We start from the raw sequence: 47,598 nt of genomic DNA on the forward strand, positions 1-47,598 counted from the left end.
GCTGGTCGTGCTGGTCGTGCTGGTCGTGCTGGTCGTGCTGGTCGTGCTGGTCGTGCTGGTCGTTCTGGTCGTGCTGGTCGTGCTGGTCGTGCTGGACCCGTGCCGCGTGTAACCCGGCATGGTTGTGTTGGACCCGCGCCGGGTGCGCGCGGGGTCCGATGCGTCATGGCGCGGGGTGCGCGCCGCCTCCGATGCGTCACGGGTCCTTCCCGGCCGGTCGCGTATGCGGGGGGCAGAGGCGCGTGTGATTTCTAGTTGGGGGTCGATTTTTCCGGGCTCGCAGGGGTCCGGGCTCGCAGGGGGGTGCAGGGGCGTTTTTTCGTGCCCACGCTGGCGAAACCGGCCGGCGCGGATTTGCACCGGGCTCGCACCTGCAGGTTCGCAGCCTCGCTCCGCTCGGCGACTCGCCTGCAGGTGCGCACCCGGCACAAATCCGCACCTGTGTCATGGGTAAAGAATAGGTCGGAGTTCTTTCCGGGTGCGCACCTCGGCCAGAACCTGAGTCGATTTCCAGCGATTTAAGGCTGTTTTTCGCATCTCCGGGCAGGGCGCTCGGAACGCTGCGGCGCGCGCTTACTCGCAGCCGCGTCGAGCAGTATCCGGGCCCCCGTTGGCAGTATCGGGATGGCTTCTTTATGGCGCGACACATCCCGGTTTTGGGCCGCATTATGCAGATATTCTGGAGTCGTCTGTGGATGCTGGGGGAGGCCGGGGCTTAATCGCTCCGGCCTTTTCCATTTCCCTTCCCCGAGGTGCGGACGCCTCCAGAGCAGGCGCGCGGTCCCCGTTCCCGCGCGCCGACCACCCTTTTGCTCTGGAGCGACCTGTTGAAAATCGAGATGATCTCGCCTGCGGCTCTTGTGCCTTATGCGCGCAATGCCCGGACGCATCCCGAGTGGCAGATCGCCCAGATTGCGGCCTCGATCCAAGAGTTCGGGTTTACCAACCCCATCCTGATCGGCGCGGACCAGACCATCATCGCGGGTCACGGTCGGCTGGCGGGCGCGCTGCGCCTCGGCCTCGATCGCGTTCCCTGCATCCGGCTGAAGCATCTTTCGGATGCCCAGCGTCGGGCGCTGGTGATCGCCGATAACCGGATCGCGGAAAGTGCGGGCTGGGACGAGGATCTGCTGAGTGCCGAGTTGCGGCTGCTCGAGGATGATGGGTTCGATCTGGACGTGCTGGGTTTCTCGGATGAGGAGTTGGGCAAGCTGCTCGACTACCTGCCCGATGACGACAGCCCGGCGCCCGGCGTCGGAGATCCCGATCATGTGCCGGATGCGCCGCTCATCCATGTTTCGGGGCTGGGCGATATCTGGCAGCTGGGGCCGCATCGGCTGATCTGCGGCGATAGCACCTCGCTCGAGGCGGTGCAGGCTCTTTGTCCTGGCGAGGAGATCGACGCCTGCTGGACCGACCCGCCCTATAACGTGAATTACGAGGGCTCGGCCGGGAAAATCGCAAACGACAATATGGAGGCGTCCGAGTTCCGGCGCTTCCTCGCCTCGGCCTTCTCGGTCGCGGCGGCGGTGATGAAGCCCGGCGCCCCCATCTATGTGGCGCATGCCGACACCGAGGGGCTGAATTTTCGCAGGGCGTTCGCCGATGCCGGGTTCAAGCTGTCGGGCTGTCTGGTCTGGGTGAAGCCGTCGCTCGTCCTCGGGCGGTCGGATTACCAGTGGCGGCATGAGCCGATCCTTTACGGCTGGAAGCGCGGTGCGGCGCATCAGTGGTTCGGGGGCCGGGCAAACACCACGGTCATCGAGCATGAGAACGAATTGATCCGCGTCCAGTCGGACGGCTCGGTACATGTCCGGGTCGGCGCTCAGGAGGTGGTGATCGAGGGTCAGAACCTCACCATGCGGGCGGTCGACCAGTCGGTAATCCGCTATGCGAAGCCTGCGCGGAATGCCGAGCATCCGACGATGAAGCCGGTCGGTCTGGTCGCGGATATGCTCGAGAATTCGTCCAAGGCTGGCGACCTGGTGCTGGATCTGTTCGGCGGTTCGGGATCGACGCTCATTGCTTGCGAGACCCTCGGTCGCCGCGCGCGGCTGGTCGAGCTCGACCCGAAATTCGCGGATGTGATCGTGCGGCGCTGGCAGGATTTCACCGGCAAGGCGGCGACGCTCGAGGCCACGGGCCAGAGCTTCGACACCATCCGTGTCCTGAAGGAACGGGGGGCGGCCGCGTGAAGCAGAAGGGTGTTCTGCAGGGCGGGCGTCCTCGGGCGCTGCGCTTCGAGTCCGAGCATGGAACGCGGCGGGTCGTGCATCGCACCGGCAATGCCGCGCGTGTCATCGGGCCGCTCGCGCCCGGCATCCGGGTGACCGGCCTGACGGCGGGGCAATTCTCGGCCATCGACATCATGGAGCATATGGTCGAGCAGCTGGGCCCGGCCTCGGTTGCCGTCTCGACCTGGACCTCTGGCATCTACGATGTGCAGCGGACGCGGGACATCAAGGTTGCGGGGCGGATCAACGATATTCGCTTCCTGCTCGATCGGGCCAATTTCGAGAAGTCGCCGAAGTTCGCGGGTCCGATGATCGATCTGCTGGGCGTCGAGGCGTTCCGCTGCGCGGCGGTCCACGCCAAGGTCGTGATCGTGCATGGCGAGCGCGGCGCGGCGGTGATGCGCGGGTCGATGAACCTGAACAAGAACCTGCGCACCGAGCAGTTCGATATCGATGTCGATCAGGCCGTCGCGGATTTCTATCTCGGCTGGTTCGATGCGCTCTGGACCGAGTCCGGGCGCTCTCACTCGAACGTGGCCATCATGCAGGCGGTCTATGACCGCTTCCTCGACGACCCGGACGAGGAGGATGCGCGTCCGTCGCAGGCGCGGCGGTCGCGGGATGACGAAACCACCATCACGATGGATGAGATTGCGCAATGGACATGACCTCGCGGACCATGCTGCTCGGCTCGATCATGGTCGAGGATATTGCCAATCCGCGCCCCGAGGATGTGGATCTGCAATTCATGGCCTACCGGCTCGGGACGATCGTGCGCTTTTCGGGGCATCCGGCGGCGCTGACCGTCGAGGAACACCAGCGGCTCTGCCGCCATCTCGCGAAGCGGCTGTGCTATTCCGAGGCAGTGATCGAATGGGCCGGGCTGCATGACGCGCATGAATATGCGACCGGCGATCTGGCTACGCCCCTGCAGCGCGGGATCGATGCAAAATCGCTGCATTCGGTGCAGCGGGCTTGGGATGCGGCGATCTGCGGGGCGATGGGCATCGCCTTCCCGACTCCGGCCACGCGGATCGAGGTCGGGGTGATCGATCGTCTCGCGCTGGTCCTTGAGTGGCAGTGGGCGCTGGGGCGCGATCCGCAGGAGCTCGGCGTAACGGGATCGCTTCTGACCGCGAGCCAAGCTCGCGATCTGTTCGACGGCGGTGTGCCGGCCGCGCGCCGCGATGAATTGCGCCACGGGCGCATCCTGCTCGGGGGCTGATCATGGGGCTGTCCCGGCGGGCCTATGCGGCATCGCGCAAGGAGCGCGGTTTGCCGGGCGGCAGCGATAACGCGGTGCGAAAAGCCATCGATACGGGCCGGATTTCGATCCTGCCCGATGGCACCATCGACCCGGCGCGGGCGGATCGGGAATGGGCCGAAATGACGGACCCGTCGCAGCAGCGCGGCGTGTCGGATCAGCCTGCTCCGGCTGCGCCTCCGATCCGTGAGGATGCTGGGATCGATCCGGGTGGGCCGGTCACGCTGCAGAAGGCGAAGGCCGCTCTTACGGTCGTGCAGGTGCAGCGCAATAAGCTGAAGCTGCAGCAGGACCGTAATCTGCTGGTCGATAAGCAGAAGGCCGAGCGTCAGGTCTATGCGCTGGCGCAGAGCGAGCGGGATTCCTGGCTGCAGCTGCCCGCACGGGTCGCGGCTCAATTGGCGGCGGATCTGGGCTGTGATGCCCATGCGCTTGAGCGGGCGCTGATGCGGGTGATGCGGGCGCATCTCGCGCAGATGGCTGGGGTAGTCGTTGATCTCTCTGCCGGAGGATTATGAGGGTTCCGCCGATATCCTCGCGGCTTGGCGCGCGGGGCTCGCGCCTGAACCGGACCTTACGGTCACCGAGTGGTCGGATGCGAAGCGCTATCTGAGCTCCAAGGGGGCGGCCGAGCCGGGCAAGTATAGCTCGGCTCGGACGCCTTACCTGCGGGCCATCATGGATGCGCTTTCGCCGAGCCATCCGGCGCAGAAGATCATCTTCGCCAAATCGGCGCAGGTGGGGGCGACCGAGTGCGGGATCAACTGGATCGGGCATTGCATCGAGGTCGCGCCGGGGCCGTTTCTGGCGGTGCAGGCCAACGAGATCACGGCCAAACGGTTCGCCCGGCAGCGGATCGAGCCGATGATCGAGGCATCGCCCACGATCCGGGCGATCATCGCTCCGGCGAAGAGCCGGGACGCTGGGAATACCCAGCTTGAGAAGTCGTTTCGTGGCGGTCACCTGATCATCACCGGCGGCAACTCGGCCGCGGGCCTGCGCTCGATGCCGATGCGGTTCATCCATCTCGATGAGGTGGATGCCTACAAGGACGATCTGGACGATGAGGGCGATCCCGTCGCCCTGGCTGAAGCGCGGACGCAGACCTTCGGTCGGCGCAAGAAGATCTTCATTTCCTCGACGCCCACGGTCAAAGGCGCGTCCCGGATCGAGACGGAATGGGAATTGACGGACCAGAACCGGTATTTCGTTCCGTGCCCGCATTGCCTCGGCCTGCAATGGCTGAAGTTTGAGCGGCTGCGCTGGGATCGGGGCGACCCGCGCTCGGTGCGCTATGTCTGCGAGCATTGTGAGGCTCCTATCGAGGAGCGGCACAAGTCGTGGATGCTGGCCACGGAAAACGGGGCTTGCTGGCAGGCGACTGCCGATCCTGAGCAGGTTCAGGCGGCGCGGGATGCCGGTCTGATCGGCTTCCACATCTCGGGCCTCTATTCGCCCATCGGCTGGCTCGGCTGGTCGGAGATCGCGGCCAAGTTCGAGGCCGCGAAGGGCAAGGACGCCCAGATGAAGGCGTTCAAGAACACGGTGCTGGGCGAGACCTGGGAGGAGCGCGGCGAGGCTCCTGATTGGGAGCGGCTCTATGAGCGGCGCGAGCCGTGGCTCATGGGGACGGTCCCGGCCGGGGGGCTGATGCTCACGATGGGTGTCGACGTCCAGCGCGGGTCGGGCGGGCTCGGTCGGCTCGAGGCGGATGTCTGGGCTTGGGGTCGCAATGGCGAGTCATGGCTGGTCGAGCATTTCACGCTCGATGGCGATGTGACCAAGGACGATGTCTGGGCCTCGCTGTCGCTGCTTTGCGACCAGACCTGGCCGCATGAAAACGGCATGCCCATGAAGCTGGCGCGGGTCGGCATCGATACCGGCGACGGGATGACCGTCGATCAGGTCTATGCGTGGGTGCGCAAGATGGGGCGCGGTCAGGTGATCGCGCTGAAGGGCCGGGGTGGCTTCGATCGGGTCGCGCCGGTCGATGGCCCGTCCTACGTCGATGTCACCGAGGGCGGGAAGAAGATCTCGCGCGGGGTGGCGCTGTGGAACGTCGCCGTCTCGACCTTCAAGCTGGAGACCTACCGCGGGTTGCGGCTGGCCTCGCCCACCGATGAGGAGCGGGCCGGGGGCGGCGGCTATCCGGCGGGCTTTGTCCATCTCGGGCAGGGCTGCACGGCGGAATGGGTCAAGCAGCTGACCGCCGAGCAGCTGGTCGCGCGCAAGAACAAGCGCACCGGCTTTTCGGCGAGCGAGTGGGTGAAAACCCGAGACCGAAACGAGGCGCTCGACTGCCGGGTCTATGCCCGCGCGGTCGCCTGGCTCATGGGCGTCGATCGCTGGGACGAGGCGCGATGGGTGGATCTCGAGGCGCAGTTGGTCGTGGCGGATGCGGAGACTGCCGCGCCGGCCGGTCAGCCGCGCATGCCGCAGCGGCGGCGCGCGCCATCCTCCGGTCAGGGGGGCGGCGACTGGTTTGGGAAATCTAAGGGAAGCTGGTTTTAATGGCGTGGACGCAGGCCGAATTGGACGCGCTGAAAAGCGCTTATGCCACCGGGACGACCCGCGTCTCCTATGAGGGGCGCACGGTCGAATATGACAGCGGCGCGGCGCTCTTGGAGCGCATCCGGGTGATCGAGGCCGAAATCGCGGCCGGCGGCGGGGGGCGTAAGCGTCCCTCCGCAGGCTTTGCCAGCTTCGGGCGGTCGTGATGTCGGATCGGGGCATGCCTGTCGTCCGTTTCGGTCTGATCGAACGGGCGCTCTCGGTGTTCGCGCCGGATGCGGCGCGGCGGCGCTATGACAGCCGGATCGCGCTGGAGCTCAAGCGGCGGCTTTACGATGGCGCGCAGGGCGGTCGGCTCACGGCGGGCTGGTCGGCCGGTCGCACGGCGGCGGATTCGGAGATCGCGCTGGCCGGTTCGGCGCTGCGGGCGCGGTCGCGGGATCTGGTGCGGAATAACCCGCTTGCCGCGCAGGCGGTGCAGGTGCTGGTCAATAACCTTGTCGGCGCGGGCATCCGGCCTCGGGCCAAATCCACCAGCAAGGCGCGCAACAAGAAGGCCGATGCGCTGTTCGATGTCTGGTCGAAGCGGGCCGATATCCACGGCCACACGGATGTCTATGGGCTGATGGCTCTGGCCGTGCGGGAAATGATCGAGGGTGGCGAGGTGTTCGCCATCCGGCGCCCGCTCGGGTCCGATCAGCGCCGGGCCGGAATCGTGCCTCTGCAGATTGAATTGTTCGAGGCCGACCATCTGGACGAGTCCCGCGACACGCAGGCACTCGGCGATGGTCGATCGGTGCGGCAGGGCATCGAGTATGACAAGTCGGGCCGTCGCGCGGCCTATTGGCTGCATCCCATCCATCCCGGCGACACGCAGCCCGGCTGGCGCGGCCTGCAGGATTCAGTGCGGATGCCCGCTGATCACGTGGCGCATCTGTTCGAGCGGCAGCGGGTGCAGTCGCGCGGTGTGCCGTGGGGTGCGCCTGCGATGGTCGCGCTGCGCGATTATGGCGATTGGCATCTGGCGGAAATGGTCCGCAAGAAAACCGAGGCTTGTCTGGTCGGCATCGTGATCGGCGACGATGGTGGCGAAGCCGGGGTCGCGCCTGTGGTCGAGGATGCCGAGGGCAATGCCATCGAGCAGTTCCGGCCGGGGATGATCGCCTACACGCGGGGCGGCAAAGAAATCAAGTTCAACCAGCCGACCGGCGCGGGCGGGGTCGAGGAGTGGTCGCGGGTGCAGATGTATCAGATCGCGGCGGGCTACCGTGTCCCTTACGCGCTGATGACCGGGGATCTGTCTCAGGCCAATTTCAGCAGCAACCGGGCCGGGCTCAATGAGTTCCGGCGCATGGTCGACCTGGTGCAGTGGCACGTGATCATTCCGATGATCTGCGAGCCGATCTGGCGCTGGTTCTGCGAGGCCGCGTTCACCGCGGGCCTGATCGACACATCCGATGTGCCGGTCGAGTGGGCCTGCCCGAAGGTCGAGAGCGTCAACCCCAAGCAGGATGCGGAGACGGATCTGCTCGAGGTCAAGGCGGGCTTTGCCTCGCGCTCGGCGATGGTGGCGCGTCGCGGCTGGGATGCGCGGATGATCGAGGAAGAGATCGCGCAGGACAATGCCGAGGCCGACCGGCTGGGTCTGATCTTTGAGAGCGACCCGCGTCATGCGGCGAAGGCGAAGGCGGGGCAGGAGCCTCCTGCCGACGATGAGGATGCGGGCGGTTCGCCCCCACCAAAACCCAAGAAGGACTGAGGCACATGCCCAAGGACATGATGAACCTGCCCGTGATCGGGCGGGCTGCTTCCGTTCGTCCTGAGACGGTCAATCTGGAGGCGCGCACGGTCGAGGTGGTCTGGACCACCGGGGCTGTCGTCCAGCGCGCCCGCTGGGAGGGCTGGGACGACCGGATCGAATATGACGAGGAGCTTCTGGTCACGCCCGAGGCCATGCGGCTTGAACGCCTGAATGCGGGCGGGCCGTTCCTCGACAGCCATCGCAGCTGGGGGCTGGAGTCGGTGCTGGGCGCGGTCGTGCCCGGTTCCGTCCGGGTCGCGGATGGCAAGGGTTATGCCACCATCCAGCTGACCGGCGCTGCCGATGCGGCGGATCGGGTGGCGCGCATCCTCGACGGGACCGTGCGGAACGTCTCGGTCGGCTACCTCGTCCACAGCTACGAGATCACGCGCAAGCAAGGCGAGCGCGAGCATTGGCGGGCCGTGGATTGGGAGCCGATGGAGATCTCGGCTGTCGCCATTCCTGCCGATCCGGGCGCGCAGACGCGCGCGGCCGGCGCAACCCCAGAACCCCTTTTCCCCTGCGCGGTCATTCGCCGCGTCGCTGAAATCGCCGCGCCTGCGGCTGCAAAGGAGGCTTTGATGCCCAATCCCAACCCTGCTGCGGACGATCAGAATGCGGCCCGCAACAATGCCGAGCAGCTGCAGGAGCGCGCCGCTCCGGGCGGGCAAGCGCCCGGCGCCCCCGAAGCCACCCCGCCGGCCGCCGGTCAGGAGGCCGAAGCCATCGCGCAGCGCGCCGTCGCGGTCGAGCGCGAGCGTGTCTCGACCATTGGCGATCTCTGCCGTCGCCACGGCCTTGAGGGCGAGTTCATGAGCGGGCTGATTGCGCGCGGTGTCTCGGTCGCTGCTGCTCGCGAGCAGATCCTCGACCACATCGCCGAGCGCGATCCCCTGCAGGGCCGCGCCCATGAGCCTGCCCGTCCGCGTGATGACGGCTCGGCCTCGGCTGGCTATCGCGCCGCCGTCGAGAATGCGCTGCAGCATCGCGCCCAGCCGGGCGTCGCGCTGACCGATGCTGGCCGCGATTTCCGCGGCATGACGCTGATGGAGATTGCCCGTCAGGCTCTCGAGCGTTCGGGCGTCTCGACCCGTGGCATGTCGAAGATGGAAGTTGCCGCAGCAGCGCTCGGTCAGCGATCCGTGGGCTATCACACCTCGGGCGATTTCCCGACCGTGCTGGCGAATCTGGGCAACCGCACCCTGCGCGATGCCTATGACGCGACGCCGCGCACCTTCATCGCCTGGGCGCGTCGCGCCTCGCTGTCGGATTTCCGTCCGACGACCCGTGTCCAGATCAGCAATGCACCGAAGCTGGAGAAGGTGCTTGAAGGGGCCGAGTTCCAGTACGGCACCTTCGGCGAGGCCAGCACGCAATATGCGCTGGCCACCTATGGCAAGGTCATTTCCTTCAGCCGTCAGATGCTGATCAACGACGATCTCGGCGCGTTTACCCGCGTCGCGGCCTCGTTCGGCGCCCGTGCCTCGCAGCTGGAGGCGGATCTGGTCTATGCCATCCTGCTGAATAACGGGGTGATGTCGGATGGCACGGCGCTGTTCCACGCCAACCACGGCAACCTCGGGACGGCGGCGGCCATCGATGAGGGTTCTCTGACCGCGGCCTATACCGCCTATGCCAAGCAGACCGACATCGACGGCACCGCCATTGATGTCTCGCCCGAGTTCATCCTGGTCCCGCCGGGCCAGCGCGCGCTCGAGGCCCGCAAGCTGCTGACCGCGACCACGCCCAGCACCACCAGCCAGGTGAACACCTATGCTGGTCGGCTGTCGGTGGTCGAGGAGCGCCGCCTGCTGCCACCGACCGGCGCTGCGCCGTGGTTCCTCGCCGCGTCCAACTCGATGCTGGACACGGTCGAGTATGCCTATCTCGACGGTAACGAGGGCGTGTTCACCGAGACCCGCAACGGCTTTGAGGTCGATGGGGTCGAGGTCAAGGCGCGGCTCGATTTCGCCGCCTCGGCCATCGACCACCGCGGCCTCTACAAGAACGCTGGCGTCTGATCCTCAGACCCAGCTGCCCCGCGCGATGCGTTTCTCCCTCCTTCCTCCCGTCGCGCGGGGCTTTTTCCCTCATTCGCCGAAAGGGCTGAACCATGAAAAACTTCCTCGCGCATGGGAATGCGCTGACCGTCACCAACTCCACCGGCGCGGCTGTCGCCTCGGGCGCGGGCGTTCTGCTGGGTAAGATGTTTGGCATCGCTGCCGGGCCGATCGCTGCCGGGGCCGAGGGCGTGATCAACCTCGAGGGCGTTTACGAGCTGCCCAAGGCCGCGTCGCAGGCATGGACCGTGGGCGCGTTGGTCTATTGGGACAACGCGGCCAAGGTCTGCACGACCGTGGTCAGCACCAACACGCTGATCGGTGTCGCCATCGGCGCTGTCGCGGGCGGCGCGGGTGATCTGCTCGGCAAGGTGCGCCTGAACGGCCATTTCGCATGAGTGCCTTCGCCGTCGCCATCAATGCGATCTTTGCGGATCGCAATGTCGCGCTTGATGCCCGCTGGTTTGCGGGCGGCGCGGGCGACGGCGTTCCTGTTCGGGTGGTCCGGCGCGCGCCGGACCAGCTGGCGGAATTCAATGGCGCTCGCATTGTCGCGGATAGTGTCCTGCTTGACGTGCGGGTGTCAGAGGTCGCGGCGCTCGCGCGCGGTGATCGCATCGTGATCGGGGATGTCGCTTACGAGATCTTGGGCGAACCGCGCCGGGATGCCGAGCGGCTGGTGTGGAAGGGCGAGGCCCGTGCGCTTTAACTTTACCGTCAAGGGCGACCCGGTCGCTTATATGGAGTCGCAGATCGACGCGGCCGAGCGCGGGATCACGCGCGGCATTCGGGAGGCGGGCGAGGGCCTGAAGACCGATTGGCGCGGGCAGGTGATCGGCGCGGGTCTGGGTAAGCGGCTCGCAAACACGGTGCGGGCTCGGGGCTTCCCGTCGCGGGGCCAATCCATCGGCGCGGCCTCGCTGGTCTTTTCCCGCGCGCCGGTCGTGGTGGATGCCCACGATCGCGGCGCGCTGATCCGCTCGGATCGCGGCCTCTGGCTCGCCATTCCGATCTCCGAGGTAGGCCGCATGCGCGGGTTCAAGGGGCTCGACAATCGCCCCGGTCAGCGGATCACGCCTGCAGGCTGGGAGCGCAGGACCGGCCGGCGGCTGCGCTTCGTCTATCGCAAGGGCAAGCCGTCGCTTCTCATCGATGACGGCACCAAGCTGACCCGTGATTATGGGACGCCCACCGACTGGCATCGCGACCGGGGAAAGTCTCGGGTGCGGGCATGGAAGCCGATCTTTCTGCTCGTCCCGCAGGCCAAGCTTCGCAAGAAAATGGAGCTCGATCGCGCCACGGAGGCTTGGGAGGCGCGTCTGCCGGGCGCGATCCTCAAGCATTGGAGGGATGTGGGGCATGGTTGAATCGGTTTCCGAGCAGATCATGCTGGCGCTGTTTGCGCAGGTTGAGCCGGTCCTGCCTTTCGGGGTGAAGTTCGAGCGCAATGCCACCTTGCCCCAGCGCGTCCCGGAGGTCGGTTGGGTCTGCCTGCGCGATGGCGATCCCGGCCCGCCGGAGGTGACGCTGTCGCCCTTGGTCTACTTCTACGAGCATGATGTCGAGTTCGACCTGGTGGTGGATCTGCCGGAAGACCAGCGCGATGCGGCCTTTGATGCGCTGAAGCAGGCGCTCGGCCTGGCGCTGGCCGACGACCGGACGCTGGGCGGGCTGTGCGATTGGCTCGAGGCCTCGGCTCCGCAACCCGTCGATATCCCGATCGAGGGCGGAAATTCTCTTAAGGCCGCGACCGTCACGGTCACGGTGCATTACGCCACGAGCGACCCGCTCGCCTGATCCTAACCCACAAAGGAGTAATTCATGGCTCGCGCACAAGGTGCCCGCGCCCAGCTGGCGCTGGGTTTCGAGACGGTTTACGGGACGCCCCCGGTCGCCGGTAACTTCTGGCAGATGCCTTTCGCGTCCAGCGGCCTCGGGGCAGAGCAGCCGCTCCTGTCCTCGGAGCTTCTGGGCTATGGCCGCGACCCGCTTGCGCCGGTCCTTGATGCGGTCACGGCGGATGGCGATGTGGTCGTGCCCATTGATCAGCGCTTTATCGGCATCTGGCTGAAGGCGCTGTTCGGCTCCCCGACCTCGACCGGCTCGACCGGGGCTTATACCCACACCTACCAGTCGGGTGGCTGGTCGCTGCCGTCGATGTCGATTGAGGTCGGCAACCCGGAGGTTCCGTCCTATCGGATGCTGAAGGGCGTCGTCGCCAATTCGATAAACTGGCAGATGGCGCGCTCGGGTCTGGTCACGGCCACGGTTAACTGCATGGCGCAGGGCGAGACTCCGGCGGCGGCTTCGGCGGCGGGTGTCCTCGGGACGCGGGCGCTGAACCGCTTCGGCGCGTTCCACGGCGGGATCTCGATGGGCGGCTCGCAGCTGGCGAACGTGGTGTCGGGTTCGGTGAATTACTCGAACAACCTCGAGCGCGTCGAGACCATCCGCGCTGATGGCCTGATCGAGGGCTGCGATCCGGGGCAGGCGACGCTCACCGGCGAGGTAACGGTGCGCTTTGCCGATACCACCCTGCTCACGCAGGCGCTGTCGGGTGCGCCCGTGGTCATGGCCTTCAGCTACACGGATGGGACGCGCTCGCTCACGTTGACCGCGCATGCGGTCTATCTGCCGCGCCCGCGCATCCAGCTGGACGGGCCGGGCGGCATTCAGGCGACCTTCAACTGGCAGGCAGCGCAGGCGGCTTCGCCCGCGCGCATGGCCACGGTCGTGCTGGTCAACGACATGCCTAATTTCCAGAACCCGTAAACGGGAACCTTTGAAGGAGGGATAGAATGCGCTTGGTGCTGAATCCGGGGGTTACGCCTTACCGGCTGTTTGATGGGATGGGCTTGGTGATCCATGCGCGGCCTGCGCTGGTCGAGGTGATCGAGGAGGCAAAAGCCGATCCGGCGCTGCTCGCCCATGCAGAGGCCGCGAAGGGGCTTGTCGACGCGGATGCCGAGGCGGTGGCGATCACGCCCGAGCTTCTGCGCTCGCGTGGTCGTTCCGGGGTGCTGTTTGCAAAGGCGGTGGCGCGGCTGGTCATCGAATCCTGGGAGGGGGTTGAAGACCCGGACGGCTCGCCCGCGCCGGTTACCCCGGATCGGATTGATGCGCTGCTGGACCTGCAGCCGGTCTACGAGGCGTTCACGCTGCACTATCTGGGCCGTTGGCTGATCGTGCAGGCCGAAAAAAACGACTCATCGCTCTCGCTGAATGGCATTTCGGCGGGGGCGCAGACTACTGCCAAGGCTGCCCGTCGCCGTGCGAAGCCTGCCCCCGCAGGCTGAACCGGCCCAAATCCATTGAAGCACAGGAGGTCTGGTCCCTCGCCTTGCGGCTTGGGGGCCAGATCAGGGTGGCGTCGGGTATGACCGTGCGCTGCCTCGGTTGGGACATGTCGGCGGCGTTCGCGCTGGCCGATGCGCTGGGCGTCGATCGGATGGCCGTCGCTCTGTTCCTGCCGGAAATCGAGCAGGTGGCCATGCGCCAGCTGAATGATCAGGTCGCAAATCAGGAGCCGTGATGGCGCGCGAGAAGAGCATATCTGTCCGTTTCGCGGCGGTCGGCGGCGAGAAGCTGAAGGCCGAGATGCGCGATATCGGCGCGGCGGGGAAGTCGGCGATGGCCTCGGTCGTCTCCGGCTCCGGCGCGGGCTCGGATTCGCTCGAGCAGTTCGGTCTGGCTGCGGCGCATGCCCGCGCCCAGCTGGAGGCGATCGAGGCGAAATCGCGCGCCGCGGCTGCTGCTCTGCGCACCACCTCGCAGGCCACGACCGCCATGCAGAACCGGGTGAACGCGGCGGCCGGCGTGTCCTCGCCTTCCGGCCTGTCCTCGGCGGAGATGCTGCAGCAGGGTCAGATGCTCGATGACCTGCGGGCCAAGTTCAACCCGCTCTATGCGGCCATCCGCGATTATCGGCAGGCGGTGTCGGAGATCCGGGCCGCGCATGTCGAGGGGGCGATCTCGGCTGATGAAATGGCGGCGGCGATCGGCAAGGTCCGGTCGGAGACGAATGCCGCCATCGACAAGATCAAGGGCCTTACGGCGTCGCAGAAGGAGGCGGCGCGCGCGGCCGAGGAGCTGGCGCGGGCCGAGCGGGACGCGGCGGCGGCGGCGGCGCGCGCGGCTGAGGCGCAATCGAACCTGCGGGCCAAGTATAACCCGGCCTTCGGTCTGATCCGGGACTACCGGCGCGAGCTCACCGAATTGCGCGACGCCCATAAGAGCGGCGCCATTTCGTCGGCCGAGTTCACGGCGGCGGGCGAGAAGATGCGCGAGTCCTTCGAGCATCGTCGGGCGGTGATGCGCGGCGAGGTCGAGGTGTTCGAGCAGCTATCGCGGTCCTCGCGCGGCGGCGCGCTGCGCATGCAGCAGCTGGCGTTTCAGGGCAACGACATCGCGGTGTCGCTCGCGGGCGGCATGCATCCCGGCATGGTGCTGATGCAGCAGGGGACGCAGATCGCGCAGATCTATGGCTTCGGCAATGGCGGGGTCGGGCAGATCTTCAAGGACATTGGGTCCATGCTGATGGCTCTTCCCGGCCCGGCCAAGGCGGCGGGGATCGCGCTTGCGCTCGGGGCTGGCGCCGTGGTCGGCATGCAGCATGAGATCAACAAGACGTCATCTGTCGTCGTGTCCTTCGGGGATGTGACAAAGGCGGTGTTTCAGGTTCTGGGTGACCGGATTCACAACATCCTGAAGCCCGCGATTGATGCCATCGCCCCCTGGTTCTCTGCCGCTTGGGATCTGGTTGTCGATGGCGTCAAGTGGGTAGGCAACTTCCTCATCAATGGTGTTACGGCGGCGGTCGTGGGGATCGGCAATGCGGTCGCTGCGATCCCGCTCTATTTCAAATCGGCCTTTCTCAATGCCAAGGCGCATGTGCAGCACGCGCTCGCAGGCATACTCTCGGTTGTCCATGACATGCTGCAGGGCATCGCGAATGGGTTCAATTCGGTGCTGGGGACGAGTCTAAAGGCTCCGCAGGGGCTTTTGGGAACCTCTACGACTCTGATCCATGATGGCACGAACAATGAGTTGGCGGCGCTGGATGCGATGCGGGAAATCGAGACCCGTCGCGCCGAGACTGATGCCCAAATCAGCGAAATCATGAACCGCGACCCGATGGGCGATTTCTTCGGTGATGTCTCGGCGCGGGCGCAGCAGAATGCGCTCGATCGCGACAAGGACAAGAAGAAGGGCGGTCGCAAAGGCGGAAGCCGAAAGGCCGAGAAGGACGAGGTCGCGGATCTGATCGAGCAGCTGCAGCGCGAGCTCGCGGTGCTGCGCGAGACCGACCCGATCAAGAAGAAGATGCTGGAATACTCCAAGCAGATGGAGGGCGCGACGGCGGCCGAGCGCGCGCAGATTCAATCGCTGATCGAGACGCTCGACGGCGCGAAGAATGGCTGGGAGGCGGTCGGTCGATCGCTCGCCGAATATGCCGAGGAGAGCAAGCGGGTTGGCGATGATATGGGCGACGCCTTTGTCGATGCCTTTGGCTCGGCCGAGGATGCCTTCGCCGAGTTCGTGAAGACCGGAAAGCTGGACTTCACGGATCTGATCAATTCGATGATCGCGGATTTCGCCCGGCTCACCGCGCAGGAATTCATCACCGGCCCGCTCGCCGGGATGGTCGGGTCCTGGCTGGCCGGGGTTGGTTCAGGCGATCCGTTGAATGATGCGCTGGGAGCGGCCGGCGCTCCTGTTCGGTCTTTCGATGGTGGTGGCCATACCGGCTATGGGCCGCGCTCGGGTGGTCTGGATGGCAAGGGCGGCTTTATGGCGCTGGTCCATCCGCGTGAGCGGATCTTTGACGAGACCAAGGGCAGCGGCGCGGGCGGCGGGCGCGTCCATGTCACGGTCGGCATCGATCCGAAAAACGGCAATATCACCGCCTTCGTGGACGAGCGCGCGGCTTCGGTCACGCAGTCTGGTCTTGAGGCTTATGACCAGCAGGTGCTGCCGCGCTCGGTCAAGCGACACATGCGTGATCCAAGGGCGGTTGGCTGATGGCACTTCCTGCAAACCTGAACCTCTCGCAGTTCTCCAACAAGCTGCGGGTGACTGGCTTCACCCTGCATTGCCCCACGCCGAAGGCGATATCCCGCACCGGCGGCGGCGAGGTGCTGCAGGCGCGGCTCGGCCCGTCGCTCTGGCAGGGCGAATGTCAGCTGTCCTTCTCGCCGCAGGTGAAAACTGCAGGCATCCGGGCGCTGATCGATCTGCTGCTTGATCCGGGTCAGACCTTCAATTTCTCGCCTGTCGATTACTATGGTCCCGCTGCCGATCTGGGAGGTGTCGCCCTCGGTTCGGCCTCGGTCACGCTCTCGGCGGTCGCGTCCAATAACCGCGATCTCACCCTGGCGGGGCTTCCCTCGGGCTATGTCCTGTCGCCCGATGATTTGCTGTCCTTCACCCATAGCGGGGGGATTCCGGCGCTGCACCGGCTGGTGGTCGGGGCCACGGCCAACGGGAGCGGGGTGGCCACGGTCGAGGTCTGGCCACGGGTGCGACCGGGATGGGCGGCGGGCGCGGCGGTTCAACTGAAGACGCCTTTCTTGCGCGCCATCATGCTGGAGCGCGAGCCGGGGTCGAGTGCCCGGATCATGCATTCGGGCATCTCGTTCAACTTCCTCCAGAGCTTGAGGTAACCCATGCGATCCCTTGCTGCAGCAGTCGTGTCGCGTCGCGCGGCACGGGTGGCCACGCATGCCGAGTCGCTGGTCTGGATCTCGGCGAAGAACCGGACCACGGGCGCGGTCGAGAGCATTGGCTTCTGGACCGGGGCTGATCATCGGGTGTTCAGCATCGGCGGTCAGTCGCGCACCTATTACGGCGCGGGCAGCCTTCTCGAGATCCCGACTATCGAGGCATCGATCGGTTTGGAGGTGCGCAACATCACGCTTGGCCTCTCGGCGATCTCGCCCGAGGTGGAGATCGCGTTGCGCGGCTATGAGTGCCGCTTCGCGCCGGTCCAGATCCATCGGGCCGAGTATGACGATAACGGCAACCTGCTGGCCGAGCCTGAGCGCATCTTCAAGGGCTGGGCGAATAGCGCGCCCATCGTCACGCCCCCCATCGATGGGGCGTCGCGGGCATCGCTGGAGGTCGTCTCCAATGCGCGGGCGCTCACGCGCTACGGGGCGCTCACCAAATCCGACCAGTTCCAGCGTTTGCGCTCGGGGGATCGTTTCCGGCGCTACTCCACGCTCACGCAGAGCGCCGACATCTATTGGGGGCAGGATCGGCATCGGGCGCGCGATTCCACCACCACCTCGCGCTACGTTCCCACCCCCCCGCGACACACGGATAACTCGCTTTGAGACTGATCGATTGGCAAACGCGCCTCACGGCCTTCGTCGTGAGCCAGATGCGCACGTCCTTTGCCTATGGGCGGCATGATTGCGCGCTGTTCGCGGCTGGGGCCGTGGCGGCGATGACCGGCACGGATCACGCGCGCGGCTGGCGCGGCTACCGATCCCGCGCTGCAGGTCTGCGCAAGCTGCGCGAGGCCGGGTTCGAGGACCACATCGCGCTGGTCGCCTCACATCTCGAGGAGATCCATCCGGCGCTGGCGGCGCCCGGCGATGTGGCGGTGGTCGAGGGCGAGGATGGGCCTGCGCTCGGCATCGTGCAGGGCGAGTCCATCTACATCCTGCAGCGCGAGGGGCTCGGCCTTGTCTCGCTGCTCGCGGCGCAAAGGGCGTTCCGGGTATGATCTTCGTTCTCGCGCTTTTCTTCGGGTTCGCCTTCGCGGACCCGGCCTCCGCTGGTCCGGTCATTGGCGCGGTGGTGGCGGTATTCAAGGCGGTTTCGGCTTGGAAGATCGCCGGATTCGCTATCGGTTCGTTCCTGCTGCGCACCGCGGCGATGATGGCTATCTCGGCGCTGATGCGGGCGAAGATGGACAAGCCCAAGCAGGGCGGCATCCGCACCGAGAGCACGATGGCGGGGGAGGGCACGCCCGGCTCTTTCGTGCTGGGCAAATATGCGACGGCGGGTTGCATGATTTGCCCGCCGATGACTTCGGGTTCGTCAGGCGATACCCCGAACGCCTATCTCACCTATGTCATCGATCTGGGCGACGCGCCGATCTCCAGTCTCGACGGGATCTGGGTCGGCGATGAGAAGATCCCGTTCCTCGCGCCGGATGCGGGGTCGGTCTTTCCCGATCATCAGCGCGGCGGCGGGCGCTTCACCGGCGAGTTGTGGTTCAAGTTCTTTGATGGGACGCAAACCACGGCCTATGCCGGTCTGATCCAGACGCCCGACGAGTCGCGGCCTTGGTCGTCGGACATGATCGGGCGCGGGACGCCCTATGTCGTGATGCGGTTCAAGTTCGAGCCCGAGCTCTATTCCGGCCTGCCCAGCTGTCTGTTCGAGGTCACCGGCATCGGGCTTTACGATCCGCGCAAGGATACGACTGTCGGCGGCTCGGGCTCGCATCGCTGGGGCAATACCGCCACCTACCAGCCTTCGGAAAACCCGGCCGTGCAGGTCTATAACATCCTGCGCGGCATCGATCTGCCCGGCGGTGAGACCTGGGGCGGGGAATGCGACGCCGAGGATCTGCCGCTCGCCAACTGGTTTGCCGCAATGAACACGGCGGATCAGCTGGTCGATGGCGAGGCGCGCTGGCGCTCGAGCTATGAGGTGCTTTGCGGGCCGGAGGCGATGGGCGGCGATGAGCCTGCCGCAGTGATCGAGGAAATCCTGCGCGGTTGCTCGGGGAGGATCACCGAGTTCGGTGGGGTCTATAAGATCCGTCTGGGCGGTGTCGGCCTGCCGGTCGCGGCATTCACCGATGACGATATCATCGTGACCGAGCAGCAGTCGCTCTCGCCATTTCCGGGGCTGCAGGAGTGCCATAACGCGGTGCAGGCGCAGTATCCCGAGCCTGCGGAACGCTGGGCGAACAAGGAAGCGCCTCCGCGCTATAACGCGACCTGGGAGACGCAGGATCAGGGGCGGCGGCTCGTTGCCTCGCTGCAGCTGCCTGCCACGCCATACCGCAAGCAAGTGCAGCGGGTGATGCGGGCCTATCACCAAGACGACCGGCGCTCGCGGGTGCATGAGCTTGTGCTGCCGCCCGATTTCGGGGTGGTCGAGCCTCTCGACGCGATCAGCTGGTCCTCGGATTTGAACGGCTATGTATCGAAGGTCTTTGAGGTCACGGCGCGGGGGGATAATCCGACCACGCTGCTGCAGCAGATGGTCCTGCGCGAGACCGATCCCAGCGACTATGACTGGTCGCCGGATTTCGAGTTGCCGACCAATATCGTGTCACCGACCACGGTCGTGCCTGCGCCGCGGGCGGTGCTGGATTTCGACGCGGAGGGGATCACGCTGAGTGACAGCGCGGGTCGACCGCGGCGCTCGGCTATCCGCATGACATGGAATCCGGGCCAGAACGATGCGCGGGCGATCCGCTACGAGATCCGGGTGACCGGACAGACCGAGATTGCCGCGTCCGGGGCGATCGCTTCGCTCGAGGCCGGGCAGAAGATCGTCTCTGATGGTATCCTGCCCTCGACCGGCTATCAGGTGCGGGCGCGGCTCACCATGCGCCGGGCGACGGTCTGGACCAGCTGGATCTCGGTGGCCACGCCTGCGGTCGGTATCAGCCTGCCGGATTTTGTCGATGGTGTGACCAGCCTGTTCGCCGATGCCGGGATCAAGGCCACGCGTGACATTACCAGCCGGGCCGTGCCGGGCGATTTCGTCGGGGAGTTGGCGTGGTCGCGGGCCGACAGCCGCCTCTATCGTTGGAACGGTTCGACCTGGGTGCATTTCATTCAGGAATCGGTGCAGGGCATCCTCGACCAGACCGCGTTTGCGGTCGGGCTCCGCGTCCCGAAGGTCATGTCTGGGACGCTGCCGATCACCGGCAATCTGCTGGGGGATACGGTCTACCGGACCAATGATAAGCTGATCTATCGCTGGGACGGCAGCGCCTGGACCGCAGAGGTCGCGGCCACGCAGATCGTGGGCCAGCTGATCGCGGGTCAGATCGCGGCCGGGGCCATCGGGACGGATCAATTGGCGGCGTTGTCCGTCGCGGCGCGGCACATGGTGATCGCCGATTACACCAATCTGATCCCGGATAACCAGCTGATCGATCGGGCGTCGTGGACGTTTGCGCAGGGTGCTGCGATTGATTTTCGGACCACCACGGCTGCTGATGGCTTCAGCAGCCTTGGATACCTGCGCTTCCGGGGAGCGGATGCCGGGTCCAATATTGCCCGCGCCGCCAGTCTGGATTTCCCGGTCGAGGCCGATTCAGAGTTTCATTGCCAGCTGCGGGGATTTCGCACGACCGGGACAGTCGGTCAGTTCGTCGCGCGCCTGCAGTTCAAGGATGGAGATGGGGCCTATATCGGCGGCGGGACGGCGTTCTTTGACCGCAGTTATTCGGGCGGAGCGCATACCGGCGCGGCCACGCAGTCGGCCGGCATCGTCGCTCCGGCTGGCGCGGTGGCGGCGCGCGTCCTGCTGACACTCGCGGCGAATGCGGACGGCAACTGGCAGGTCGGGACACCGATCGTGCGGCGCAAGAATGGCGGCGAGCTGACCATTGAGGGAACGCTGAAGGGGACGCATCTCGAGTTCGAGACGCTGACCGGCGGGCTGATGGCGCCGACCGGGATCATCACGAAGTCGGCGCAGATTGACGATCTGGTCGTTGAGCGCGGCCACATCAAGAATCTGGCGGTCGATACCCTGAAGATCGCCGACAATGCCGTGACCATTCCGGTCAGTCAGGCGCTGAGTAGCGATCTCGTCGGCAACAATGCCTGGCGGGTGGCGAATACCGTCACCTTTACCATGCCGCAGGCCGGGCAAGCGGCGATCACCTGGTTTGCCTCGCAGGCTTATACCGCGCTGCAGGATCAGGGTGTCGGTATCCGGCTGGTCGTGGACGGCACGACCGTCTGGGACCGGCTAACCTCTGGCGACGGCTCGGCCGGGCTCATGATCGACTGGCTATCGATGGGCTGGGCGCGGGCGCTGTCGGCCGGCAGTCACACCATCCGTGTCGACTGGTTCGGTTCTAACAGCAACATCAGGATCAACCAGCGGACCCTGATCGTCATGGGGACCATGAAATGAGATATGCGATCTGCGATTTCGACGGGCTGATCATCGGTGACGGGGAGTTCCCCACGCTTGATGATGCGCAGGCGTCCTGCTCCGGCTTTGGCTGGGTGCATCCGCTTGAACCGGCGCAGAATGTGACGGCCGGCGCGCAGTATGTCGTGGCGGGCGAGGTCATGGATCTGCCGCCGAAACCGGCAGCCCATCTGATCTATGACGTGTCGGCGGGGGCATGGGTGGACCCGCGCAGCGAAGCGGATTGGCTCGCGGAGCTCGCGGTGATCCGTGCCGCCACCTTTATGACCCGGAGCGATTTCGCGATCCGTTGCCGTGAGTTTTCCCTGCTGACCGAGGCCGAGGCGCTTCAGGTCGCGCGGGGCGAGGTTCCGGCGGGGATCATGGACCTCATCGCGCTGATGCCGCCTGCAGAGCAGTTCGAGGCCGAGATACGCTGGTCGGCGGCGACCGAGATTTATTGGGGCAACGAGCTCATCTCCAGCTTGGCGGCTGTGACCGGGATGAGCGATTGGCAGCGGGATCTGCTTTTCCTGATCGTCTGGCCTGTGCCGCTCGCGGCATGGCCTGAAGGTCAGCTGCATCCATGAGTTCCTGCCCCGCTTCGCGCGGGGCTTTTGTTTGGTGGCATGGCCAGAGAGGTGGCGCGATGCAGGAGAATCCTTCCGGCGGTAGCTGGTTCGATCAGTGGGTGATCGCGCTGGCTCTCGTCTCGGCGTGGTTTGGTAGTGAGGCGGGACGCGCCGCGCTTGCCGGGGCGGCCGGCGGGCTGGTGCGCTGGCTCATGTCGGAGCGGCGGCGCATCCGCGATCTCGCGGTGTCGATAATCGCCGGGGCGCTGCTGGCGCATTATGCCACGCCCATCATGCTGGCGCTGATGGCGCAATGGGTCGGCCCGATGAGCGGCGATGTCGATGGTTCGGCAAGCTTCGCGGTCGGGGTTTTGGGCATGTCTGGCGCGCGTCTGGTGCTGGTCTGGCTTGAGACGCGGGCGGGCAAGGGGGGCGGGAATGGCTGATTGGTTCCGGGCTTGGCTGCGCGAGGAGGCCAAGACCTGGGCCGTCGCCTCGCTGTGCATCGTCGTCCTGTTCTGGATCGGTTGATCGGGTCAGTGACTGCCTGACTGCATGCATGTATTCATGCGCCATCGAGCGCGGGTTAGGAGGCGCGAGCCATGATTTCTTTGAAGCGGGGCGTGTCGCTCCGACTGGCTCTTAAGTTCACGCCCGAGGAATGGGCCGATCTGGAACCGCTCGACTATGCGACGGCCACATTCAAGGCGCGCAATGGTCGCGGCTTCAGCCTCGAGGCGGATCTCGAGCCGGTCGCGCAGTGCCTGTATGTGCGGGCGGAAACTGAAGAGTGGCCGGTCGGCAAGGGTAGCCTTGATATCCGTCTGATCGGCAGCGGGATTAATGCCGCGCTGCCCGAGCTCGCCGATATCCCGCTCATCGTGCTGTAAGGAGGATTTCGATGAAGCTGTTCGTTCTCGGGTCGGGTTCGATCGCAACCCATGACATCGCGCTTTCGACCGGCCAGTCGATCGCTCTTTTCGAGGCGAATGAGCCGGGCGGGTCGGCCATCGTTGCCAACCTGCGCGGCCCGTCCATGCGGATCAACTGGCGCGACGCGCTCGGCCTGATCGATTGGAGTGATGCCATTTCCGACACCATCGTCTGGGCGATGTAACCTGAAGGAGGTCTTATAATGCCCGCACCTACTGTTGATTTCGAGGTCGTTACCACCTCGAGCGGTCGGCGCATTGCCGTCGGTCAGGCGACCGAATCGATCAATCTGGGGATGGCTGCGCTATTCCAGCTGATCGAGGCGATTCCGGCGGGGCCGCAGGGTCCGTCCTGGGGTGTCGGTGCGCCCCGCGCTTATGCCGAGGATCTGGCTTGCGTCGTCGGCTCGATCGTCTGGCGGCAATTCCCGACCCAGCGCTTGGCCTGCGTGTTCCGCTCTCTGGCGGTGCAGACCACCAGTGCGGCCAACTTCCCGGCCTCGCCGGCCGCGAACGCAGGCTGGGATCTGGTCTTGGCAGTGCCGTTCGGTGAATCGGCTGAGATTGTGGAATTCGCGACCGACTCTGCGGCGATCGCTTATTCGACGGCGCATCCGTTGGCGCTGGTCATCTCGACGCAAGGGGCGGCCTGATGGGGGGCGTCCTGCGCGTCAACCGCGCCACGAAGATCTTCCGGGGTGGGGATCGGGGTGATATCGCCCCCGAGAAGATCTTCCGCGATGGCGAGATGGTCTGGTCAAAGCCTTATGCCAGCACCCTGCCCGCGAAGATCGCCCGCACCTCGGATGTGGTCCTCTGCGTCGGTTCCTCGGATATGGCCTGCCTGACCGGCAACACCTGGTCACCGGGTCTGAACCATACTTGGCCGACCGTGTTCCGCGATAACTATGACGGGCCGCTCGCGACCACGGTCGCAGGCTATGCCACGCCGGGCATTCAGATGGCGGCGACCTTGGGCCGGGTGACGCTGGATCAGGTCATCACCAACGCCCACGGCGGGCAGTATGGCTCTGCAAACCCCTTCACCCATATGGCTGACCATGATGTCCTGATCTTGGACACCTCGGATTTGCAGATCGACAGCCGGGCGGCTTATCCGGGGGCCGAGCATAAATACTCCTACACGAACATGCCCGCGCCCTATGCATGGAGCTTCTCGCCCTTCCAGCAGGACTGGCACAATGCCGAGCTCCGGGGCCGCATGGAGCTTATGCGGGAGGCGGCTGTCTCGGGTATCCGTCAGGTATGGCTGGCAGCGCCTTGGCCGCGTCTCGACTCGCTGTCGGTCGTCCTGACGCCGGAGCAGATGGAAAACTGGTTTCAGGAGAAGTTCGACTCGCTGGGCGAGTCGATGGAGTGGCAGCAGGACCGCCTGAATTATCAGGTCGAACAGGAGGGCTCGCCCTTCATCGTCTCGATGATCCCGTTCCACCTGCTTTTCAAGCGGCTCTATGAGGATATCCGGGACGGCATCGCGCCGATCCTGACCGACTACCGGCAGGTCCATGCCAACGGCGACAACACCAACACCGGCGTCCCGGTCACGTCGATCACCGTGCCGAAGCATTGGTACATGCTCAACTACCGCGGCGACTACCTGATCAACTGCTTGGTCAGCTATCTGGTCTTTGGCATCGACCCGAGGGGCAAGCCCGCGACCGATGGGGTCTATACGCTCGAGCCTGCTCTGGCGACCTACTTCCAGAACATCGCCTATGAGATCGGCTCCACCTATCCTCGCGCCGGCCGGGTGCAGGGAACGCCGCAGGAGCTCACCTATCGGATGCCCCGCATCCGCAATTCGACCCCGGCTCAGATTCTGGGGTCCGATCTGCTGTTCCATCGTGCGACGCCGACCGTGACCGGGGCGAGCTACTCCTTCCCATCGGGGCCTGCCCGCTATGTGACGGCGGTGTTTGATATCGATGTGGATGCTGCGGCCAGCGGATTTGCTGATCTGTTCCACCTGCTCGGCTCCGGTTCGGACAAGGTGGCGCTATCCGGCACCTACAACTCCGAATTTGATGCATTGCATCTGCGGTCCTATATCGCATCCCTGCTGGGTGAGGGCGCAGTCCAGCCTTCGGGGATGGGCACCTCCAGCGGGGTGCGCCGATATCTGTATGAGGGTTTCCATCCTTATCCCGGTCATGTGGGGCTCAGCGGGCGAAACGCGGAGATCTACATCAACCGCTTCGAGTTGAACCAAGTCGGCGCGACCGAGGGAAAGCAGGTGGCGGGGCAAAACCAAGCCTCGGTCACGCCCAACCCGACCGTGAACCGTCTTGTCGTGCCGCATGCCGCGGTGACGGTTCACAACCTGATCGCGTCCCGCGTCGTTCCCACGGGTGGCCAGCGCTTCAACCTGCAGCGCTATCTGCAGCGCGCCTTCCAGATGCCCTACGGGATCGAGGATCTCTGGCCTGACTTGGTCGAGTAACCCTCCGATCCGTCCTGTGACCCCGGCCTCGCTTACGCGGGGCCTTTTTTTTAGGAGGTGAGATGTATCCATCCGGTTTCATCGGCCGCGCCCGGCGGCTGGAGGCGCTCGATGTCCCTCTGCTCGCGCGCCGTATCGACTGCTCCGAGGATGCGCTGCGCGCTGTCCTCGAGGTCGAGACACGTGGGGGCGGCTATGACCGGCTCGGTCGACCGTCCATGTTGTTTGAGCCCCATCGACTGTGGTCCGAGCTTGGGCCGGGACAGAAGCGGGTGGCGGCTGAAGCGCAGGGGCTGGCCTATCGGAAATGGGGGGAGCTGCCCTACCCCGCCGACAGCTATCCGCGTCTGGCGCGCGCGCTGAAGGTCGACGTGAACGCAGCGCTGCGCTCGGCCTCATGGGGGTTGGGCCAGATCCTCGGCCGCAACCATCGCGCTGCAGGCTATGCCTCTGCCGGGGAGATGGTCGCTGCCTTCTGCGAGAGCGAAACCGCGCAGCTGGAGGGGATGGTGTCCTTCATCGCCGCCGAAGGGCTGGCGGATGACCTGCAGCGCTGTGACTGGTCGGGCTTCGCTCGCGGCTATAACGGGCCGGGCTATGCCCAGCACGGCTACCACAAGAAGCTGGCGGCGGCTTTCGCGCGCTGGCAGCGCATCCCTGATCTGGTCCTCGACCCGGAACGCCCGCGCCTCGGCCTCGGCTCGCGCGGCGATGCGGTGCGCCTGGCGCAGCAGCGTCTGACGGCGCTGGGCTTCGCGCTGGGCGACATCGACGGGCGCTTCGGTCCCATGACCCATACTGCGGTCTGCGCTTGGCAGAAATCGCTGGGCCGAGAGGCCCACGGCATCATCGATCCCGCTGGCTGGGATCTGCTTCTCAAGGAGGTTTGACATGAAGCGTTTTTCTCCGGCGGCGCTGGGCGTCGTCGTGGCTCTGGCGACTGCGCCGCTCGCGGCCTTTGCTGCCGGGCAAGCGTTCGCGGATCAGGCGGTGGCTTGGCTCGCGGCCGCGATCGCCACCTCTCTGGCCTCGGCCGGGTCGGCGGTGGTCGCCAAGGTCACCGGCGCGTATCTCGATGCCAAGGCGCGCGAGGCGCTGAAGCTGGCGCTGGAGCGCGGCGCGACGGTGGCGCTTGGCTGGCTGATCGATCAGGCGGGTAGCACGGCGCTCGGACGGCGGGTGGATACCGCGCTCGATGTGGTGCTGTCCTATGTTGATCGGGGTAATCCCGGCGCCCTTGCGCGGTTCGGGATGGCTCTCGGGGGTGATGAGCGTGCGCACCTGCGGCAGATGGCGAGCATCGCTTTGGCGCAGGCCGCGCAAAAGGCAGACCCGGCGGCGCTGGGGGCCGATCTGCCGACGCTCCTGCGCAAATCCTTGGTGAAGTGAATAACTGCCTGACTGCATGCAGTCAGGCAGGTTGATTCAGTCAATCAGGCCGAATCGTTCGCGGATGATGATCTCGAACAGTTCGGCCTGCGGGATGTCGAGGCGGCGCGATTCGGCCTCGAACGCAGCCCGGATGCTGGGCTTGCAGCGGACGCTCACCTGATCCATGCGGCGCTCGGGCTTCGGGCGCGGGACCAGTCTCTCATGTGGCTCTGCTCCGCGCTGCGGGATGCCGGTCGGGATTGGTGCCCGGGCGGTGTCGATGAAGCTGCCGAGGTCCATCTCGATGGGTTTCTTGCTCATGCGCGCGCCTCGGTCAGTTCGCGGACATAGGACCAGATGCCCGCCATTTCGGCGCGGGCCTTGCTGTCGTTTGTCTCGCAGACCCCCTGCCCGCTCCCGGCCGTCTCCGCATAGGCCACGCGCTGCGCGATATTCTCGGGAGCGATCCGGCCATGTCGGGCCAGCGCCCGGACGGTCTGATCCGTCAGCTTGGCGCGCGGCGCTTGGCTCAGGACGAAGGCGAAGGGTGTCCCTGCCCGCTCTAGCGCGGCGATGGTCGCGCCCACGGCGCGCAGATCATCGGCGCTCGGTCGCACCGGGACCAGTGCGAGATCCGCAAGCGTGATGGCCTCGGCCAGCCAGTCTGGGGCGGCCGGCGGCGTGTCGATCACGCAGAGGTCGAAATCTTCGGCCAGACGGATCAGGGCATGGGCCAGCTGGTGTGGAGCCGGATCGGTCGCGAGCATCGCTGGTTCATCGGCCTCTCGGCTGTCCCACCAGCCGCGCAGGCTCTGCTGTGGATCTAGGTCGATCAGCACGGCGCGCTGGCCATCCTGGCTGGCGGCGACCGCGAGGTTGCGCGCGAGCGTGGTCTTTCCTGCGCCGCCCTTTTGGGCGGTCACGCATATGGTTTTCATCTTGGCTGTCTCCGGGGTCTGTGTGCCCTCTAGGATGCGCCGCTTCCTAATGAAGTCAATACGACTGCCTAAGTGCGTAAGTGCGTAAGTGTATGCATGCATGCAGTCAAAATTCCGACTGGAGGTCGATAATGGCGAAACACTCTCTCACGACTGCGTTCACGGGGCCGTATTCGGTCGTCGCGAATGGCCTGCTGCAGCATGGCGGCGGCTCCCCCATCGAGATCGTCGTCGCAGCCTCGATGCCTGCGAATGACGCGGACGCGCTTATTCTGGCCGAGGATTTTGACGTGATCCGGGCGAGTGGCGATCGCACGTTCTTCGCCCGCGCTCAGAACGCGACCGCGCTGCTGCGGGTGGTTCCTGCGCTATGAGGTTGGATCTGAGTTTTGGCGGGCTGGCCATGCATGGTCCCGGCTCCGGGGGCGGTGGCGGCGCTCCGACGCGGCCGTTCTTCGCGCTGTCCGACGATGTCGTCTCGGTCGGGCATAGTTTTCTCAGCTTTCCGCAGGTCGCGGCTCTGGAGGGGACCGCCGATAACGGCTCGGGTGCGATCTATGATCTTGAGGCGCGGAACGGCTGGACCGGCGACGTCTGGCTTAGTTTCTTGGGTTATGGTCGGCTCGCGCAGCTGTGGGCGCGCAACGGCATTGATCGCACCGACACCAGCCAAGCAGCATTTGCCTTCTGGTTCACCGAGTTTGGGGATATCGGCACCGGCATGATGTTCGCGCCGAATTCCTCGGAGGGCATCGCGGGCCTGCAGGCGGCGTTCAGCTATGCGGTCACCATGCAGGCGCGGGGCGCTCGCGCGATATTCTTCATGGGTCCGCATCCGGTCGAGGCGCTGCCCGGCAGCACGGATGCCAGCAATCTGGGGGTTTGCCAGTATACGGTCGATTGGCTCACGGCTCGTCCCGAGATCACGGTCCCGGTCTACATGCTGCCGTGCCTGCCCATCGTGCGAAATTGGCAGACCTACATGGGGGGCGGCTCTGTCTATTCCGATGGTCTGCACCTGAAGCAGACCAATAACGCGGGGCCGGGCAACTCCGCAGCTTTGGCTGTGAGCTATGCCATGCGCTACATGATGACCGGCGTCCGGTTCACGCCGGGCGGGGCAGGGGTGGAGCTCACGCAGTTTCTGAGCATCGCCTATGACGTCTGCGATGCTTACGCCTGCGCGGGCCTCGGTGGCGTTACGACCATTGCCCCTTGGGTCGGATCAGACCCGTTGCCGTCGCCGCAGATGCCGTGACGGTCACCGGATGCAATTGAAGAGGTAGCTCATCACAAACATGTCCTCTTTCTCGCTCGCAAATTGCGCGCTGCCATAGCCGCGCTCACGGCAGAGTCGGTCGGCGGTGGGCTGATGGAAGGCGACGGCCTCGGCCGTGCGGTGCAGTGAGGCTGGGCCACCGGCCAGTTCGACAATGCTGCCGGAGTTTTCCACGACGATCGGCTCTGCCGCGCAGGCGGAAAGGGCGAGGATCAGGGCAAAGGGGGCGGTGCGGCGCATGGTGGTTCCTGGCTGAGTGATGCGCCCCGGACGATACCGGGGCGCGCGCGCCAGTCCAGAGAAACCGTTGATCTTACTTATCGGGTGGCGTGTAAGAGTTCGACTGACTGCATGCAGTCAGTCGGTCTTGCCGCCGTCGATCACATCGAGCCGGTAACGCTCGACGGCCTTTCCGTGATTGTGGATGTTGCCGCGATAAGCACCCTCGGGCGTCACGGTGATGACCTTGCCGCGTCCCTTCTTCACGCGCACGATCGCCCCCACCTGTTCGAGCAGGGCAAGGGTGCGGGCCATTGCGGCAGTTTCCACATCTGCGATCTGGCAGAGTTCGCCTGCGGTCTTGCTGCATTCGTAGCTCTGCCAGCTGAGATGGCAGCAGATTTCCCACAAGACGGACGCTGCCAGATGTTGCTGCGCGCGGCTGACGCCTGAGTTGACCAGTCTCTGGCGGATGGTGCTCTGATACTGAAATGCGATTGACACGTTACCACCTCCGAAGAAGTCAAATTCGATCTGTTGGGACGACGAGAGTTCCTTGGCGGCGCGAGAGGCCTCCCGCGCCCGCTCGGCTCGTTCCGGGCTGGATTCTTGCATCGCCTGCTGGTCGAGCAAAAGGGCGGCCTGATCGTATGACCCGCGCTTGTGCATCTGCCGCTCGGTCAGATCAACCGGCGGGCTGCTGTGACGCTCTTGGATCGCTCCGACGATGACCGCGCGCTGCTGCACCTTCGCGCCGCTTCGTCGCTGGGCCTGCTGGACGATCCTAGCTGTCTCGATGTCCTCGTCGCTGACTCCACGCTTGCGGAGCTCCGCGTCGGTGATCCTGCCCATCCCTGTCACCTATTCCGGCTGATAGTTGTCTGTGGGACAACTATAGTTGTCTGTGGGACAACTGTCGAGATTCGTTTCCGCCTGCGTTTGCTGGGGAGATCGGGCCAAAAGCACCAAGGTATCCATATATCCTAATAAGAAGACCTTGCGATCGCTTCGGTCGACCAAGCACAAGCAGCGACCGTTCCCTGCTGGGGAAGGAAAAAGACGCGGGTCGAAACCCGCGCTATAGGCTTTTCATTTAGGGACGTGCGTAGGGGCTGGACCCGAGGGTCCAGCCTTGTGCCCCCGGTCAGCCAAGAACGAGGAAGCGCACGGCCCGCACTATGCGCGGATGCAGTGAAAAATCAAGAGTCGAGGCTGGCGCGGATCATGCAGTCCTTGGCCTCGAGCAGCTTCCTCAGCCCGGCGCTTTTCTCGGCGCTGTCGGGCAGGGCGTCGTTCAGCGCGTCAGCCAGTTCGCCGAAGGGGGCGCTGATCACCTGCAGCTTTGGCGGCAGATGCTCATATGCGAAGAACCGCATGATTGGGTTCTTGGGTCGGCTCATGTCTTGCTCCTTTGCGGCTAAGTCTGGGCGGTGGGGAATGGGAGGGCTCCGCGTGCTGGATGGGTTTTGCGGTCTGCCTCGGGGTCGGCCGGCGGGGCCGATCCATCATGATAAGTTCCGCTTATCGGCGTTGCTCTAATTCGCGGATTCGCGCCCATAGCCGTTTGCTCTGCCGCCATTGCGCTCGCTGCTCATCAAGCCGCCTGTCGCGGGCCTCGCGTAGCCGCAGCACCTGCCGCTCTGCCTCTGCCCGCCCGCGCTCTGCCGCCTCAATGCGGCTTTCGGGCACGTCGCATGTGCAATGTTCAGGCCCATAGACCGCAGCACCCATGCACATTGGGATCAGCACCTTGCCAGCGCCGTCGCGATACCAATGGCAACGATCAGTCACGGGCGCGTCCATAATAGTTGCCGTTCTTCCAGCCCCAGATCATACCCACACTCCCTCGACGTGCATGCGGCAGAGGTAATCCAAAGCGTCCCAATGCAGAGCTCGGGGAATGATCAGCGACTGGGTGTCGAACGCGTCATGAATGATCGCTCCGCTGCCTTTCATGACAAAGGCGGCGTTTTTGACTCCGGGTATCTGGGCCTCCCACAGATCCGGGACGTTGGTCGCCTGCCCGATCAAGGTGATCCATTTAATGCGATCGTCGGTCGTCGGGCACGTCACGGGAAAGGATGGAGGGTCGGCAAAACCGATAAAGGTATGGTTCATTCTCCGGCGCCCGCGCTGGTGGATGATGCGCTGTCTGTCGTGTGCGAGGGCGCATATCCGTAGAGGGACGGCATATCTTCGTGAGACGGCCACGCTTGATGGATGATGATGTGGACCTCGGCCGGCTGCGTGTCGTCCGCGCGGCGATCGGCAACCATTGCGGGGTAATTCGGCGCGCGGCGGCCATAGATGCTCATGTGCGCCTGCAGCCCTGCCTCGCGCCAAGCCTTGCGGGCATGGCGGCGATCCAGCCAGCCAAACAGCAGGATCAGGATGGCGATGCCCGTAGGAACAAGAATGAGGACGGGAAGCGGGGGAAGTGAGTTCATTTCGGGGCCTCCGCGGTGGCGTTGCAGATGTCACAGGTTTCGCCGGGCCGCAGGTGGCATTCCCCGCATGGCTCCTGTCCGGTCCTGTCGCCGATGGGGGGCAGGCGGGCGTCTGCAGCGGGGGGGCGAGCGCACCGACCCCGACTAGCACCTCACGCTTGCCCACCTCATTGGGTGGCGCGAGGATGCCGTCGCTCTCTGCTCTTTCAATGAGGCGGGCTGCAGCATTGTATCCGATGCCGAGTGTCCGCTGGACGTGGGACGTTGACCCGCGACCGCTCAGGACGATCAGCCCTACTGCGGCGAAATACTGCGGGTTGGCGTCAGGCGCTGATCGGACCCGATCAAGCGGCGTTTCGTCAGACGGGGCTGGGGTTAGGCTGAAGCGGTGATCCGTCCTCCGCGCGCCGCGGCGAATATCTGCATGTGTATCCTCTATCGGCGGGATCTTGATTGACCCTTCGATGGTGAGGGCCTTTTCCGTCAAGGCTTCGGTCTGCGGCTTGGGCGGTGGCGAGATCCTGGCGATGCGCTGGCGCAAAATGCCGAGGTATCCCGTCATGCAGGAGTACTGGTTGGCCAGCAGAATTCGATCCTGCTGCGGCAGGTCGTCATAGATCCCGCTATCGAGGAACGGTCCCAGCTTCGCGACCCGCTCGGCCAGTTCCTTTTCCTCGGTGATCATTCGTTCTTCATGGGGTGACATGGTGGCCTTCATGAAACGTTGCGTTGCGTTGCGTTGCGATGCGTAGCGTGGAGCGGCGAAGCGTCGCGAGGCGGAGCGGAGCGGGGCGTTGCGGAGTGTTGAGAATTCTAATCAGTGCCAGCTGAAGCTGACCGGCACGAAGCGGCCATTGATGCCGCCATTCTCGGGGCGGAAACGTCCGATCCCGACACTCTGGCCAGCGGCGCGCATCACTTCCTCGAACACGGGGATCGTGATGGTGTCGTCAAAGATGGTGAATTCGGCGGTCGCCTCCCAATCGTAAATCATGGGGAAGGTCCGCTTGACGCGCTTGCCGGAGCCTCGGACGCCATCGCTGTTGGCATTGATGGTGATCGGGTCCGTCTCGTCTTTTCCGATGCCGAGTGGGATGTCGGCATTGCACAGCACGTCGCCTTCAAAATACTTGGTATAGGTGCTTTTCCCGCGTCCTGGGATCTGCATGCCGAGGCGCTTGGCGGCGGCCGGCAGCGCCTGCTTCAGCGCCATCGCCGGGATATGCACCTCGCCGGTTTTCGGGTGATAGGTGTGCTTCTCCCGCCATGTCCTGATCTCGTAATCGTCGGGGCGCTCCTTATCGAGCTTCGGGGTGTCGTGCATCCGGCTCTGGGAGTAGGGCGAGATGCCGCGCAGGGTGACGGAGACTTGGCGCATTCTGGGTGGTCCTCTGGGTGCTGGGTGGTCTGATCGTTGCGTTGCGTTGCGACGCGAGGCGGTGCGACGCGCGGCGTCGCGATGCGAGGCGGGGCATCGCGGTGGGAAATCTTCAGGGTGGGGTGGGTTCGGGCATGGGGTTCTTCTGATCGTTGCGTTGCGTTGCGCTGCGTTGCGATGCGATGCGTTGCGAAGCGTTGCGCGGGGAAAGCTTCAGGCTTCGGCCTGCTTGTCGTTCGACGTCTCGCGTCGGACGGCGGTGAACACGGTTTGCCGCAGGGTCGCGGTCATCTGGTCGGCATTCGAGAGCCGGGCCATGTCGCTGACGGCGGCGAGGCGGGCGATGCCCGCACCTGCGGTGCGGTGGATCTTGCGGCTATGCTCGGCGGTCGAGGCGATCTTCTCGCTGTCGCTCAGTCGGCGCAGGCCGATCTTCATCACGGTGGTGAAGACGATTCCTTCGTCGCGCTCGAGGCAGGTCCGGGCGGTGCGGATGGCGGCGCGGATCTCGGCCAGTGGTCGGCCGGCGGCGATCTCGATCGCGCCCCAGCTGATCTCGCCATTGCAGCCGCGCAGGGCTGTGCAGATCTTCTCGGTTAGTTGGGATTTCTGGGTCATCTGGTTCTCTGGGTGGTCGTTGCGTTGCGGTGCAGAGCGGTGCGGTGCGGTGCGGTGCGTAGCGAAGAGATGCGGAGCGCGGCGTTGGGAAAGTTATTCCTGCTCGACAAAGCGCCAGAGCGGCGCTTGGCAGCGCAGCACGGCTTCGCCCCTGAAGGCGACCGGCTGACGCCTGGTGACGATCATCTCGTTGTATTCCTCACCCTTGCGGGTCCAGAGGATCGCGCCCCCGATAAAGCGGTTTGCATCGACCATCTCGCAGAAGGTGGCGAAGTCGGGCATTTCGGTTTCGATCATGCTGAAGGGCGCGCGCCTGCCCGGCGTTTCAGTTTCGGGTTCAAACCACACTTGGACGATGCATCCGGTCATCTCGGGCCTTCCTCTGCTGGGTTTAGTGGATGGTTTCGCCCTCCGGGGCGCGGCTCAGGCTGTGGGCCAAGATCGGCAGCGCCTGCATGGCCTGAGCCGGGCTTTCGCCCAGACTCCTGCAGGTGTTGAGGTAGGTCACGGCCAACAGCTTGGCTCCGGCATGGGCTTCGCAGCAGCTGGTAATGCCGTGTTCGGTGGCGAGGCGCTTGGCTGTCTCCAGCAGTTCGCCCATCACGCCTCCCAGCGTCGGGATCTGCTTGGGGGTGGGGGCGTCGCTCATTCCATCCCCATCGCGGCGAGGTAGGTGTCGAGGACGGCTTGTTCTTCGTTGATATCGTCCTGATGGCGTTTTCGCCGAGCGAGGACTTGGTTCAGCGCCTTGAGGTCATAGCCGCGGGCTTTCGCCTCGGCCATGTGAGCCTTGATCTGGTCAACGACCTGGCTCTTTTCAGCCTCCAGCTGCTCGCGCACCTCAATGATCTGACGCAGTTCGCCTGAGCTCAGTTCAAAGGCTGGCTTCGGTTCTTTGAGGGGCTTCGATTCATCATCGATCATCGCTTGTCCTTCCGGGCGCGATAGTTGCTGACGGCGCAGGCGATCCCACCGATGCCCACCAACACGAGGGTGATGAGGGCGAGGGGCCGGATCGCGCTGGCCACGATCAGGAGGAGGGCTGCGCCGAGGGCGCAGCCGAGCAGAACCTTCTGGGTTCTGGTCATTCGAGATACCGGGCGACCGGGAGGTTCACGGCCTGACCGATGGTGTTCAGCGCCTTGCGCTCGGCCTCGCTGATATCGCCATCGGCGCAGACCACATCGATCGCGATCACCAGCAGCATCTCGCGATCTTCCTCGCTCGCGCTGCTACCGACCTGCTCGATCTCGCGGCGCAGGCCGATGCGACCAGCCAGACCCTGCTTTGCGCGCGCTGCCTGCTTGTCAAAGGCTTGCTCGATCTGGGTGGCGGTGAATGCCGCGCTCAGGGCCTCATGCGCCTTCAGCCGATCGAGGGCCACCATCGCTTCGTCGTCGCTCAGGTCACCATCGGCCGCGCCGCCCAGAACGCTGGCGGCGGCGATGCCTTCCAGCAGATCGGTGCGGCCGCTCAGGCGCTTCGCGCCGCCGGTCAGGCGTTCTTTCAGTCGTCCGAACATCGTTTTCTCCCGTTCGTCTCAGCCCGGAACCGCCGGGCGCGGCTTCTCAAAACAGGGCCAGCTGCTCGGCTTCAGCCGTCTCCGGCGGTGGCTCCCAGATCCACGGGCCCGAGTCCGTGGGCAGCTGCGAGAGTGCGCCACGCATTTCCTGCTGCCAGTGGGTGAACCCCATTCCCAAGCAGGCGCAGAGCGCGTGTCCGGTTGGCCAGCCCATCAGCCATTCCACGAAGGCGGGCGACAATCGCCGCTTCCGCCATCTGGCCGCTTTCGACCATGATCTGACCTTGGCGGGCGAGATGGACGAGGTCGCGGAGCGCAACAGCAGGCGCGAGCCACGGCGCGAGGGTGAGGGTGTCGCGCCATCCGTCCATGTCGGCAGGTCCGGGCGGGTGAAGCCGTGGGCGACCGCGTTCGGCAGCTGGTCCATGTGCAGCCTGCCGGTCCCATTCGTCAGGTGATCCGTCCCGTTCTCGCCCTTGTGGTCGCGGGCGGCCGGCGTCGGCCATTGCGCCGCCTGCGCCGGGAGCGGCATGCCGCCCGCCCCGAATTTTTGGTTCGGCCCGCCCTTCTCGGCGTCCGATGCCCGAGGCGTTCCCCACGCTTTCACCATTTGTGGCAGACCCGTCTGGACTAACCGTCCAGTCTCCGCGTCGTAGGCTCGCTCGCCCCCTGTCCAGATCGACCCGTCCTTGTTGATCAGGGTCCGGTGTTCCACGCCCGGCTCCTGCGCGCTCGGGGTTTTCCAGAGCAGCTGGGCCGCGTCGGTCAGGGTCGGGCCCGGGTGAGAGCGGATCGGCGTCCCGTCCTCGGCATAGCTCCGGCTCCCATCCGCATCCTTGCCCGTCGCTGTCGGCCATTGCCGCGCCATCTGATCGAGGCCCACGGTGCGCTTCGTGCCATCCGGCAGCGTCCCGGTCGGCGTCGCATCCGGGGGAAGCGTCTTGCCGCCGGTCGGGGGTGTCGGCGTCGGCCAGCTGTCCGCTGCCGTCTGAAGGTTCATCCCGCCATTCCGGCCGCTCGATCCCGCGCCGTTCGTCATCACGCTGGTCGCGGTGGGCCACGATGAAGATGCGTTGGCGCTCATGCGTCGCACCGACTTCACTCGCCGAGAATAGGCCAGCCGCAGGCGTGAAGCCCATTGATCGTAGCTCTCGCAGCACGGCCTCGAGGCCGAGGCTGACGTGACCCGCGACATTCTCGAGGAAGATCCAGCGGAGCGCCGGGCCGAGCTCACGCGCGACGCGGGCAACCTCGGGCCAGAGGTGGCGCTCATCATCGGCGCCCTTTCGCTGTCCTGCGGCGCTGAAGGGCTGGCAGGGGTATCCGGCGAGGAGGGTGTCGATCCGTCCCGCCCACGGTCGCGCATCAAAAGTGCAGAGGTCCGTCCAGATGGGGGCGGGGGCAAAATATCCGGCGCGCTGGGCGGCGAGAATGGCCTCTCGGGGGTAATCGTCCCATTCGACCCAGCATCGGGTGTGAAATCCCGGCTCTGCCAGCTGGAGGCCCATGTCGAGACCGCCAGCGCCTGCGCAGAGGGACATTCCATGCCTGGGGGGAGATACGCCCATGTCAATCGGCGCTCGCCCGCATCTCGTCACGCATGGCGCGGATGGTGGCGATCGTCATTTCGATCTGGTCAGGCGCTGGGCCGTCCTCGGCCATCGGCTGACGGATCGTCGGCATGCGCGGCGCGGTATCTGGGCGGGGCGCGAGCATCAGTTCGTCGGCATCGATCCAAGCCATCCGGGGCATCTTCACGCGATGCTCTCGGGTTTCGCCCCATGACTGACACGTCACCACCTGCGCGTCGGCGCTGGGCGTGCTGCCTCGCGTCACGCGGTCGGTCGGGATGTTGAAGCCTTCCCGCTTGGCGAACGAGGATAGCTGGCCGAGGTCGAGAGTGTTGGCGATGGCGATCTGGCGAAGGGTCAATCCGGCTGCTTGACCTGCCTCGAGGATCTTGCGCTTGGCGGCACGGACTCGGGCGCGCTCGGCGTCGCTCTGGTTTCTGGCCTTCACCGACATGCTGCGGCTCCGGCAAGTTCGAGGAAGCCGAGCCCGATGGATGCGCCGCACCAGATCATCAGGGTGACGGCAGCTGTGATGCAAACCCGGCGTTCGATCCGGAAATCGGGCTGGGGCATGTCAGACGCTCGCGATCGTCGTCAAAATCGCGTGCGTGGCCCAGATTGCTATGGCGGCGAGCGCGAGCAGGGCCGGAACAGCGAGAGCCTGTTCGATTTTTTCGAGGTGATTCGGTCGCGGTGCATCGATTCGGTGGGTGTTTTCGTTCAGACGCATCGCTTCCCTCCTGCTTTTCCAAGAGGGTTAGTAGGAGCGCAAACCTAAATCAAGATGGGTCGTGCGTGATTTTTTTTGGTGTTTGTGCGATTCGTAGGCAGAATCGTATGATAGACCTTCGGGCTGCACTCCTAAAAATCTGGTTGACGACGCTGTGAATGACACCCTGTCTGGTTGTTGACGCCGCGTCAGAAAGAAATTTCGGAAATCGGTCGAATCTATGGCGGGAGGGGCTTGCAGCCGTTTTTGGGGCTGATTGGCTGGACCGCATTGAGACAAACACTTCTTGGGGGAAGTTCTTCATGGACGATGGGGCGATTGTTGGTTTTCTGCGGGATCTTCTAGCGGAGACCGACCCGTGTAGGCGTCAAGAGCTTGTGCATAGCCCAGAAGCTGAAGTCGTTCGCGAACGGGTAGGCGAGCTACTAGGCGAACAATATAAAGCTCTTCTGGGGTCCGCGGCCCGGCCATGAATTCCTCCAGTGTCAGACCGAGGGCCTGGGAGATTTTGACCATCGTGGAGAGCTTGGGCACCTTGCTCCGGCCCGCGATAATTCCTCGGATGGCAGAGTTGTCGAGCCCGGCTTTAACCGCAAGGGAAGCGGGCGTCAGTTCGGGGTTGGCGGCGAGATGTTCCTCGAGCTTTTTCGCAAACTCTCGGTTTATCTCGATGTCGGTTTCAGTGATTCTGTTATTGCTCATGGGTTCGTCCGCTATCTGGTTTTGCGTCGGATGGCAGCGCTTTGTTGCTTGACTCCGTAGGAGCGTGGACCTAATCGACTTCCCTCATGGATGAGTTCCTGCATGAAGTCGAAATGTTTGCATCCGCTCGCGGTATTAAACCCTCAAGCGTAATTCAGGCTGCTGTCAATGCTTCTGGTCTGGCATGGGCGCGCTGGCGCTCAGGCAAGGCTCGGTTGCAATGGGAAACTGTGGCGCGAGTGCGAACCTACATGCGCGAGCAGCGCGCACTCGAGAAGCAAGCGGCAGAGGGCGAGAGATGACGGTCGCCCGGCTGCATCCAACGACAAAAATAATCGCGCGGGGTGACTGCGCCAGGTCGGGGAAATTTACGCCCCGGCTTTTTTCATTCGGGGAGAGTGGGTGGTGAGGATACAGGCAAGGCGGGAGGGTCGGCGCTATGCGGCGATCCCAAATGGCATGCTCCGCGATGTCGGGATCTCGATTGAGGCGCGGGGGCTGCTCGCGCTGATGATGACCTATTCGGATGAGTGGGTGTTCTCGGTCACTCACCTGCGGGATCTCTGCGGGGTCGGTCGGGACAAAATGCGCAAGATGACGCGCGAGCTCTCGGAGGCGGGCTATCTGGTCCGGGTGACCGTCGCGGATGAGAGCGGGTATCTGGGCGGCTCGCGCTGGGACATCGTGGACGATCCGTTCGAGCCGGGATCGCGCGCCTCGGGCGATGGGTCGCCCGATCAGGATATCGGTGACGGGCCGGATGGGGATGGCGGCTCGGAAAGCCCGAAAAACACGGGTTCTGACCGACCGCCGGATAATCAGGGCATCGGTGCTACCGAGGGCCTGAAAAACCGACCGCCTGAAAACCCGACTGTCGGAGAATCCGGCGCTATAAGAAAACCAAGTCTTAAGAAAACCAATCTTAAGAACCCCCTTACCCCCGCTAAAGCGGGCGACGGGGGTGTGGTGTGGTGGGATTCATTCCTTGAATTCTGGGGGGCATATCCCGATCCGGTCGAGAGGGATGCGGCCTGGCGCGAGTATCAGCTGGTCCTTGAGGCTGGGGAGATCACGCCGGAGGGGTTGCTCGAGGCAGCGCGCTCCTATGCCAAGTCCCGCCATGTTGAGAAGGGCTACGGCAAGAAGCCTGCAAACTGGTTGTCCTCTGGCGCATGGCGCGAGGAATGGGAGGTCGGGCGCAAGGCCAAGGCTGATGAGCAGCTGAAGGCGGGTGTCGATTACGCTGCGCTGGCGGTGCAGTGGGTTCCGGTGGTGAAGGCCGGACGCAGCTATGCGGCAGGAGGTATCCGGCCTGATGTGGCGCATTACATGCTGGATCGCGGATTGGTCACCGAAGCTGAATTGCGCCGGGTCGGCGTGACGGTTCGTCTGCAGTGATGGGGGGCGCGGGACATGGACGGGGATGTTTCGGGCGGATCGACCGGCGAGCCGGTCATGGAGGGCTGGCTCACGCGGGCCGAGCTTTCCGGTGAGATTGGGGTGGCGGTGAACACGCTGCAGAAGTGGGGAAGCCTGCAGCTTGGGCCGGTCTATGTGCGCGTCGGGCCTCGGGTTTACTACTCGCGGAGCGCGGTGCGGGCATGGCTGCTGGAGATGGAAACGGCGGCGGTGAAGCGTCGGAGGAAGTTGCATTGAAGGCGCGGCTGTTGCCCGACCGGGCGAATTTCGAATTGATCGGCCGGCATGCGCATCAGGTGCATTGCGTGTCGTCGCTCGCGGATCTGATCCGGTTCTATCGCGGCCTGATGGAGCGCAAGAGCGGGGCTTATGCCGACCATTACGAGGAAACCTGGTCAGAGTTGGAGCGGGTGCGCCGCGAGCTTCTGGGTTCCGAACAGTCCAAGTCGGGGAGGGGGCATGCCAGCGCGCGCTGATTTTAGTCGCTGCCGGGCGAGCGAGGCGCGGCTGGTCGCGGCGCTCGATGCAGCTGCAGGTGAGATTCAGGCTCGCGCGGCCTTGCGTTTGCCCTTCCGGGCGTTGCCGTCGCATTTCGGGCCGGAAATGGAGGCGATCGTCGCCTCGGATATGCGCTGCAGGGTCACGGGTGAGTGCGGCGGCGGGATCTTGTCGGTGGCGCGGAGCGTCTCGGCCAAACCGCACGACCATCGCAAACGGGAATGGGTCGTCGCGCTCTATCGGGCCGGGGAAAGCATCGGGGCCATCGCGACGCGCCTCGGCATGAGCAAAGACACGGTTACGTGGCATCTGCGGATCTCGGGTGTTTCTGTCCTCGAGGAGCGGGTGGCGCAGCGGGTCGATGAGGTCGAGTGCTGCGCGCTGCGCCTGCGGGCCAAGGGTGCGGAGGATTGGCCGCTCTCGCGGATCTGCGTCACCTTCGGCTGGGCGCTGGCCTTCGCTCGCGAGGCTCGAGCTCGGGCGCGGGATCTCCGCAACCGAGAGATCTTCGCGCAGCATCCGCTGGTGGCGGCCGAATGAGCGGGTCGCGGCCTCCAGTTCCCCTGTCGATGCATCCGCGCATGGTCGCGGGCCTCGGCTCGTCCCGTGTCCGATCTGTGATCGCGCCGGCCGTCGCGCCCTATACTCGGCTGTTCCTAGACGACCTGCTCTGGGTCCGGGAGCCGATATTTGTCGAGAAGGATCAGCCGCGCGACGGGGGGCTGTTGCGCTTGCGGTTTGGCGGCGATCGTTACTGGCATGCGGTCGCGTGGCCACGGGGTTTGCCGCGTCCCAAGGCGGGCCATCACCCAGCTGATGCAATGCCGGTCGAGTGTTCCCGCTACACCTTGCGGGTTGCCACGGTCCAAAGGCGCAGGCTGCTGCAGATCAGCGCCGACGAGGCATGGGCATGCGGTGTCTCGGGGGAGGAGGGCGCTTTCGTCTCGCCCATTGCGGAGATCGATCTGTTCAAGCCGTTCCCGACTCCGGGCGAGGCTCTCGGGCATGCGTGGACGGAGGCGGGGTTCGGAGCCGCGTGGGCTGACCCGGATGTGCTGCTGGTCGAGTTCACCGCCCTGGCGCGCAATGTCGGGCGTCTGGTCGATGGCATGGGGTCGGGAGTGAGAAGAGCATGAAGCCACCTGTGAAGCGCAAGCGCGCCCATCCCGAGGCAGACTTCCAGCGGGAGGTGGTCAAGTTCCTGCATATGGTCCTCTGGCCGGATGCCGTGGTGCATGCCTCGCCCAACGAGGAGCGCTCGGCCAAGCAGGCGGCGATCAATGTCGGCATGGGGGTGTTCGCAGGCTGGGCCGATATCTGCATCCTCGCCGGGAAGCGGATGGTCCTGTTCGTGGAGCTCAAGTCGAAAGACGGGCGGCAATCCGAGAAGCAGGTGAAGTTCCAGCGCCGCGTCGAGGCAATGGGCTGGCCGTATGTGCTGATCCGCACGTTGGATGACCTTCTGGCGGCGTTGCGCCATCATGGCATCCCGACACGTATCATTTCGGGGCCGGATATCCCGGTGCATCGCATCCGGCTCGCGCTGCCGGGGAAAGGGACCGCATGACGCTTACCTCGGCTCTTATTTGGGAACGGATGGAGGCTGCGGCGCTCACGCTGCGACGGTTGCCAAATCCTTCCGGCTCCGGCGCCCGTGGCTATGGTTCGTCCTGGCCGACAGTGGTGCGGGAAGCGAAGGACGCTTACGGCTATCACGCGACCCGGCTGCGGGTGGTCCCGTCGCCCACCGATATCCAGAACATGGACGAGGCGCTGGGCTGGCTGTCGCTCATCTCGGACCCGCTCGACCGGCGCATTGTGTGGATGCGCGCGGAGGGCCATCGTTGGCGGGCAGTCTGCCATCGTGTCGGGCTGGTGCGGCAGACCGCGCATCGGCGCGCGATCGCTGCGGTCCTGACGATCGAGCGGAGTCTCGCGGCTAAGACTCGCCGCGGCGCTGGGCGGAAAACTGACCGGGAAGGCTGACCGGGAAGGGCTGAGACGAAAAAAGCCCGCCGGGGTTTCCGGCGGGCTTGGCTGGGCTGGCGTCAGGTGCGCTCGAGGAAGGCGATCAGCTCGGCTGTCCGGTCGGCATCGAGCCAGTGCCCGGTTTGCGGATCTTCGATCCAGACCGCGCCTTCGTCATTGATCGCGGCTATCCGGCAGTTGAATTTCTCGAGGATCAGGTCGGTGATGTCGACATCGTTGGAGGCGTAGCGTTTCTTCAGGTCGAGGATGTGCTTGCCCGCGTCCGTCGCGGTCATGCTGTCGGTGTTGGTCATGGTCGAGGCTCCTTGGCTGACCGGGATGGCTGACCCGGATGGGTCGCCTTCTACGAGGGCAAGCCCGCCGGGGTTTCCGGCGGGCGTGTTAGGCGGGGTGGGTCGCGGGTGGCAATCCGGCGTTCAGGGCGGCGATGGCGAGGGCGACCGTGAGTGGTACCGGGCTGCGACCGAGTGCGTAGGCATCTGCGGTCCTGCGGGCGATGCCTATCCGTTCGCAAAGCTGGCGGCGGGTCATTCCCATCGCATCTGGCCATGCCGCAAATTCTGTGGCTGTCACGGTGTGCTTCCTTTTCGGCGGGGTGGTTGGCGGCGTGGCGGTGGTCCAGCTGGCGAGGATCATGGCGCAGATTTGCGCCGCGATCAGTAATATTTCCCGCCGGGTTCGTAGAGGTAGGAGAATTCGCTTTTCGTTTCGGCCTCGGGGGTGTCGGGCTGCTGCGGCTGCGCCTCTGTGATCGGTGCGGTTTTCCGGCGGCTGAGACGCTGGATTGCGGTGGTGATCAGCAGGGCGAGGCTGGCGGTGCGCGTGTTCTGTTCCATGTGGCGGCTCCTGACCGGGATGGGGTGGTGACCGGGAAGGGGTGCGCCGGGGCAGCAGCCTGTTCCTGATCCTACTGCCGCAAGCCCGCCGGGGTTTCCGGCGGGCTGGCGTTGTCAGGCGTTTGCTGCCGCTTGGGCTGCTTTTTCCGCTGACATGGCGGCGGTTGCGGCTGCGCGCCAAAGTTCGGCGGCTTTGTTGAGGGTGTCGGGGTCGCTTGTTCGCCACGCGTGTTCGCTGTGATCAGCTGCTTCGGTGATCGCCGCTTGTGCTGTCCGGGCTGCTTCCTTGGCGTGGCGGGCGGCTTCCTTTCGCCGCTTCGCTTTGCTGGCTGTTTGTGCCTTGCTGGCGAGTGCCTCGGCCTTCCTTGCGCGCTTGTTTTGTTTTCTGATCATCAGGTTTCTCCGGTCTGCGGAGACGAACGTTTTGCTCGCTCCTACGGCCCGGACGCCCGCCGGTTGCTTCCGGCGGGCTGGGTCTGGTTCGCGGGTCCGATCCGTTAGGCGTCGCCCTTGTTTTTGAAATGCTCGGCCTGCATCTCGTCTGCGATGAGGATCGCCTCCTGCGCGGTCGGGATGTTGCTCTGGCTGCTGATTTCCTCGCAGGTGTCGTTGTCATAAATGCCCGCTTGGTATCCGTCCTCGTCTGGGATGTGGCTGGTCCCGTCATCGTTGGTCACCAGCACGTCGACCGTGCCGATGATTTTCCGCCAAGCCATGCAGCCGCCTCCGGTGTGGTGAAGGGTGAAGCCTGCGGCGATGAAGGCTTTCCCGTCTGTGCTGGCCTCGGCCTCGTCGTCCGGGCCGAAGCGTTCGAGGTGGTGCTGCCGGATGCGTTCTTGGCGGGCGTCCTCGGCCTCGCGCTTGGCGCGGTCGGCGGCGAGTGCGGCTTCCTTTTCCGCTGGGGAGAGGGCGTTCCATGCGGCGTCCTCGGCGGCGATTGCGGCGCGGGCTTGGCCCGCAAGTTCGGCCTCGTATTCGTCCATCCAGTTCATTGGTTGTGCCCTTCCATCCGGCGTTTCTGTGCCACCTCGATCGCGTGGGTCTGCGCGGCCTTCAGTGATGTGAAGTGTCCGTGATCCTTCACCCAGAGGCTGTCGTCGTTGCCGGGCTGGTCGTATCCGGTTTCGTTGACCGCGTAGGTGGTCTTGCCGCCGTAGGCGCAGACTTGGATGGAGACACTCTCGTCCTCGACCAGTTTGTATTCGTCGTCGGTGTTCTCGGGGTCGTCGCTTGGGGAAAAAATGAAGCGGGCCTGCATGATTTGTCTCCTTGGCTGACCGGGATGGCCTGCCTCTACTGCCTGAAGCCCGCCGGTTGTTCCGGCGGGCTGGGGTTCAGGCGAAGTGGCTTTGGTGGCGGTTGGCGCGGTGTTCCCAGCCAGCCGGGGTCAGGATGTATCCGTGGTCGGCCCAGCTGGGCAGTTCCGTGGTCGTGACGATGTCGGGCTGTCTTGGGTTGTCCAGCCTCTCGGGGCCGTCCTCGACCGTGATGGCGCGAAGGTCGCCTGCCGCGAGGATGTCGCGGGCGTCGTGTTCGGCGAGGGCGGGCAGCATGTTGCTGGGGTAGCCGTCGAGGTGGCAGTAAATCCGGGCGTAGTGGTTGTTCTCGACCGGGATGAAAAGTGCGGCTCGGGTTCCCATGTTCGCGCTCCTGTTTGGCTGACCGGGATGGGGTTGCTGGGCTGACCGGGATGGTCCTGCCCTACTGCCGCAAGCCCGCCGGGCGTTTCCGGCGGGCTGGTCTGGTTCGCGGGTCCGATCCCTCAGTCGGCGTCGTATCGCTCGCTGTGGAGTTCGATGATCCAAGTCGCTGCGCGCTTTTCGTTGTCGCTCAGTTTGTCGTGGTGCTGGTGCAGCCATTCGTCGAGGCTCATCTCCTGCAGGTCGGGTCGGGTCGCCATCATGGCGCGGGCGAGGGTGTCGAGGCGCTCTTGGCGCTGCTCACGCTCGTCGTCGTTGTCTGCGCGCTGCCATTCCCAAAGTATCCGCTCGAGGTCGCCGAGGGTCTTTCCGTCGCGGGTGTCGTATTCGCTCGCTTCCAGCATCAGGTAGTGGCTTCCGTCTGGGCGGCGGATGATCCAAGTCCCGCCGTGGTAAACCGCGAGGGTGTCGCCCGGTTCGCAGGAGTCTGCTACTTCGCTGTGCCCGTAGGCATCGGTGTATTCTGCCGGGGTCATGGCGCGGAGGCTGGTGCGGAATTCTTCGAGGGTCATGGTCGTTCCTTCCTTGGTTGACCGGGATGGCTGGCTGACCGGGAAGCCTGCGCGCGGGCGCTGGTTCGGTCTGGCTCTACTGGCTCAAGCCCGCCGGGCGTTCCCGGCGGGGTCGGTCAAAAATCGGGGGCCAGTCTGTCAGGCGTTGTCGTGTATCCAGAAGGCGTGGCGGATCAGGTTCTGCGTGTAATCCGCGCCCATGTGGTCTGCAAAAATCCGGCCCGTTTCCGGGTCGGGTTGGTCGCCCGGTTCGCAGCCTACTAGGCTCATCATCAGTTGGGCCGCGAGTCTGGCGCGCTGCTTGTTCGTCAGTGTGGCGTCCCATTCGATGATGTCGTTGCTGGGCGCGTCCTCGGTGGGCGTCGGCTCTGGCGTCGGCTCTGGCTTGTTCTCGGCGATGATCCGGTCGCGGTGGATGGTTTCGACGCTGCCTGCCCATGCTTCGCTCGGGTCGTATTCGGCGCGGTAGTGTTCCGCGTTTGCGTCGCAATGGGTCAGCTTCACTTTGTATTTCCCGCGCCCGGCGCAGGGTCCGGTGATGGTAACGGTGCGGGGGGCGGGGATCGTCTCGAGTTCGGGTTCCTCGATCCAGTCGCAGCCGTGGTGGTTGGCGAGGCTTTTGGCCTCGAGTTCGGCGTCGTCGTGTTCTCCCTCATAGGTGTCCATCCAGATCCGGGTCTGCCCGACCTGCATGTAGAGTTCGTAGACTTCGTCGTCGTGGGTTTTGGTCAGGATGATCTGCTGTAGGGTCATGGTCGTTTCCTCTTGGCTGACCGGGATGGTGGGCTGACCGGGAAGCCTGCGCTTGGCGCGGGTTTCGGTCTGGCTCTACTGGCTCAAGCCCGCCGGGCGTTTCCGGCGGGCTGGGTGTAGTTCACGACCCGACCGTGAAGTGGTCGGCCTCGGGGCGCTGCTCGCGCGCCCATCTCTTGGCTTCGGTGTAGGTCAGGCTCGGGCTGAGTATCCAATCGTCAGTTTCGGTGGCGAAGGCCCAGCTTCCTCTGCCTCTGGGCGTCCTTCCCCAGCTGCGCTCGTAGTCTCGGGTGTCGAAGGTTGGGCGGGTCATGGTCGGTTCCTCTTGGCTGACCGGGATGGTGGGCTGACCGGGAAGGCTGCGCTTGGCGCGGGGTTCGGTCTGCCTCTACTGCCTGAAGCCCGCCGGGTGTTTCCGGCGGGCTGGGGGTCGGCGGCGGGGCCGGTCTGTCAGTGTGGAATTCCGGGGATCTTGTCGACCTTGGGGCGGATTGCCTGCAGTGCGGCTCCGGGGTCGGCGTAGTGGGTGATCGTCGTCATTTCTCCGGCGGCGTTCAGTGTGCGGACGCAGGCTCCGTTTCTTTGCGTCCCGCGCCAGTATTCGATGGCGGCTCCGGTGTGGTCGCGCCAAGTGTGGAAGTGCAGAAATTCTCCCTTGTCCATCATGTTGGTGGGGTCTTGGATCGTCGTTCCTGTCAGATTCATGGTCGGTTCCTCTTGGCTGACCGGGATGGTGGGCTGACCGGGAAGGCTGCGCTTGGCGCGGGCTTCGGTCTGGCTCTACTGCCGCAAGCCCGCCGGGCGTTTCCGGCGGGCTGGGGGTCGGCGGCGGGGCCGGTCTGTCAGGCGGCGCTGTCGTCGGCGATTTCGTAGTGGGTTACCCAGCCGGTCAGGTAGGGCATCCCTGCGGGGATTCCGTGGTCCCGGCTTGTCTTGCGGTCGATTTTCCAACCCTGCCACCTGTTTGCGGTTTCGGTGGTGGCTACCTCGACCGGCAGCTTGCGGGTTGCCATGAGGCTGTTGACCTCGTCGGCGAAGTGACGCCCGAGCCTGCTGTCTAGGAAGTCGCGGACTCCCTCGGGGTTGCAGCCGGTCGTCTGGCGGATTGTCTCGCTGGCTACGTCCCAGCCTCGGTCGGTGCGGTATCCTGCGCGTTCGGTCGTTCCCCAAAACCCCCACTCCGGGTTGCGGGTCGGCAGAATGGTCGTGGCGTTCATGGTCTTGGCTCCTTGGCTGACCGGGATGGGTGGCTGACCGGGAAGCCTGCGCTTGGCGCGCGGTTCGGTCTGCCTCTACTGGCTCAAGCCCGCCGGGCGTTTCCGGCGGGCTGGTGGTCGGCTGCGCGTCCTGTCTGTCAGGCGCGGCGGCGTCGGCTGTCTTGGTAGACCCGGCGGCGGCTTTCCATGCGGGCTTTGTGGCGGCGGCGGTCGTCGCGGCGGCGGCGGTTGCGTTGGCGCGCGGTTGCGCTTTTCGCCCAAGCCTCGATTCCGGCGGCGATCAGCAGCCCGGCGGCGGCGGCGGCGCAAAGAAGAACCATCAAGCCGTTTGCGGTGGCAAAAAATTCCATGCTGTTTCCTGTCTTGGCTGACCGGGGTGGCGTTGTGCCTGTCCCTACGACCGCAAGCCCGCCGGGCGTTCCCGGCGGGGCTGGACCGGCGGCTTTGCCGCGCGTGGTCCGTTCGTCTGGTCTGGTCGTCATCGCTTCCCTTGCGGGTCGCTGGGCCGGTTTCTCGCGATGTCAAAAAGCAAAGGCTGGGGTTGTCGTCGTGCCTGCCCGTCTCGCGCTCTCTTGCGCCTGCCCGGCTGGGGGCGCTTGGCGCATCACCGGGGTTTTCCGTTCGTCCTGTCGGGCGATTCGGGCTTGGCTGGTTTTCCCTGCCTGTGTCCCTACTCTGGCGCAAAATTGCGCCCGCGCCTACTGTTTTCTTTCGGTTTCTCTATTAAAATCAACGTCTTGCGTGGCGTCGCGGTCGCGGTTTTTGCGTTCGCCTGGCTGTCGCCTCACACGGCTCTTGTGCGGGGCGCTGGCTGGGCTTGGCGCTATCCGGCTGGGTGTGTGTGGGCTTGCGGGACGCGGGCTTGTGTGGGGCGTTATTCGCTGGTCGTGCTGGTCGTGCTGGTCGTGCTGGTCGTGCTGGTCGTGCTGGTCGTGCTGGTCGT

The 47,598-nt window shown here is 65.1% G+C and carries 68 protein-coding genes and 1 pseudogene; 38 read left to right on the plus strand and 31 right to left on the minus strand.

Annotation, left to right across the window (positions count from 1 at the left end; genetic code table 11):
- Positions 1–827: 827 nt before the first annotated feature.
- From GL300_RS23110 to GL300_RS23240, 28 genes are all read left to right on the plus strand, one after another.
- The gene (locus GL300_RS23110) at positions 828–2,195 is read left to right on the plus strand and encodes a site-specific DNA-methyltransferase (RefSeq protein ID WP_155042050.1); all 1,368 of its coding nucleotides are present in this window, start codon (positions 828–830) and stop codon (positions 2,193–2,195) included.
- Positions 2,192–2,902, plus strand: a complete 711-nt coding sequence (locus tag GL300_RS23115; protein ID WP_155042051.1) for a hypothetical protein — start codon at positions 2,192–2,194, stop codon at positions 2,900–2,902. Before GL300_RS23110 ends, GL300_RS23115 begins: the two co-directional genes overlap by 4 nt.
- A complete protein-coding gene (locus GL300_RS23120; RefSeq protein ID WP_155042052.1) occupies positions 2,893–3,459 on the plus strand; it encodes a hypothetical protein in 567 nt (188 codons plus the stop codon). The genes GL300_RS23115 and GL300_RS23120 overlap by 10 nt, the downstream gene beginning before the upstream one ends.
- Before the next feature lie 2 nt (positions 3,460–3,461).
- The gene (locus GL300_RS23125) at positions 3,462–4,016 is read left to right on the plus strand and encodes an elements of external origin (protein WP_155042053.1); all 555 of its coding nucleotides are present in this window, start codon (positions 3,462–3,464) and stop codon (positions 4,014–4,016) included.
- Positions 3,991–6,009: a phage terminase large subunit family protein gene (locus GL300_RS23130; protein ID WP_246195365.1), complete on the plus strand. Its 2,019-nt coding sequence runs from the start codon at positions 3,991–3,993 to the stop codon at positions 6,007–6,009. Before GL300_RS23125 ends, GL300_RS23130 begins: the two co-directional genes overlap by 26 nt.
- Positions 6,009–6,215, plus strand: coding sequence for a phage head-tail joining protein (locus GL300_RS23135; RefSeq protein ID WP_155042054.1), 207 nt, complete (start codon positions 6,009–6,011; stop codon positions 6,213–6,215). The genes GL300_RS23130 and GL300_RS23135 overlap by 1 nt, the downstream gene beginning before the upstream one ends.
- A 14-nt stretch (positions 6,216–6,229) precedes the next feature.
- A complete protein-coding gene (locus tag GL300_RS23140; RefSeq protein WP_155042055.1) occupies positions 6,230–7,768 on the plus strand; it encodes a phage portal protein in 1,539 nt (512 codons plus the stop codon).
- Between the two features lie 5 nt (positions 7,769–7,773).
- Positions 7,774–9,831 carry a prohead protease/major capsid protein fusion protein gene (locus GL300_RS23145; protein WP_155042056.1) on the plus strand — a complete coding sequence of 686 codons (2,058 nt, stop codon included), beginning with the start codon at positions 7,774–7,776 and terminating at the stop codon, positions 9,829–9,831.
- A 92-nt stretch (positions 9,832–9,923) separates the two neighbouring features.
- A complete protein-coding gene (locus GL300_RS23150; RefSeq protein ID WP_155042057.1) occupies positions 9,924–10,268 on the plus strand; it encodes a DUF2190 family protein in 345 nt (114 codons plus the stop codon).
- A complete protein-coding gene (locus tag GL300_RS23155) occupies positions 10,265–10,579 on the plus strand; it encodes a head-tail joining protein (protein ID WP_155042058.1) in 315 nt (104 codons plus the stop codon). Before GL300_RS23150 ends, GL300_RS23155 begins: the two co-directional genes overlap by 4 nt.
- Positions 10,569–11,237, plus strand: coding sequence for a DUF6441 family protein (locus GL300_RS23160; protein ID WP_343043180.1), 669 nt, complete (start codon positions 10,569–10,571; stop codon positions 11,235–11,237). Before GL300_RS23155 ends, GL300_RS23160 begins: the two co-directional genes overlap by 11 nt.
- Entirely contained in the window at positions 11,230–11,667 is a 438-nt protein-coding gene (locus tag GL300_RS23165; protein ID WP_155042060.1) for an acyl-CoA transferase, read from the plus strand. The genes GL300_RS23160 and GL300_RS23165 overlap by 8 nt, the downstream gene beginning before the upstream one ends.
- 24 nt (positions 11,668–11,691) lie before the next feature.
- Positions 11,692–12,642 (plus strand): phage tail tube protein, encoded by a 951-nt coding sequence (locus GL300_RS23170; protein ID WP_155042061.1) that lies wholly within the window; start codon positions 11,692–11,694, stop codon positions 12,640–12,642.
- A 26-nt stretch (positions 12,643–12,668) separates the two neighbouring features.
- Positions 12,669–13,166 (plus strand): hypothetical protein, encoded by a 498-nt coding sequence (locus GL300_RS23175; protein WP_155042062.1) that lies wholly within the window; start codon positions 12,669–12,671, stop codon positions 13,164–13,166.
- 80 nt (positions 13,167–13,246) lie between these two features.
- Positions 13,247–13,402: a DUF7697 family protein gene (locus GL300_RS26295; protein ID WP_170297796.1), complete on the plus strand. Its 156-nt coding sequence runs from the start codon at positions 13,247–13,249 to the stop codon at positions 13,400–13,402.
- Entirely contained in the window at positions 13,402–15,891 is a 2,490-nt protein-coding gene (locus GL300_RS23180; RefSeq protein ID WP_155042063.1) for a phage tail tape measure C-terminal domain-containing protein, read from the plus strand. The genes GL300_RS26295 and GL300_RS23180 overlap by 1 nt, the downstream gene beginning before the upstream one ends.
- Positions 15,891–16,532, plus strand: coding sequence for a hypothetical protein (locus GL300_RS23185; RefSeq protein WP_155042064.1), 642 nt, complete (start codon positions 15,891–15,893; stop codon positions 16,530–16,532). The genes GL300_RS23180 and GL300_RS23185 overlap by 1 nt, the downstream gene beginning before the upstream one ends.
- 3 nt (positions 16,533–16,535) lie before the next feature.
- Entirely contained in the window at positions 16,536–17,204 is a 669-nt protein-coding gene (locus tag GL300_RS23190) for a hypothetical protein (RefSeq protein WP_155042065.1), read from the plus strand.
- The gene (locus GL300_RS23195; RefSeq protein WP_246195367.1) at positions 17,201–17,599 is read left to right on the plus strand and encodes a DUF6950 family protein; all 399 of its coding nucleotides are present in this window, start codon (positions 17,201–17,203) and stop codon (positions 17,597–17,599) included. The genes GL300_RS23190 and GL300_RS23195 overlap by 4 nt, the downstream gene beginning before the upstream one ends.
- Positions 17,596–20,991, plus strand: a complete 3,396-nt coding sequence (locus GL300_RS23200; RefSeq protein WP_155042066.1) for a phage tail protein — start codon at positions 17,596–17,598, stop codon at positions 20,989–20,991. Before GL300_RS23195 ends, GL300_RS23200 begins: the two co-directional genes overlap by 4 nt.
- Positions 20,988–21,581, plus strand: coding sequence for a hypothetical protein (locus tag GL300_RS23205; protein ID WP_155042067.1), 594 nt, complete (start codon positions 20,988–20,990; stop codon positions 21,579–21,581). The genes GL300_RS23200 and GL300_RS23205 overlap by 4 nt, the downstream gene beginning before the upstream one ends.
- Before the next feature lie 59 nt (positions 21,582–21,640).
- Positions 21,641–22,009, plus strand: a complete 369-nt coding sequence (locus tag GL300_RS23210; RefSeq protein WP_155042068.1) for a hypothetical protein — start codon at positions 21,641–21,643, stop codon at positions 22,007–22,009.
- Positions 22,010–22,165: 156 nt separating this feature from the next.
- A complete protein-coding gene (locus GL300_RS23215) occupies positions 22,166–22,453 on the plus strand; it encodes a hypothetical protein (protein ID WP_155042069.1) in 288 nt (95 codons plus the stop codon).
- Between the two features lie 11 nt (positions 22,454–22,464).
- The gene (locus tag GL300_RS23220) at positions 22,465–22,680 is read left to right on the plus strand and encodes a hypothetical protein (protein WP_155042070.1); all 216 of its coding nucleotides are present in this window, start codon (positions 22,465–22,467) and stop codon (positions 22,678–22,680) included.
- 18 nt (positions 22,681–22,698) lie between these two features.
- Positions 22,699–23,148 carry a hypothetical protein gene (locus tag GL300_RS23225; protein ID WP_155042071.1) on the plus strand — a complete coding sequence of 150 codons (450 nt, stop codon included), beginning with the start codon at positions 22,699–22,701 and terminating at the stop codon, positions 23,146–23,148.
- Positions 23,148–24,956: a hypothetical protein gene (locus GL300_RS23230; protein ID WP_155042072.1), complete on the plus strand. Its 1,809-nt coding sequence runs from the start codon at positions 23,148–23,150 to the stop codon at positions 24,954–24,956. Before GL300_RS23225 ends, GL300_RS23230 begins: the two co-directional genes overlap by 1 nt.
- Before the next feature lie 62 nt (positions 24,957–25,018).
- The gene (locus GL300_RS23235) at positions 25,019–25,846 is read left to right on the plus strand and encodes an N-acetylmuramidase domain-containing protein (protein ID WP_155042073.1); all 828 of its coding nucleotides are present in this window, start codon (positions 25,019–25,021) and stop codon (positions 25,844–25,846) included.
- Between the two features lies 1 nt (position 25,847).
- Positions 25,848–26,345 carry a hypothetical protein gene (locus GL300_RS23240; RefSeq protein WP_155042074.1) on the plus strand — a complete coding sequence of 166 codons (498 nt, stop codon included), beginning with the start codon at positions 25,848–25,850 and terminating at the stop codon, positions 26,343–26,345.
- Positions 26,346–26,381: 36 nt separating this feature from the next.
- Here the strand turns inward: GL300_RS23240 and GL300_RS23245 are convergent, their stop codons facing one another.
- Both GL300_RS23245 and GL300_RS23250 read right to left on the minus strand, forming a co-directional pair.
- Positions 26,382–26,648 (minus strand): hypothetical protein, encoded by a 267-nt coding sequence (locus GL300_RS23245; RefSeq protein WP_155042075.1) that lies wholly within the window; start codon positions 26,646–26,648, stop codon positions 26,382–26,384.
- Positions 26,645–27,265: a ParA family protein gene (locus GL300_RS23250; RefSeq protein WP_155042076.1), complete on the minus strand. Its 621-nt coding sequence runs from the start codon at positions 27,263–27,265 to the stop codon at positions 26,645–26,647. The genes GL300_RS23245 and GL300_RS23250 overlap by 4 nt, the downstream gene beginning before the upstream one ends.
- A 131-nt stretch (positions 27,266–27,396) precedes the next feature.
- Between GL300_RS23250 and GL300_RS23255 the strand changes: the two genes are divergently transcribed.
- A complete protein-coding gene (locus GL300_RS23255) occupies positions 27,397–27,639 on the plus strand; it encodes a hypothetical protein (protein ID WP_155042077.1) in 243 nt (80 codons plus the stop codon).
- Complete coding sequence (locus GL300_RS23260; RefSeq protein WP_155042078.1) at positions 27,636–28,523, plus strand: hypothetical protein; 888 nt, start codon at positions 27,636–27,638, stop codon at positions 28,521–28,523. Before GL300_RS23255 ends, GL300_RS23260 begins: the two co-directional genes overlap by 4 nt.
- A gap of 3 nt (positions 28,524–28,526) precedes the next feature.
- Here the strand turns inward: GL300_RS23260 and GL300_RS23265 are convergent, their stop codons facing one another.
- The 17 genes and pseudogenes from GL300_RS23265 to GL300_RS23335 form a co-directional block, all read right to left on the minus strand.
- Positions 28,527–28,784 carry a hypothetical protein gene (locus tag GL300_RS23265; protein ID WP_155042079.1) on the minus strand — a complete coding sequence of 86 codons (258 nt, stop codon included), beginning with the start codon at positions 28,782–28,784 and terminating at the stop codon, positions 28,527–28,529.
- 117 nt (positions 28,785–28,901) lie between these two features.
- Positions 28,902–29,615 (minus strand): ArsR family transcriptional regulator, encoded by a 714-nt coding sequence (locus GL300_RS23270; protein ID WP_155042080.1) that lies wholly within the window; start codon positions 29,613–29,615, stop codon positions 28,902–28,904.
- A gap of 347 nt (positions 29,616–29,962) precedes the next feature.
- Complete coding sequence (locus GL300_RS23275) at positions 29,963–30,163, minus strand: hypothetical protein (protein WP_155042081.1); 201 nt, start codon at positions 30,161–30,163, stop codon at positions 29,963–29,965.
- 430 nt (positions 30,164–30,593) lie between these two features.
- Entirely contained in the window at positions 30,594–30,881 is a 288-nt protein-coding gene (locus GL300_RS26920) for a hypothetical protein (protein WP_246195373.1), read from the minus strand.
- A complete protein-coding gene (locus tag GL300_RS26925; RefSeq protein WP_246195375.1) occupies positions 30,878–31,210 on the minus strand; it encodes a hypothetical protein in 333 nt (110 codons plus the stop codon). The genes GL300_RS26920 and GL300_RS26925 overlap by 4 nt, the downstream gene beginning before the upstream one ends.
- Positions 31,211–31,364: 154 nt before the next feature.
- A pseudogene (locus GL300_RS27545) lies at positions 31,365–31,928 on the minus strand (crAss001_48 related protein); the annotation flags it as partial.
- Positions 31,929–32,027: 99 nt separating this feature from the next.
- Positions 32,028–32,534 carry a hypothetical protein gene (locus GL300_RS23285; protein WP_155042083.1) on the minus strand — a complete coding sequence of 169 codons (507 nt, stop codon included), beginning with the start codon at positions 32,532–32,534 and terminating at the stop codon, positions 32,028–32,030.
- A 267-nt stretch (positions 32,535–32,801) separates the two neighbouring features.
- Complete coding sequence (locus tag GL300_RS23290) at positions 32,802–33,206, minus strand: hypothetical protein (RefSeq protein WP_155042084.1); 405 nt, start codon at positions 33,204–33,206, stop codon at positions 32,802–32,804.
- Between the two features lie 93 nt (positions 33,207–33,299).
- Positions 33,300–33,575 (minus strand): hypothetical protein, encoded by a 276-nt coding sequence (locus GL300_RS23295; protein WP_155042085.1) that lies wholly within the window; start codon positions 33,573–33,575, stop codon positions 33,300–33,302.
- A gap of 22 nt (positions 33,576–33,597) precedes the next feature.
- Positions 33,598–33,855, minus strand: a complete 258-nt coding sequence (locus GL300_RS23300) for a hypothetical protein (protein ID WP_155042086.1) — start codon at positions 33,853–33,855, stop codon at positions 33,598–33,600.
- Positions 33,852–34,130, minus strand: a complete 279-nt coding sequence (locus GL300_RS23305) for a DUF2312 domain-containing protein (protein WP_155042087.1) — start codon at positions 34,128–34,130, stop codon at positions 33,852–33,854. The genes GL300_RS23300 and GL300_RS23305 overlap by 4 nt, the downstream gene beginning before the upstream one ends.
- Complete coding sequence (locus GL300_RS23310) at positions 34,127–34,294, minus strand: hypothetical protein (protein ID WP_155042088.1); 168 nt, start codon at positions 34,292–34,294, stop codon at positions 34,127–34,129. Before GL300_RS23310 ends, GL300_RS23305 begins: the two co-directional genes overlap by 4 nt.
- The gene (locus GL300_RS23315) at positions 34,291–34,728 is read right to left on the minus strand and encodes a tellurite resistance TerB family protein (protein WP_155042089.1); all 438 of its coding nucleotides are present in this window, start codon (positions 34,726–34,728) and stop codon (positions 34,291–34,293) included. The genes GL300_RS23310 and GL300_RS23315 overlap by 4 nt, the downstream gene beginning before the upstream one ends.
- A gap of 71 nt (positions 34,729–34,799) precedes the next feature.
- Positions 34,800–36,296, minus strand: coding sequence for a DNA cytosine methyltransferase (locus GL300_RS23320; RefSeq protein WP_155042090.1), 1,497 nt, complete (start codon positions 36,294–36,296; stop codon positions 34,800–34,802).
- Between the two features lies 1 nt (position 36,297).
- Positions 36,298–36,753 (minus strand): hypothetical protein, encoded by a 456-nt coding sequence (locus GL300_RS23325; RefSeq protein ID WP_155042091.1) that lies wholly within the window; start codon positions 36,751–36,753, stop codon positions 36,298–36,300.
- Positions 36,754–36,873: 120 nt separating this feature from the next.
- On the minus strand, positions 36,874–37,029 hold the full coding sequence (locus tag GL300_RS23330) for a hypothetical protein (RefSeq protein WP_155042092.1): 156 nt from the start codon (positions 37,027–37,029) through the stop codon (positions 36,874–36,876).
- Positions 37,030–37,329: 300 nt separating this feature from the next.
- Positions 37,330–37,731: a helix-turn-helix domain-containing protein gene (locus tag GL300_RS23335; protein ID WP_155042093.1), complete on the minus strand. Its 402-nt coding sequence runs from the start codon at positions 37,729–37,731 to the stop codon at positions 37,330–37,332.
- Between the two features lie 86 nt (positions 37,732–37,817).
- On the opposite strand from GL300_RS23335, the gene GL300_RS23340 reads away from it, so the two are divergent.
- The 8 genes from GL300_RS23340 (at position 37,818) to GL300_RS23375 (ending at position 41,634) form a co-directional block, all read left to right on the plus strand.
- Complete coding sequence (locus GL300_RS23340; RefSeq protein ID WP_155042094.1) at positions 37,818–38,033, plus strand: hypothetical protein; 216 nt, start codon at positions 37,818–37,820, stop codon at positions 38,031–38,033.
- A 157-nt stretch (positions 38,034–38,190) separates the two neighbouring features.
- Positions 38,191–39,129, plus strand: coding sequence for a helix-turn-helix domain-containing protein (locus GL300_RS23345; RefSeq protein WP_155042095.1), 939 nt, complete (start codon positions 38,191–38,193; stop codon positions 39,127–39,129).
- Positions 39,130–39,144: 15 nt separating this feature from the next.
- Complete coding sequence (locus GL300_RS23350) at positions 39,145–39,387, plus strand: hypothetical protein (protein ID WP_155042096.1); 243 nt, start codon at positions 39,145–39,147, stop codon at positions 39,385–39,387.
- On the plus strand, positions 39,384–39,626 hold the full coding sequence (locus tag GL300_RS23355) for a hypothetical protein (RefSeq protein WP_155042097.1): 243 nt from the start codon (positions 39,384–39,386) through the stop codon (positions 39,624–39,626). The genes GL300_RS23350 and GL300_RS23355 overlap by 4 nt, the downstream gene beginning before the upstream one ends.
- On the plus strand, positions 39,610–40,188 hold the full coding sequence (locus tag GL300_RS23360) for a helix-turn-helix transcriptional regulator (RefSeq protein ID WP_155042098.1): 579 nt from the start codon (positions 39,610–39,612) through the stop codon (positions 40,186–40,188). Before GL300_RS23355 ends, GL300_RS23360 begins: the two co-directional genes overlap by 17 nt.
- Positions 40,189–40,229: 41 nt before the next feature.
- Positions 40,230–40,784: a hypothetical protein gene (locus GL300_RS23365; RefSeq protein ID WP_155042099.1), complete on the plus strand. Its 555-nt coding sequence runs from the start codon at positions 40,230–40,232 to the stop codon at positions 40,782–40,784.
- Entirely contained in the window at positions 40,781–41,215 is a 435-nt protein-coding gene (locus GL300_RS23370) for a VRR-NUC domain-containing protein (RefSeq protein WP_211595353.1), read from the plus strand. Before GL300_RS23365 ends, GL300_RS23370 begins: the two co-directional genes overlap by 4 nt.
- A complete protein-coding gene (locus GL300_RS23375; RefSeq protein WP_155042100.1) occupies positions 41,212–41,634 on the plus strand; it encodes a DUF6362 family protein in 423 nt (140 codons plus the stop codon). Before GL300_RS23370 ends, GL300_RS23375 begins: the two co-directional genes overlap by 4 nt.
- A gap of 62 nt (positions 41,635–41,696) precedes the next feature.
- Here the strand turns inward: GL300_RS23375 and GL300_RS23380 are convergent, their stop codons facing one another.
- The 12 genes from GL300_RS23380 to GL300_RS23435 all read right to left on the minus strand — a co-directional run bounded on the left by GL300_RS23380 (position 41,697) and on the right by GL300_RS23435 (position 47,005).
- The gene (locus GL300_RS23380) at positions 41,697–41,930 is read right to left on the minus strand and encodes a hypothetical protein (RefSeq protein ID WP_155042101.1); all 234 of its coding nucleotides are present in this window, start codon (positions 41,928–41,930) and stop codon (positions 41,697–41,699) included.
- Between the two features lie 363 nt (positions 41,931–42,293).
- Positions 42,294–42,473, minus strand: coding sequence for a hypothetical protein (locus GL300_RS23385; protein ID WP_155042102.1), 180 nt, complete (start codon positions 42,471–42,473; stop codon positions 42,294–42,296).
- 114 nt (positions 42,474–42,587) lie between these two features.
- Positions 42,588–42,866, minus strand: a complete 279-nt coding sequence (locus tag GL300_RS23390; RefSeq protein WP_155042103.1) for a hypothetical protein — start codon at positions 42,864–42,866, stop codon at positions 42,588–42,590.
- Between the two features lie 104 nt (positions 42,867–42,970).
- The gene (locus tag GL300_RS23395; RefSeq protein ID WP_155042104.1) at positions 42,971–43,465 is read right to left on the minus strand and encodes a hypothetical protein; all 495 of its coding nucleotides are present in this window, start codon (positions 43,463–43,465) and stop codon (positions 42,971–42,973) included.
- A complete protein-coding gene (locus GL300_RS23400) occupies positions 43,462–43,731 on the minus strand; it encodes a hypothetical protein (RefSeq protein WP_155042105.1) in 270 nt (89 codons plus the stop codon). The genes GL300_RS23395 and GL300_RS23400 overlap by 4 nt, the downstream gene beginning before the upstream one ends.
- 76 nt (positions 43,732–43,807) lie before the next feature.
- Positions 43,808–44,113 carry a hypothetical protein gene (locus GL300_RS23405; RefSeq protein ID WP_155042106.1) on the minus strand — a complete coding sequence of 102 codons (306 nt, stop codon included), beginning with the start codon at positions 44,111–44,113 and terminating at the stop codon, positions 43,808–43,810.
- Positions 44,114–44,235: 122 nt separating this feature from the next.
- On the minus strand, positions 44,236–44,685 hold the full coding sequence (locus tag GL300_RS23410; protein WP_155042107.1) for a hypothetical protein: 450 nt from the start codon (positions 44,683–44,685) through the stop codon (positions 44,236–44,238).
- Positions 44,686–44,823: 138 nt separating this feature from the next.
- Positions 44,824–45,438 carry a hypothetical protein gene (locus tag GL300_RS23415; protein WP_155042108.1) on the minus strand — a complete coding sequence of 205 codons (615 nt, stop codon included), beginning with the start codon at positions 45,436–45,438 and terminating at the stop codon, positions 44,824–44,826.
- 121 nt (positions 45,439–45,559) lie between these two features.
- Positions 45,560–45,751, minus strand: a complete 192-nt coding sequence (locus GL300_RS23420) for a hypothetical protein (RefSeq protein WP_155042109.1) — start codon at positions 45,749–45,751, stop codon at positions 45,560–45,562.
- Between the two features lie 137 nt (positions 45,752–45,888).
- Complete coding sequence (locus GL300_RS23425; RefSeq protein ID WP_155042110.1) at positions 45,889–46,143, minus strand: hypothetical protein; 255 nt, start codon at positions 46,141–46,143, stop codon at positions 45,889–45,891.
- Positions 46,144–46,280: 137 nt separating this feature from the next.
- A complete protein-coding gene (locus GL300_RS23430) occupies positions 46,281–46,655 on the minus strand; it encodes a hypothetical protein (protein ID WP_155042111.1) in 375 nt (124 codons plus the stop codon).
- Between the two features lie 137 nt (positions 46,656–46,792).
- A complete protein-coding gene (locus GL300_RS23435) occupies positions 46,793–47,005 on the minus strand; it encodes a hypothetical protein (RefSeq protein WP_155042112.1) in 213 nt (70 codons plus the stop codon).
- Positions 47,006–47,598: the final 593 nt, after the last annotated feature.

It is taken from the genome of Paracoccus litorisediminis, assembly GCF_009711205.1.
GTDB classification, from domain to species: Bacteria; Pseudomonadota; Alphaproteobacteria; order Rhodobacterales; family Rhodobacteraceae; genus Paracoccus; species Paracoccus litorisediminis.

Coding starts and splice junctions, on each gene's coding strand:
- GL300_RS23270 (WP_155042080.1), bottom strand. CDS start 29,615: ATGGGCAGGATCACCGACGCGGAGCTCCGCAAGCGTGGAGTCAGCGAC.
- GL300_RS23360 (WP_155042098.1), top strand. CDS start 39,610: ATGCCAGCGCGCGCTGATTTTAGTCGCTGCCGGGCGAGCGAGGCGCGG.
- GL300_RS23325 (WP_155042091.1), bottom strand. CDS start 36,753: ATGTCGGTGAAGGCCAGAAACCAGAGCGACGCCGAGCGCGCCCGAGTC.
- GL300_RS23180 (WP_155042063.1), top strand. CDS start 13,402: ATGGCGCGCGAGAAGAGCATATCTGTCCGTTTCGCGGCGGTCGGCGGC.
- GL300_RS23250 (WP_155042076.1), bottom strand. CDS start 27,265: ATGAAAACCATATGCGTGACCGCCCAAAAGGGCGGCGCAGGAAAGACC.
- GL300_RS23400 (WP_155042105.1), bottom strand. CDS start 43,731: ATGCAGGCCCGCTTCATTTTTTCCCCAAGCGACGACCCCGAGAACACC.
- GL300_RS23285 (WP_155042083.1), bottom strand. CDS start 32,534: ATGCACGACACCCCGAAGCTCGATAAGGAGCGCCCCGACGATTACGAG.
- GL300_RS23405 (WP_155042106.1), bottom strand. CDS start 44,113: ATGGGAACCCGAGCCGCACTTTTCATCCCGGTCGAGAACAACCACTAC.
- GL300_RS23210 (WP_155042068.1), top strand. CDS start 21,641: ATGCAGGAGAATCCTTCCGGCGGTAGCTGGTTCGATCAGTGGGTGATC.
- GL300_RS23200 (WP_155042066.1), top strand. CDS start 17,596: ATGATCTTCGTTCTCGCGCTTTTCTTCGGGTTCGCCTTCGCGGACCCG.
- GL300_RS23220 (WP_155042070.1), top strand. CDS start 22,465: ATGAAGCTGTTCGTTCTCGGGTCGGGTTCGATCGCAACCCATGACATC.
- GL300_RS23150 (WP_155042057.1), top strand. CDS start 9,924: ATGAAAAACTTCCTCGCGCATGGGAATGCGCTGACCGTCACCAACTCC.
- GL300_RS23430 (WP_155042111.1), bottom strand. CDS start 46,655: ATGAACGCCACGACCATTCTGCCGACCCGCAACCCGGAGTGGGGGTTT.
- GL300_RS23135 (WP_155042054.1), top strand. CDS start 6,009: ATGGCGTGGACGCAGGCCGAATTGGACGCGCTGAAAAGCGCTTATGCC.
- GL300_RS23205 (WP_155042067.1), top strand. CDS start 20,988: ATGAGATATGCGATCTGCGATTTCGACGGGCTGATCATCGGTGACGGG.
- GL300_RS23265 (WP_155042079.1), bottom strand. CDS start 28,784: ATGCGCCGCACCGCCCCCTTTGCCCTGATCCTCGCCCTTTCCGCCTGC.
- GL300_RS23225 (WP_155042071.1), top strand. CDS start 22,699: ATGCCCGCACCTACTGTTGATTTCGAGGTCGTTACCACCTCGAGCGGT.
- GL300_RS23305 (WP_155042087.1), bottom strand. CDS start 34,130: ATGATCGATGATGAATCGAAGCCCCTCAAAGAACCGAAGCCAGCCTTT.
- GL300_RS23390 (WP_155042103.1), bottom strand. CDS start 42,866: ATGATCAGAAAACAAAACAAGCGCGCAAGGAAGGCCGAGGCACTCGCC.
- GL300_RS23140 (WP_155042055.1), top strand. CDS start 6,230: ATGCCTGTCGTCCGTTTCGGTCTGATCGAACGGGCGCTCTCGGTGTTC.
- GL300_RS23190 (WP_155042065.1), top strand. CDS start 16,536: ATGCGATCCCTTGCTGCAGCAGTCGTGTCGCGTCGCGCGGCACGGGTG.
- GL300_RS23330 (WP_155042092.1), bottom strand. CDS start 37,029: ATGCGTCTGAACGAAAACACCCACCGAATCGATGCACCGCGACCGAAT.
- GL300_RS23245 (WP_155042075.1), bottom strand. CDS start 26,648: ATGAGCAAGAAACCCATCGAGATGGACCTCGGCAGCTTCATCGACACC.
- GL300_RS23145 (WP_155042056.1), top strand. CDS start 7,774: ATGCCCAAGGACATGATGAACCTGCCCGTGATCGGGCGGGCTGCTTCC.
- GL300_RS23380 (WP_155042101.1), bottom strand. CDS start 41,930: ATGACCAACACCGACAGCATGACCGCGACGGACGCGGGCAAGCACATC.
- GL300_RS23410 (WP_155042107.1), bottom strand. CDS start 44,685: ATGACCCTCGAAGAATTCCGCACCAGCCTCCGCGCCATGACCCCGGCA.
- GL300_RS23300 (WP_155042086.1), bottom strand. CDS start 33,855: ATGAGCGACGCCCCCACCCCCAAGCAGATCCCGACGCTGGGAGGCGTG.
- GL300_RS23340 (WP_155042094.1), top strand. CDS start 37,818: ATGGATGAGTTCCTGCATGAAGTCGAAATGTTTGCATCCGCTCGCGGT.
- GL300_RS26295 (WP_170297796.1), top strand. CDS start 13,247: ATGACCGTGCGCTGCCTCGGTTGGGACATGTCGGCGGCGTTCGCGCTG.
- GL300_RS23420 (WP_155042109.1), bottom strand. CDS start 45,751: ATGACCCGCCCAACCTTCGACACCCGAGACTACGAGCGCAGCTGGGGA.
- GL300_RS23170 (WP_155042061.1), top strand. CDS start 11,692: ATGGCTCGCGCACAAGGTGCCCGCGCCCAGCTGGCGCTGGGTTTCGAG.
- GL300_RS23345 (WP_155042095.1), top strand. CDS start 38,191: ATGCTCCGCGATGTCGGGATCTCGATTGAGGCGCGGGGGCTGCTCGCG.
- GL300_RS23275 (WP_155042081.1), bottom strand. CDS start 30,163: ATGAGCCGACCCAAGAACCCAATCATGCGGTTCTTCGCATATGAGCAT.
- GL300_RS23375 (WP_155042100.1), top strand. CDS start 41,212: ATGACGCTTACCTCGGCTCTTATTTGGGAACGGATGGAGGCTGCGGCG.
- GL300_RS23155 (WP_155042058.1), top strand. CDS start 10,265: ATGAGTGCCTTCGCCGTCGCCATCAATGCGATCTTTGCGGATCGCAAT.
- GL300_RS23255 (WP_155042077.1), top strand. CDS start 27,397: ATGGCGAAACACTCTCTCACGACTGCGTTCACGGGGCCGTATTCGGTC.
- GL300_RS23310 (WP_155042088.1), bottom strand. CDS start 34,294: ATGACCAGAACCCAGAAGGTTCTGCTCGGCTGCGCCCTCGGCGCAGCC.
- GL300_RS23125 (WP_155042053.1), top strand. CDS start 3,462: ATGGGGCTGTCCCGGCGGGCCTATGCGGCATCGCGCAAGGAGCGCGGT.
- GL300_RS23290 (WP_155042084.1), bottom strand. CDS start 33,206: ATGACCCAGAAATCCCAACTAACCGAGAAGATCTGCACAGCCCTGCGC.
- GL300_RS23165 (WP_155042060.1), top strand. CDS start 11,230: ATGGTTGAATCGGTTTCCGAGCAGATCATGCTGGCGCTGTTTGCGCAG.
- GL300_RS23215 (WP_155042069.1), top strand. CDS start 22,166: ATGATTTCTTTGAAGCGGGGCGTGTCGCTCCGACTGGCTCTTAAGTTC.
- GL300_RS23175 (WP_155042062.1), top strand. CDS start 12,669: ATGCGCTTGGTGCTGAATCCGGGGGTTACGCCTTACCGGCTGTTTGAT.
- GL300_RS23235 (WP_155042073.1), top strand. CDS start 25,019: ATGTATCCATCCGGTTTCATCGGCCGCGCCCGGCGGCTGGAGGCGCTC.
- GL300_RS23395 (WP_155042104.1), bottom strand. CDS start 43,465: ATGAACTGGATGGACGAATACGAGGCCGAACTTGCGGGCCAAGCCCGC.
- GL300_RS23365 (WP_155042099.1), top strand. CDS start 40,230: ATGGTCGCGGGCCTCGGCTCGTCCCGTGTCCGATCTGTGATCGCGCCG.
- GL300_RS26925 (WP_246195375.1), bottom strand. CDS start 31,210: ATGAACTCACTTCCCCCGCTTCCCGTCCTCATTCTTGTTCCTACGGGC.
- GL300_RS23230 (WP_155042072.1), top strand. CDS start 23,148: ATGGGGGGCGTCCTGCGCGTCAACCGCGCCACGAAGATCTTCCGGGGT.
- GL300_RS23350 (WP_155042096.1), top strand. CDS start 39,145: ATGGACGGGGATGTTTCGGGCGGATCGACCGGCGAGCCGGTCATGGAG.
- GL300_RS23295 (WP_155042085.1), bottom strand. CDS start 33,575: ATGACCGGATGCATCGTCCAAGTGTGGTTTGAACCCGAAACTGAAACG.
- GL300_RS23385 (WP_155042102.1), bottom strand. CDS start 42,473: ATGGAACAGAACACGCGCACCGCCAGCCTCGCCCTGCTGATCACCACC.
- GL300_RS23335 (WP_155042093.1), bottom strand. CDS start 37,731: ATGAGCAATAACAGAATCACTGAAACCGACATCGAGATAAACCGAGAG.
- GL300_RS23415 (WP_155042108.1), bottom strand. CDS start 45,438: ATGACCCTACAGCAGATCATCCTGACCAAAACCCACGACGACGAAGTC.
- GL300_RS23320 (WP_155042090.1), bottom strand. CDS start 36,296: ATGGGCGTATCTCCCCCCAGGCATGGAATGTCCCTCTGCGCAGGCGCT.
- GL300_RS23435 (WP_155042112.1), bottom strand. CDS start 47,005: ATGGAATTTTTTGCCACCGCAAACGGCTTGATGGTTCTTCTTTGCGCC.
- GL300_RS23240 (WP_155042074.1), top strand. CDS start 25,848: ATGAAGCGTTTTTCTCCGGCGGCGCTGGGCGTCGTCGTGGCTCTGGCG.
- GL300_RS23370 (WP_211595353.1), top strand. CDS start 40,781: ATGAAGCCACCTGTGAAGCGCAAGCGCGCCCATCCCGAGGCAGACTTC.
- GL300_RS23425 (WP_155042110.1), bottom strand. CDS start 46,143: ATGAATCTGACAGGAACGACGATCCAAGACCCCACCAACATGATGGAC.
- GL300_RS23185 (WP_155042064.1), top strand. CDS start 15,891: ATGGCACTTCCTGCAAACCTGAACCTCTCGCAGTTCTCCAACAAGCTG.
- GL300_RS23260 (WP_155042078.1), top strand. CDS start 27,636: ATGAGGTTGGATCTGAGTTTTGGCGGGCTGGCCATGCATGGTCCCGGC.
- GL300_RS23315 (WP_155042089.1), bottom strand. CDS start 34,728: ATGTTCGGACGACTGAAAGAACGCCTGACCGGCGGCGCGAAGCGCCTG.
- GL300_RS26920 (WP_246195373.1), bottom strand. CDS start 30,881: ATGAACCATACCTTTATCGGTTTTGCCGACCCTCCATCCTTTCCCGTG.
- GL300_RS23120 (WP_155042052.1), top strand. CDS start 2,893: ATGGACATGACCTCGCGGACCATGCTGCTCGGCTCGATCATGGTCGAG.